Raw genomic sequence first — 56,236 nt, 5'->3', positions numbered from 1 at the left:
TGAACGCATCCAATGTTTTCTTCGCCCTGCCCTGGCGTGCGGCTTTGGCCGCAGGCCGGCTAGCTCGCTGAGTCAAAGTGCTCATGCTTTCGCTGCTCCTTCCTGAGGATTGTTGTGAGCTCGTCGGCGAGGGCGGCCGACTGGGCGGGGTCGTTTCTTAACTGGGTGGAGATACGCCGGGTCTCCAGGATTCGCCCCGGATGGGAAGAAAGCACCAGGATCCGGCCGGAGAGCCGAATCGCTTCGCGCACATTGTGGGTGACGAAGATGATCGTCTTACCCGTCTGCTGCCAGAGATTCCGCAATTCTTCATGCAGCATGTCTCGGGTGATCGCATCCAATGCGGCGAACGGTTCGTCCATCAACAGCACCTGACGGTCCTGGGCGAGGGCCCGTGCCAGCGCCACGCGCTGCCGCATGCCTCCGGAGAGTTCATGCGGCTTTTTCTTTCCGGCTTGCCCCAACTGCACCAGTCGGAGCAGTTCCGCAACTCGCACGTCACGTTGCTCGGCCGGGTATCCCCCAAGTTTCAACGCCAGCGAAATGTTCTCCGCGGCGCTGAGCCACGGGAGCAGATTTGCATCTTGGAACATGAAGGCGGCGCCGTCTTTGGGGACTTCGAGCCACCCGGAGGTGGGCTGGAGCAGTCCGGCAATCAGGTTCAGCAGCGAAGATTTACCGCAGCCCGAGGCCCCGAGAATGGCAATGAATTCACCGTCTTCGATCTGTGCGCTGAGATTCTCTATCACCAGATCCGAGCCTTCGTAGCTCAGCGAAACTTCGTGGAGTTCCACACCCATCAGTCTGTCCCGATCCATTGGTCGTTTACGATCTTGGAAAGATCTCCAGAATCGCCCAAGCCTACGGATTCGAGATGTTCCATCAGCGTCGGGAAGGTACTTTCCAACGGATTCTCATCGAAGCCGACCTCGCCAAGCGCCGCACCGATGACCGTATCCGGCAGGCTGCTCCCGTTGATCCCGGTCAAGGCTTCCTGCACCGCGGCCAAGCGTTCGGCGGTTTCGGCCGTGTTCAACCAGCTGATTGCTTCGGCGTTGGCGGCAACAAGTTCCTTGACCGTTTGTGGGTGTTTTTCCAAGAAGTCTTGGTTGACCACTAATACGGTCGTGGGGAACTTGCCATCGGGCCACAGCGTCGCTTCGTCCACCAGCCGGTGGGCGCCGTATTGCTCGACAAGCAGCGAGGCATGCGGTTCCGGAAGCCACGCTCCATCGATGGCCTCGCGAGCGAACAACTGTGGAACCGTGCCATTCGAGCTTGGTGTCACGGTCACGGAGTCTTGGATCCCGCGTTCTTGCAGATAGTTCCGCAAGGCCACATCCTGGGTCCCGCCGAACTGCGGCGTGGCAAGCTCGGTACCGGCCAGCTGTTCAACCGAAGCAATATCTTCGGAAACCACCAGGCTCGCTCCCCCATTCGTTGCCCCGGCGACGACCTGCAACGAGGATCCACCACTGGAGAGGTAGCTATTCAGCGCAGGAGCCGGCCCCAGATAGGCTGCGTCCAGCGCCCCGCTATTAAGCGCTTCGATGGCAGCCGGACCGGCATTGAAGATTTGCGTCTCCAAGGCCGTGGAATCCGTCTCCAGCGCCGATTCCAAGATGCCGCGCTGATCTGCGATGAGCGCCGGGGCATGGGTGACATTGGCAAAGTACCCCAGGCGCAACTCCGCTGCCGGGCTTGGGCCGGCCGCCGCACTTCGTTCCGTGCTCGGCGGCGGAACGACGGTCGTGGTCAGCGCCAATGCCGCCAGCACTCCAACGAGCACAACCCCGGCAAAACGCGCCCGGTGATTGGGCTGCTCGACCAGCGAGGTGAAGCGTTGGCGTTCGGAGGATTGGTGCTCAGGCGGCTGCATTCTGGGCCTCGATAATTCCCGCTGCCAAGGTCTGCCCGCTGCTCGGATCGATCAGCAGGAATGAACCGGCGGTGCGTGAGTCTTGGTACTCGGAGACGGCCAAGGCCGCCGAACTGCGCACCGTCACGCGAGCCAGGTCGTTCAGATTCAGCTCGCTGGCCGCGCTGCGCGAGAAGTCGGCCACGTTGATCACGTGATCCAGGCTTTGGATCTTCGCCTTGGCCACCTTCGTGCCGTGCTTGATGAGCAGCTGCTGTCCGGCGGTGAGCTTCGCCGGAGCCAGCACGCAAATATTGGCTTCGATCTCGCGCACCGCGGCATCGAGCTCCCCCGCGATGATCGTGTCGCCGCGGGCAATATCGATCTCTTCGCTCAGCTGCACGACCACCGCGGCTCCGGCGAGCGCGGTTTCCACCATGCCGGCCGGGGTCCGGATGGCCTTGATCCGGCTGCTGGCCGGCTGGCCGTTGGACAGGATGGCTACCGAATCGCCGACCGATAGTCCCCCGTCGACCAGGGTGCCGGCGTAACCGCGGAAGTCTCGGTATTCTTCGGCGTCCAGTCCGGCGGCAAGCGCCCCCTGCGGGCGGATGACGTACTGGACATCCAGCCGGCCGGCGCCCTGGCCGCTGCCCGGTTCGAGACTTTCGAGGAGCCCGAGCAGGGTGGGGCCGGCATACCAGTCGCTGAGCGACGAAGCGTCGACGATGTTGTCGCCGTTCAGTGCCGAGACCGGGATGACCGCGCTCTGCGTGATTCCAAGGCCGGCCGCGATCTGCAGAATGTCGGTTTCGATATCGCTGAAGCGTTGTTCGTCCCAGCCGACCAGATCCATCTTGTTCACGGCCACCACCAGCTGCGGCACCCGCAGCAAGGCAAGCACCCCGAGGTGGCGGCGGGTTTGCTCCAGGACTCCGTGCCGCGCGTCGACCAGCACGATCGCCGCATCCGCGGTGGATGCCCCGGTGACGGTATTGCGCGTGTACTGCACGTGGCCCGGGCAGTCGGCCAGGATGAAGGAGCGGTTCTGGGTGGAGAAGTACCGGTAGGCCACGTCGATGGTGATGCCCTGTTCCCGTTCGGCACGCAGCCCGTCGGTGACCAGCGCCAGGTCCAGGGCCGGGGTCTCTCCCCCGAAGCCGCGTTCGGCGCTGGTCCGGGCGATGTCGTCCAGGGAGTCGGCGAGGATGGCTTTGGCGTCATGCAGCAGCCGGCCCACGAGCGTTGACTTTCCGTCGTCTACCGAGCCTGCGGTGGCGATGCGGAGCAGTGTGGTGGTCATTTTAGAAGTACCCTTCGGTCTTGCGGTCTTCCATTCCCGCAGCGGAAATTCGGTCATCTGCACGGGTGGCGCCGCGTTCGGTCAAGGTTGCCAGGGCTAGTTCATCCAGTACCTTGGGCACCGTATCCGCCGCGGAGAGCACCGCGCCGGTGCAGCTTGCGTCTCCCACGGTGCGGTAGCGCACCTGCCGGATGCTCACGATCTCTCCCTTGGCCGGCTGCGAGACGGAGGTGACCGCCCGCCACATGCCGTCGCGTTCGAAGACCTGGCGCTTATGGGCGAAGTAGATGGGTGGGAGCTCGATTTGTTCTTGCTCGATATAGGCCCAGATGTCGCGTTCGGTCCAGTTGGAGATCGGGAAGGCGCGCACATGTCCCCCGGGGGCGTGCCGTCCGTTGTACAAGCTCCAGATTTCCGGGCGCTGGTTGCGCGGATCCCACACCCCGAATTCATCGCGGAGGGACAAGATCCGTTCCTTGGCGCGGGCCTTGTCTTCGTCGCGGCGGGCCCCGCCGAAGACGACGTCGAAGCGGTTGGCCTCGATGGTGTCCAGCAGGACCCGGGTCTGCAACCGGTTGCGTGTGCCATCGGCCAGCTCGGTCAATTCACCGCGGTCGATATAGTCCTGCACCGAGCCGACGACCAGGTTCAGTCCGTAGCGGGCCACCACCTGGTCACGGAATTTGAGTACCTCACCGAAGTTGTGGCCGGTGTCGATATGAACTACCGGGATCGGCACTCGGGCGGGGAATACGGCCTTGGCCAGCAGGTGCAGTACGACGACCGAGTCTTTTCCTCCGGAGAACAGCAATCCGGGATTCTCGAATTCGGCAAGCACCTCGCGGATGATGTGAATTGATTCGGCTTCTAAGGCGTCAAGGACGCTGCGCCGCGCTTGGGTGGGCGCATTGGCTGTAATGGTCATTTGCTTCTCTCCTCGACTAGATGTGTATGCCGCATTCGGTTTTCGCCAGCCCCGCCCAGCGACCTGCGCGGGGGTCTTCGCCTTCGGCCACCGGCCGGGTGCATGGTTGGCAGCCAATGGATGGATACCCGTGGGCGAGCAGCATATTCACCGGAACCGAGTGCTCCGTGGCGTAGCCGATGAGTTCATCGAAGGTCCAGGCGGCCAGCGGGTTGAACTTCACCAACCCGTGGGCTTCGTCGAAGGCCACCAGCGGGGTGTTCACCCTGGTGGGTGCCTCGTCGCGGCGCACCCCGGTGAACCAAGCCCCATAGCCCTTCAGTGCCTTCTTCAGCGGATCCATTTTTCGCATCTGGCAGCAGGACGCTGCATCGCGGGCGAATAGCTCCTTGCCGAATTTGGCGTCTTGCTCGGCCACCGTGAGCTCGGGCAGGACGTCGATGATGCGTACCGGCAGGGCTCGGGCGACCTCGTCCCGGGTCGCAATGGTTTCGGCGAAGTGGTACCCGGTTTCCAGGAACAGCACGTCCACCTCCGGAATCGTTTCGGAGACCAGGTGCGGGAGTACCGCATCGGCCATGGAACAGGCGACCGCAACCTCACGTAGTTCAAAATGCCTGGCGGCGAATTTGATGACCTGCCCGGCGGTTGCGTCCCAGCCGAGTTCTTCGGCCCCTAAGGCGGCAATCTGCCGGAGCTCTGCTTCGCTGCGCTGTACGGTGCTCATACCAGTTTTTCCTCCTCCGCGCGGTGTGCCCAGGCGGCGAATGACTCGTTCTCTTCGGCGTGGGTTGAATAGCTTTTGACGACGCGTTCCACATATTCGGGCAGCTCATCGGCGGCGACCTTCAGCCCGCGCACGGTGCGGCCCAGTCCTGCCTCGCCGTTCTCGAAGCCGGCTAGCGTTCCGCCGAGGTGCACCTGGAATCCGGAGACCTGTTCACCTTCGGCGTTGGTAATCAGCTGTCCCTTCAGCCCGATGTCTGCGGTCTGGATGCGGGCGCAGGAGTTTGGGCAACCGTTGACATGCAGGGACAGCGCCTTGGGAAGCTTTCCCTCGTGGTCCGCTAGCCTTGATTCGATTTTTTTGACCGCGTCGATGGTGGTGTCCTTGGTGTCGACGATGGCCAGCTTGCAGAATTCGATGCCGGTGCAGGCGATTGCCGAGCGCTTGATCAGCCCGGGGAAGGGATCCAGCCCCAGTTCCTGCACCGCGGCGGTGAAGGCATCCACCTGATCTGCGGGAATATCCAGGGCGATCACCTTTTGGTGCGGGGTGGTGCGCAGCCTGGTGGATCCGGCTGCTTCGACGAGGTCTGCGAGCTTGTTCAGGATGCTTCCCGAGACCCGGCCCACCGGTGGGGTGAGACCGATATAGAACCGGCCGTCCTTTTGCTCATGGACCCCGGAGTGGTCACCTGATTCTTCCGGTTTGGCCGCTGGCGGGCCATCTGGAAGCTCATAGCCGAGGTATTCGTCTTGGAGGATCTGGCGGAACTTCTCGGTTCCCCATTCGGCGAGCAGGAACTTCAAGCGGGCCCGGTTGCGCAGGCGGCGGAAACCGTAGTCGCGGAAGATGGAGGTGACGCCCTCCCATACTTCGGCCGCCTTCGCTTCGCTGACGAAGGTGCCGAGCCGTTCGCCGAGGCGCGGGTTGGCAGATAATCCGCCGCCCACCCAGAGGTCATATCCGGCACCGAGTTCCGGGTGCACGACGCCGATCAGCGCGAAGTCGTTGATTTCGTGGACAACATCCTGATTCGGGTGACCGGTAATGGCGGTCTTGTACTTGCGCGGCAGGTTGGAGAATTCCGGGTTGCCCACATAGCGTCGGGCGATCTCTTGGATCACCGGGGTGGGGTCGATGATCTCATTCTTGGCGATGCCCGCCACCGGTGAGCCCAGGATGACGCGCGGGACGTCTCCGCAGGCTTCGGTGGTGTTCAGGCCCACGGCTTCGAGCCGGCGCCAAATTTCGGGCACATCGACCACGTCGACCCAGTGCAGCTGAATATTCTGCCGGTCAGTAAAGTCGGCCGTGTCACGGGCGAATTCGGTGGAGATCCCGGCAATGACACGCAGCTGCTCGGTGCTCAGCGCCCCGCCGTCGATGCGCACGCGAAGCATGAAGTACTTGTCTTCAAGTTCGTGCGGCTCGAGGGTGGCGGTCTTCCCGCCGGGAATGCCCTGGGCGCGTTGGGTGTATAGGCCCCACCAACGAAAGCGGCCGTGCAGGTCATCTGGATCTATCGAGTCGAAGCCTTTGAGCGCGTAGATCTGTTCGATACGTTCGCGTACGTTCAGGCCGTCGTCGGCGGCTTTGAGTTCCTCGTTATGGTTCAGCGGCTCGTGGCCGTCGACCTTCCATTGGCCTTGAGGTTTAGCTGCCCGCTTGGGGCGAACGGGTGCGGTTGATTGCGTCATGTAAGCCAGCGTAGAAACCAGCCCCTGGGGGCTGGCAACCACGAGTAGTCACATGAACGCGCTTTACTCAATCACGATGCACTTCGTCATCTAAGGAAAGCTAACCGGCCGCTTTGAGCGCCTCTTGGAGTCTTACGAAGAAACATTTAGCGATCATGACGTCCGGCAACAGCGGGCTTGTAATCACCGAGGCACCCGTGCTAGCGAGCCGGGTTTGGAATAGACCATCGGCGAGCAGCGCGCTCAGCACGAGCACCGGTGGCTGGATTTCGGTGGAGAGCAGATCCTGGATCAGCGGCTTGGCGCCCGCGCAGTAAGCGACCTGCACTTCCCGTCCAAGTTCGTCCGAGAGCCGTTCTGCCAGCTTCCGGACCTGTTGCTGGCCTTTTTCAAGCCTGGTTCCGGCAGCGGCTAGAACAACGCTGGGGTGTGAATCAAGATGAGCTTGCGCGCGTTGCGCCAAGACTTGGGCAAGATCCGGCAAGGAGCCAAGCGGGGCGGCCGCGGTGCTGTTGGCTCTTGCTGCTACCGCGCCGGCGATGTCATATGTCGTATGCACGCCGTCGGCTACCAGCAGCGGCAAGACCACTGCCGGTTCATCTGCGGGCAGCGAGTCGAGCACTTCGGGAAGCCGCGGATGCTGGACATCTACATAGGCTTCATGCCACACCAGCTCGGTGAGCCCGGCGTCGCGTGCCAGCTCTTCGAGCTGTGCGCGCAGCTCGTGGATCAGCTGCTGGCCGCGTTCATTATCGGTGCCGTGCGAGGCGGCGAGTACGTGTATTCGTCCCATATTCGGTGTCCTAGCCCTTGCGGATCAGCTTGTGGTTGGCGGCCTGGGCCTGCGGACGGATCACGATTTCGTCGAGGTTCACATGCGCCGGCGCGCTGACTGCGTAGCGGATCACCTCGGCTACGTCTTCGGCGGTCAGTGGTTCGGCGACCCCGGCGTAGACGTTCTCCGCGGCTTCCTTGCTTCCCAGCCGGCGTAATGCGAACTCTTCGGTCTGCACCAGACCCGGAAGGATCTCGATGACGCGAATCCCGTTTTCGACTTCCTCCAGGCGCAGCGCCTGGCTCATGGCGCGCTGCGCCGCCTTGGCGGCGTTGTATCCGCTGCCGCCTTCGTAGCTTGCCAAGGCCGCGGTGGAGGTGACATTCAGGATTGTGCCGCCGGTGGTCCGCAGCGACGGCAGCAGTGCTCGGGTCAGCCGCATGGTGCCCATGACGTTCGACTGCCACATGAATTCCCAGTCTTCGTCTTTGGCCTCGGCCCAGTAGTCGCTGCCGCGAGCGCCGCCTGCGCAATTTACCAGCGTGTCCGCACCGCCTTGTTCGGCAAGGCTCAGTACCAGTGCGTCCACCTCGGACTGCACGCTCACGTCGGCGGCCAAGGCAATCGCGCCGCACTCTGCGGCGAGGGCGTTGAGCCGCTCGGCACGGCGGGCCACGGCGAAGACCTTCCAGCCTTGTGCGCGAAGCGCGCGCACCGTTGCCTGTCCGATGCCGCTGGACGCGCCGGTGACGAGGGCCGAGCGGGAGTTTTCAGTATTTTGCGTTGTAGTCATATCCCAACCTTAGAACTTCGCAGCTCCGGGGCGTGCGGGGATGAATGTGTCTTACGCGAAGCCTTTCCATGTTTCGTGATCTTCGGCGGCCCTGCCTGGCATGAGCCAGTCATAGCCAAATTCTCGTGGGACGGGTGCGTCATTGGCGCTGGCGCTTCAAGCTCATCGTGCACAGCGTTGCTGGTCAAGTGGCCGAGACCATGAATCACAATGCCTTGCTCCCTTGCAAAGCATGGAAGAATGGAGCCATGGCAGAAGACAACTTGGGCACAGACACGCCCGCAACGGTTTCCGTTCCTGACAAGCCCGCTTTGGAAGGCTTGGAGGAACGTCTTTCGTCCCGGTGGCGCACCGAGGGCACCTATCACTTCAACGAGGACACGACCCGCGAGGCCGTTTACTCCATCGACACTCCCCCACCGACCGCTTCGGGTTCCCTGCACGTAGGACACATGTTCTCCTACACGCAGACCGACGTGTTGGCTCGCTTCCAGCGCATGAGCGGCAAGAACGTGTTCTACCCGCTGGGCTGGGATGACAACGGCCTGCCCACCGAGCGTCGCGTGCAGAACTACTATGGCGTTCGCTGCGATCCGACCAAGCCGTACATCGAGGGCTACCGCCCGCCGGAGTCCCCGGCCAAGAACCAGCGCGACTGGGATGTGGTGAGCCGCAAGAACTTCATTGAACTCTGCGAAGAATTGGCGGTCGAAGACGAGAAGGTCTTCGAGCACCTGTTCAGCACCCTAGGCCTGTCCGTGGACTGGCGCATGACCTACCGCACCATCGATGACAATTCCCGCGCCGTATCGCAGCGCGCCTTCCTGGAAAACCTGGCGGAGGGCGATGCCTACATGGCAGAGGCGCCTACCCTGTGGGATGTTACTTTCCGCACCGCGGTGGCCCAGGCAGAACTCGAAGACCGCGAAATGCCCGGCGCCTACTACCGCTACGCATTTAATGCCGAGGGCGGCGAGCAGGTCTTCATCGAGACCACCCGCCCGGAGCTGCTCGCGGCCTGCGCAGGTCTCGTAGCCCACCCCGAAGACGAGCGCTACAAGCACCTCTTCGGCAAGACCGTCACCTCGCCAATCTTCGGCGTACCGGTTACCGTCTACCCGCACCCGCTGGCCCAGCCAGACAAGGGTTCGGGTATCGCCATGGTCTGCACCTTCGGCGACTTGACCGACGTCACCTGGTGGCGCGAACTGCAGCTTCCGACCCGTGCCATCATTGGCCGAGACGGCCGCATCCTGGCTGACACCCCGGAGTGGATCAGCACCGAAGCCGGCCAGGCCGCCTACGCTGAGATCGCGGCCAAGACCGTATTCTCCGCGAAGGAAACCGTCGTCGAGATGCTCACCGCGGCGGATCTGCTCGATGGCGAGCCGAAGAAGGTCTCCCGTCCGGTGAACTTCTTCGAAAAGGGCGACAAGCCACTGGAGATCGTCACCTCGCGCCAGTGGTACATCCGCAATGGCGGGCGCGACGAAGAGCGCCGCACCCAGATGATCGCGCGCGGCGAGCAGATCGATTTCCATCCTTCGTTCATGCGCTCGCGCTACGAGAACTGGGTCTCGGGGCTGAACGGCGACTGGTTGGTTTCCCGCCAGCGCTTCTTCGGCGTGCCGGTACCTGTTTGGTACAAGGTCGACGAACATGGCGAACCGGATTACGATGCGCCGATCTTGCCGGAGATCGCGCAGCTTCCGGTTGACCCGGCTGCCGACGCTCCAGCAGGTTTCACCGAGGACCAGCGCGGGGTGGCCGGCGGTTTCATCGGTGACGCAGATGTGCTCGATACCTGGGCTACCAGCTCGCTGACTCCACAGATCGCGGGCCGCTGGGGACGCGACGACCAGTTCTTCTCCAAGGTCTACCCCTTTGATCTGCGCCCGCAGGGCCACGACATCATCCGCACCTGGCTGTTCTCCACCGCCGTGCGCGCAGATGCGCTGCACAATGATGTCCCATGGAAGCATGCGGCCATCTCCGGATGGATCCTGGATCCGGATCGCAAGAAGATGTCCAAGTCCAAGGGCAACGTTGTGGTTCCGAACGAGGTTCTGGAGAAGTTCGGTTCTGACGCCGTGCGCTACTGGGCAGCCAGCGCCAAGCTGGGCGCGGACACCGCCTACGAGATCAACCAGATGAAGATCGGTCGCCGCCTAGCGATCAAGATTCTCAACGCCTCGAAGTTCGTCTTGAACCTGGGCGCCACCGAGACCAATGTGCTCACCGACGACGCATCGGTGGTGGCCAACGGCCTGGACCGCTCGCTGCTTCTGCGTCTGTCCACGGTCATCCAGGACGCACAGCGTGCCTTCGAGAACTACGACTATGCCCGCGCCCTGGACATCACCGAGTCCTTCTTCTGGTCATTCACCGACGATTACGTCGAATTGGTCAAGGACCGCGCCTACGGCGGTCATGGTGCAGCGGAGCAGGCTAGCGTGCTGGCGACTCTTGCTACGACCTTGGATTCGGTGCTGCGTTTGTTCGCACCATTCCTGCCGTTCGCTACCGAGGAGGTTTGGGGCTGGTGGCGCACCGGTTCCGTGCACCTGTCGCAGTGGCCTAGTTCCACTCACTTGGCTGCCGCTACCGAAGGTGCCGACGCAACGGTTCTCCCAACCGTCGGCATGGCACTTTCTGGCATCCGTAAGGCCAAGTCGGACGCGAAGGTCAAGCAGCGCACCGAGGTCCTTTCCGGTGAGATCCATGCACCAGCGGCTCAGGTTGAACAGCTGCGAGCCGGCTTCGCCGACCTCAAGTCGGCTGGCAACGCACGCGAACTGACTTTGGTTGAGGCCGAAGGCGAGCTGAGCGTAGTGAACGTGGAATTGGCACCCGCAGAAGAAGCCTAGTCTTCGAAAACAGTCTGTGAGGAAGGCCGTCGAGAATCTCTCGACGGCCTTCCTCATTTCTCAACCGTTCCTTGAATCGGTCTTCGAAGACGATGCCGAAGTCAATTGTTGGTTCTCGACGCCTTGATATTATTTATTCATGGCTTAGAGTCGAGGGGTACGCTCATACTACATATTCAAGCTACTCTCTAGAGAGGCTCGTATGACTACCACACCGGAAGACCCAAATGACTCCGATCCGCTCCGCGAGGGCAATCGCTCGACTCCCTCGTCTGGCGAATCAACGACGCCCCCTTCCAGTTCAGAACCGGCTGGACCATATCCGGGGCGGGTGAATGACCCGCAACAGAGCTACCAGGGGCAAAGCCCGGATGAGAACCTCCAACGGATCCAGCTCAACGGCTGGCTATCTGCATTCTTCGGAATTATTCCAGCGCTGATCTTCTTCATCATCGATAAGGAACGCACCAACCCGATAGTGCGAGACTTCCATCGAGATACCCTGAACTTCAGCATCATCCGCGCGATCATCGCTTTATTGGCGCTCCTGCCCGTGGTCGGTTGGGTCATCGGTCTGCTCGGCGGCCTCATCTGCTTCGTGGTGGCCATCGTGGCCGCAGTTAATGCTCCAAACGAATATCAGGCAGGTCGTTCTTACAGGTATCCATTCAATTTCACGTTCGTGAGCTAGCCAAATAGCCGCGTTGCGAGCGATACCTAGCATACTGCTCTCGAACCTGTCGGTTCGAGAGCAGTATGCGTTAACCAGAATGCCCAGCGGCAGGGTCAGCCGCCGTCCTCATCCTTGCTTTGCCCGGTTGGGCTTGGTATTACTACCTGCATCGGCTTAGCATCCTGCTTCCGCGTATCGTTAAAATATGAAAGCTGTTCGCTGACCGTTTGATCCAACTTTTGCCTACTGCTCTTTCCGCTGGCGCATTCGCCAGCAGCGTCATCCTCTGCTTGCATCCCCTGCTCCTAAACGGGTTTGGGCGGAATGTCGTCGCTGACATTCCGCCCAAATCACGTCTTGCTAGTTCTGAGCTGCGTTATATGCCTGCTCAACGACCGATCCCCAGTAGGGGCCGAACATCGTGTTGCGCACTCCACTGTAGCCGAAGCTGTTGACGGAGTTCTGGTATCCATCGGAACCGCCGAGGAACCATGGGCCGCCGGAGGAACCGCCCGTCATGTCGCAGGGAATACCCTGAGACTGCGACTGTCCGTAGGGATCAGCTGTGGCAGTTCCGCTGCAGGACTGCAAAGTTTCACCGTTGAACGGAGTCGCGGCAGGGTATCCGAAAGCTGTGTAGTTCAATCCGCGCGCCTGGTTGAACGCGACACCCGAAGCTCCAACCTGATCTGCGAGGCTTACCCCGCTGTTGTCGGTGACCACCGCGAAGGCGGTGTCGTAGCTAATGTCGCCGCCGTTGCTCCACTGCGTTGGGGTGACCAGTTCGGTAGCCGCAAAGGATCCATAGGGTGCGTTGCCATTTTCATAGGCGGGAACAAACACCCATCGAGTTGCGAACGCGCCCGGTCCTTCATTGGCACAGTGTCCGGCTGTGGACACGGTCGATTCGTTGGCCGAGACAACCGAGTTGCCCGAGCAAACATAGTCAGATCCGCCGAGGGTGAAGAACACCTTACCAATGTGGGACACCGGAGTGACCGCAGATCCTCTTTTCGGCTTGTTGGCGTTCTCGTTGCGCTTCATCGCTTCCTGGCCGGCAATCTTCTTTGATTTTCCCGCCTTCAGCGGGGCGTTTGAAGTTGATTTACCGTGGGCGAGGCTGTCAGCGGACTTGGCGTTTTCCATGCGCTCAGAAGTCCAATAACTCATTGCATTTTCCGCCTGCGACAAGGTAATGCTTGTCGACTCGATCTTGTCCGTGGGGGCTGTGGGGGCAGCCATAGCCATCGATGCACTTCCACCGATGAGTCCGCCGGCCAGCAAAAGCGCGGCGAATGCTCTGCCCTTGTTTTTGCCCTTCTTTGGACCACGATCTTCGTATCTATCTTGCACGATTTCTCCCTATCTGGCGGATGGGGGCCGCCATCGAAAGCATGTGCCGAAGCACCTGTGGGAGTTAGTCAAACACATCTTTCAGGCATTACCTAGGGGTTTCCAACAAGATATTTGAGAGTTCATTGTCGCAACCGTCAAAAAGTCTGAAACGGATTTTTTCCTACTAATAACTTCTGCCGGAAACTTTCATGGCACCGAAAACCCGCGTGCACCCTTTGCTTTCGGGTTGCATTCGCTACTGCCCAGTAATCTCCGAGAAGCTCCGATCTCACACGCCGGTCGACGGAACCAGCCACTCCGTGTAGGAGCTGGAATAATTTGTGAAAGAACCGTGAGGCACTTCACATTACCTGCATAGAAAATTCATATAAATTTTTTCGGAACAATTAGCAAGGATGCAAGCATTAACTCACGACTAGTCAGTGAGAGCGCTCCCCAGAGATCCAAGAGGTTACTTATGATGCGTCGCGAACTAACTGCTCATTGTTGATCGGGAGCCGAAAGTATCGTTTGCCCCATGCCAAGCGCAAAGGGCCCAGCCAAGAACTTCTTGGCTGGACCCTTTGCTCTTTTAAGCAATCCCGGACTATTCGAAGATTGGGCTTTCGGTCCGACTGCGCTTCATCTCGAAGAAGTAGGGGAACGAAGCAAGTTGCGCTGCAGCGTCAAACATCTTGCCGGCGTCTTCTCCGGTTGGGATCCGGGTGATAACCGGCCCAAAGAACGCGACACCATCCACGGCGATGATTGGTGTTCCTACATCTTGGCCAACCTTGGAAATGCCTACCTCGTGGCTTGCACGAAGTGCAGCATCATTTTCATCGGTATTCGCCGCAGTTGCGAGTTCGGCAGGCAAACCTACCTTCGCAAGAGCTCGGGCGATCACCTCATCGCGATCTGAAACCTTTTCGTGATGGAAAAGTTCGCCCATGGCCGTATAGAGCTTGTCGATCACTTCATCACCATGGTCTTGGGCCGCCTTGATCACGACTCGGACCGGACCCCAAGAGATATCCATGGACGCGCGGTAGTCTTCCGGAAGTTCCCGCCCTTCGTTGAGCACCGACAAGCTCATGACATTCCAGCTCACGTCGATGTCGCGGACCTTTTCAACTTCCTTGATCCAGCGGCTAGTGGCCCATGCAAAGGGGCAAATCGGGTCAAACCAGAAATCAACTTGAGTGCGCTTGGGCATGAACCCTCAACTTTCTACCGATAACTCAACGGGATTTTAAACTACGCGGACTTCTTGTTTCGCTTGGCAGCGACATCGTGTGAAAGAAGTAGCGGTGCTTCACGGTTCATTACCGTGCCACGGGTGACAACCACTTCCGCAATTTCTTCGAGGCTTGGCAGTTCAAACATGATCCCGCCAAGGCTCTCTTCCAAAATGGCCCGAAGCCCGCGAGCACCAGTTTCACGTTCGATGGCCAGCTCCGCGACCGCATCCAATGCCTGCGGTTCGAAGCTCAGCTCCACACCATCCATGCGGAACATTTTTTGGTATTGCTTGACCAAAGCGTTCTTCGGCTCAGTCAGGACCCGAACCAGGGATTCGCGATCAAGGTGTTCGACCGTGGTGATCACTGGCAGTCGTCCGACGAATTCGGGTATCAAACCGAATTTCAGCAGATCTTCAGGACGAACATCGGAATACGACGGGGTTTCAGATTTCAGCGCGGTCAAGGGCGCGCCGAAGCCGATTCCCTTACGTCCCGCGCGTGAAGAAATAATCTCTTCGAGCCCCGCAAAAGCGCCAGCTACGATGAACAAGATGTTTGTCGTGTCCAACTGCAAGAAGTCTTGATGCGGATGCTTGCGTCCCCCCTGTGGCGGGACTGCGGCAACGGTACCTTCGAGAATTTTCAGCAATGCCTGCTGGACGCCTTCACCCGAGACATCGCGGGTAATCGACGGATTCTCGCTCTTGCGCGAGATCTTATCGATTTCGTCGATGTAGATAATGCCTGTCTCGGCCTTCTTCACATCGAAGTCTGCGGCTTGGATTAGCTTGAGCAGAATGTTTTCAACGTCTTCACCAACGTAACCTGCCTCGGTCAAGCTGGTCGCGTCTGCAACGGCGAACGGGACGTTGAGTTTTTTGGCCAGCGACTGCGCCAGATAGGTCTTACCGCAACCGGTGGGACCTATCAACATGATGTTGGATTTTGAAACCTCAACATCGTCCAGTGGGTTGTCACTGTTTATGGCAGCGACCGGACCTTGCTCCTGGGTGCCATGAATTCGTTTGTAGTGGTTGTACACGGCTACGGACAGAGCACGCTTCGCGTTCTCCTGGCCGATCACGTACTCCTCTAGGGAATTGAAGATCTCAAGCGGTTTTGGCAGCGAGAAATCTTCGGAGACCTGTTCTTCAGCAAACTCCTCTGCAATGATTTCATTGCACAGTTCGATGCATTCGGTACAGATGTAGACTCCGTGGCCTGCAATTAGCTTCTTAACCTGCTTTTGGCTCTTTCCGCAGAAAGAACACTTCAACAGATCCGAGCCTTCGCCCATTCGTCCCATCGCACCGATCTCCTGTTTGCTTGAGTTGCCGTGGACTATCCCAATTCTAGGTCAGATAACCCCAAAATTAGCTGAATATGGCGGTCTACCTGCGTGGTGTCCTCCTCTTGTGGAGAACGCACCTACAAGGTAAACCGCCAATATTCAATGATTATTCCGCGTAAGGCCTAGTTACCGAGCTGAGCGCGGTTTACCTTGCGTGGGGTAAGCACTTCGTCAACGATGCCATATTCCTTGGCGTCGGCAGCGGTCATGAATAGATCGCGCTCCACATCGTCGCGAACCTTCTCCACGGACTGGCCCGAATGCCCGGCAATGGTCTCTTCCAACCACGCGCGCATGCGCATTACCTCTTCGGCCTGGATCTGCAGGTCCGTTGCGGTACCGCGTTCGCCCCCGCCCATCGATGGCTGGTGGATCAGCACGCGGGCGTTTGGCAGCGCCAGACGCTTGCCCGGGGTTCCGGCGGCCAGCAACACAGCTGCTGCTGAGGCTGCTTGGCCGAGGCAAACGGTCTGCACTTCTGGGCGAATGAACTGGATCGTGTCATAGATCGCGGTCATCGCGGTGAACGAGCCACCCGGTGAGTTGATGTACAAGGTGACATCGCGCTCCGGATCCATGGATTCGAGCACCAGCAGCTGTGCCATCACGTCATCGGCCGACGCGTCGTCGACCTGGGCGCCGAGGAAGATAATGCGATCTTCGAACAGCTTGGCGTATGGATCCTGACGCTTGAACCCGTATGGGGTGCGCTCTTCGAACTGCGGCAGGATGTAGCGGGCCGACGGCGTCTGGCCGCTGATGGCTTCCGGATTGAAGTTCATGGTTTTCTCCTAGGACAAATCTTTGGGATTCAGGCGGATGAGTAAGACCGACTACTTGGCGGTATCGACGCCGCCACCACCGGTGACTGTGCCGGCATGCATGGCGATCTGATCGTAGAAGCCGTACTTCAGGCCCTCTTCAGCGGTGAACCACTTATCGCGCTGGTTATCGATAAGGATCTGCTCAACGCTCTGACCGGTCTGCTCGGCAGTCAGGTCGCTCATGACCTTCTTCATGTGCATGATCAGCTCGGCCTGGATCTTAATATCCGAGGCGGTACCACCGATGCCGCCGGAAGGCTGGTGCATCAGGATGCGGGCGTTCGGCGTAGCGTAGCGTTTGCCCGGAGTGCCCGAGGACAACAGGAACTGGCCCATCGAAGCAGCCAGGCCGGTTGCAACGGTGACGACATCGTTGGGAATGTACTGCATGGTGTCGTAGATAGCCATGCCCGCGGTGATGGAGCCACCTGGAGAGTTGATGTAAAGGTAGATGTCCTTCTCAGGATCTTCCGCCGAAAGCAACAGCAGCTGCGAGCAAATAGCGTTCGCATTGTCGTCGCGGACCTCGGAGCCCAGCCAGATGATGCGCTCCTTGAGCAGGCGGTTGTAGATGTAATCCTCACGGCCGGCCGGGTCAACGGTGGCCATGGTGGGAGTGCGCGAATCATTTGACATGTTCTCTACCTCTTCCAAACGTGTAGATCAGATTTTGAAACTCTATTTCGAATCTCAAAGCTGCAACTGGTTACTTTGAGATTACTGACTTCAACCCGGCCTTGGGGCGTTTCATGCCCCGTTTTCGCTCACGGCGCATGAGTACACCGAGAGCGAACAAAAAATGGCCGCCTGCCAGCTTGTTTCCAAGCTGGCAGGCGGCCATCTATATGCCGGGGACTACTTGGCCTCGGTGGTCTCCTCGACCGCTACAGCTTCTTCTTCGCCAGCTGGCTTCACGAAGGAAGTGAGATCCACAGCGGCACCGTTCGAGTCGGTGACGGTTGCGAATTCCAGCACCTTGGCAAGTGCCTTGCGACGGCGAACCTCGCCCATCAGCATTGGGACCTGGCCGGCGCCGTCCAGCATCTGCGCGAACTGGTTCGGCTCCATGCCGTACTGACCTGCGGTCTGCACGATGTAGTCGATCAGCTCGGACTGCTCAACGCCAACTTCCTCGGCGTCTGCGACGGCGTCAAGGATGATTTCGTTCTTGAAAGCACGCTCGGTGTTCTCGCGAACCTCTGCGCGGTGCTCCTCGGTGTCGTGGTCAGCTTCAGCGTCAGGTGCGTTGAAGTGCTGCTCGATCTGCTCTTCGATCACCGATGCAGGCACAGGGACCTCGATCAGTTCGACCAACTTGTCCAAGACGAGTTCGCGCGCCTCAACACCCTGCTCAACAATCTTGCCCTCAGCAGCATCCTTGGACAGCGAGTCGCGCAATTCAGCGATGGTGTCGTATTCGGAAGCAAGCTGAGCGAAGTCGTCATTCGCTTCTGGCAGTTCGCGCGACTTCACGGCGGAGACGACAACGTTGACGGTTGCGGTCTTTCCTGCGTGCTCGCCACCGGCAAGGGTGGTCTCGAAGGTTGCGTCTTCGCCAGCGGACAGGCCGGTAACAGCCTCGTCCATGCCTTCAAGCATATTGCCCGAGCCCACCTGGTAGGACAGACCCTGTGCAGCGTCGACCTCTTCGCCCTCAACCGAAGCGGTCAGGTCGAGGGTGACGAAGGAATCTGCAGCTGCTGGTGCCTCAACATCCTTCAGGGTGCCGAAGCGACCGCGCAGGTCGTCTAGGGCCTTCTCGATATCTTCGTCGGCAACTTCCTTTGCCTCGACGGAGACCTCGATGCCCTTGTAGTCAGGCAGTTCAACCTTCGGGCGGATATCAACTTCGAAGCTGAAGACCAGCTGGCCTTCGCCTTCCTTCTCGATGGAAGGCAGCTCGGTGATGTCAACCTCTGGGCGGGACAGCGGGGTCAGCTCGTGCTCGACCATGGCCTTCTGATAGAAGTCGTTCAGCCCCTCGTTCACAGCGGTTTCAATGACGTAACCGCGACCAACGCGCTGATCGATCATGCGAGTTGGAACCTTGCCCTTGCGGAAGCCTGGAACCTGAATCTGCTGAGCGATGGTCTTGTACGCCTCATCGACGCGGGGCTTCAGTTCCTCATAAGGAACCTCAACGTTCAGTTTCACCCGAGTCGGGTTGACGTTTTCGACGGCGCTCTTCACAGCGTTGTACTCCTGAGTGTCTAAGAATTAGGTCTGATCTGCAAAAAACCCCGCAACATGGTGGCGTTGCGGGGTTATTCGACAGAGTCGGGGTGACAGGATTCGAACCTGCGACCTCACGCTCCCAAAGCGCGCGCTCTAGCCAAGCTGAGCTACACCCCGATTAGCAGTGATTAGTCTAACCTGAGTTATCCTTTATCCACTAATCGTTTGTGATGCATACCGTTAACCTTTCACAGTTTCCGGTGATCACCAGAGCTAAATTATATTTAGTTCTCGATTTCATGAGATATAAACCGAAGTTTTTTTATTTCATGAGTCGGGGTAACAGGATTCGAACCTGCGACCTCACGCTCCCAAAGCGCGCGCTCTAGCCAAGCTGAGCTATACCCCGTTGAACTCCTAGTGAAAATCCCTTTTCACCTGAGTCAACATCTTGTGAATCGCTGCTGGGTTTTTGTTATCCCTGCGTGATCACAAGAAATAAATTTACACGGGTTCGCGCTAAATGCAAAATCGGCATCCTGCTGGCAATTATCAACAACTTCAGCGAATTTACGCGGAATTTACCGCCTTGACGTCTCTTTTTAGCGTAAATCAGCGAAAAAGGTGAGGTGAGTAACAGGAAATTTGAACGTTTTTCATCGTTTTTGCACTCAAATCATCCAGCAAGTTCCACGATGGCTGAAGCCGCCGAACCGCACCGCACCAGACGTGACCATCCATAGACTCCGCGCAGTCAAGCGATCGGGACTACGATCGCCCTATGGCAACTACTTGGGCACTGACCTTTGACTGCAACTCACCGGTGGAGCAAGCAAAATTCTGGAAAGCGGCGCTTGATTATGCGGACGCTCCCCCGCCATCGGGGTTCACCTCTTGGACCGACTGGCTTATCGCTTGCGATGTTCCAGAGGACGAGTGGGATGACGGGGCCGCGATTTGCGACCCTACAGGCGAAGGTCCGCAAATTTCGATGCTAAAGGTCCCAGAAGGGAAGATCGCAAAGAACCGGATTCATCTAGATCTGAAAGTTGGCTTGGGGCGGAATCAGCCCGCACACTTGCGCCGGCAACGGATCGAAGAGAAGGTTGGGCTGCTTATGCGCCTGGGGGCTAGCGAACTGGCGCGGCACTGCATTAATGGTGAACTGGATCATGTGGTTCTTGCAGATCCCGAAGGAAATGAATTCTGCGTGGTGTAGGCATCGCTCGAGCATCGACGCAAAAAAGGCCCCGCATCAGCGGGACCTTTTTATTCGGAGGGGATGACGGGAATCGAACCCGCATCATTAGTTTGGAAGACTAAGGCTTTACCACTAAGCTACATCCCCACATTTCGTGACTTCATCGCCGCGAACAGAATTTAGTCTAGACCATAAATCTAGGTCCATGCAAATCGGCTGATTTGGGTTCCGACTTGGACACATCCTCTATAGCACCACGTGGAGCCCGGCAAGGTGATAAACACGCCGAGGGGCCAGAATCTCCTGAGTTAATCCGCACCCAAGCATCCAGATGCTTAGCGTGAAACGTCCTTGCTGCGCGGCAACTTCTGGCACCGCGGACACCAGTACAGTTTCCGACCAGCTACTTCTTCGAGTCGTATGCTCCCCGCGCACTTGCGACAGCCCATCCCCTGACGCTGATAAACGTAGTAGGCGTTGTCCGGCCAGAGCACGCCTTCAGGTTCGCGATCTTCTTCACGAGTAGTAATGATCTTTCCATCGCGGACCCCGTCCTCCATGATGGCGACAATATCCCACCACAATTTGTTGGCGGTTCGCCCGGAAAGTTGGTTGGCCGGAAGGGTTGGGGAAACACGATTGCGGAATAGCGCCTCGGCGCGATAAATATTCCCAACACCGCTGATCACGTTCTGATTCATCAACGCTACGCCGATGGGAGTGCTGGTGCGCGCGAGATTCACTCGAAATTCCCTGAGCCCTGCATCCAAGTATCGCTGGTCTCCACCTGGTTCCACCTGCCCCTTGGAAGCTTGAAAACGGGCCGATGCCCCCGCCAGAGGATCTGGTCCAAGCTTGGCTAGCTGCCGTTGCACCTGATCGATGTCCAAAACTTCGCATGCGGTGGGGCCACGCAGATCCGCCCAGCCGTGCTTGGATACGATGCGAGCACGGACCGCGCCGATTGGAGCAGGCGGTCCGGAGTATGACGCAGTCTCCTGCATGCGGGCTTCACGCTCGCCTATGCGTCGTGGAGCACCGATGGACGAAGCTCCAGCGAATAGGCTGTCGCCGCCAAAATCGAAAGCCCCATAGAGGCCTAAATGCACCCGCAGATATAGGTCGTTTGAGAAGCGGCAAAACAGTTGCTTCCCCTTGGCGAAGGCGTGCTCTAGCTCGTGGCCGTCAATGCGAGCGGCATCTGAAGCAAAGCGCCCTTGGGGCGAAGTAACCTGAACCGCCTGTTCGCCAAAGACATCGTCGAATTGGCGGGACAGGCGATGCAGGGAATGTCCTTCAGGCACAGTTAGTCGATAACCTCGCCGGTTGTTTCATACGAGGCGATCTTACCGATGCGGCGCACATGTCGTTCGGCCTCGCTAAAAGGTTCAGCCAGGAATGCTTCGATTAATTCAGCGGCTTCCACCACCGAGTGCTGGCGTCCGCCAACCGCGATGACATTTGCATCATTGTGCTCGCGAGCAAGCTTCGCGGTATCAAGGTTCCACGCTAGCGCTGCGCGCACGCCTTCGACCTTGTTCGCAGCGATCTGTTCCCCATTGCCCGACCCACCGAGGACGATACCCAAGGCGTCTAGGCCCGCGCGCTGATCCGCGACGACAGCTTGAGCCGCGTTAATGCAGAAAGCTGGGTAATCATCTTCGGGGTCATAGGCTTTCGGCCCGTGATTGACCATTTCGTACCCTCGGTCCGTGAGGTGCTTGACCAAGAAGTCGCTCAGTTCCAGACCTGCGTGGTCAGTGGCGATATGCACGCGCATGTTTTATTGCCTCATTCGTTGGGAGGAAAGCCGGTTTAATGCTCCCTCAAGCTTAGCGACCCACCGGACATAGAATCTAACTCTGCGATGATTCGCAGTGTCTGTGACACCTCATGTGAGCACGCACTATTTTGCCAGTCATAAAAATTTTGCGGTCAAGGACTTGCGTGCTCCCCCGTTGCCAGTGACACAATGGAGGAAGTTATTCAATATTCGTTTCAGAAACTGCGGCGATGTCACTTCATCGCCTCAAGACGGAGAGCCCAATGCCCGGAATGAACCTCACGCGCGCCGAAGCAACCGAACGCGCGAACCTGATCAATGTCGACAGCTACGAGGTGAGTCTGGATCTAACCCAGGGCGACCGCGTATTCACGTCTCGCACCACTGTCCGTTTCACCGCGACCCCGGGAGCAAGCAGCTTCATCGACGCGATCACCGACACCGTCCGCTCGGTGAACCTCAACGGCACCGAGCTGGACCCAACGGTCGTCGCCGACGGGGTACGGATCCAGCTTCCAGAACTCGCGGCACAGAACGTGCTGGTGATCGATGCCGATGCGCGCTATATGAATACCGGCGAGGGACTGCACCGATTCGTAGACCCAGTCGACCAGGAGGTATACCTCTACTCCCAGTTTGAGGTCGCCGACTGCCGCCGCATGTTCGCCGTATTCGAACAGCCGGATCTTAAGGCTTCCTTCCAGTTTTCGGTGAAGGCCCCGACGAAGTGGAACGTAGTTTCAAACGCGCCAACTCCCCAGCCAGTGGTCGATGGCCAGGACTCACGTTGGGATTTCCCTGCCACTCAACGCATCTCTTGCTACATCACCGCGCTAATCGCTGGACCCTACGAGGTTGCACGGGACTCGTTGGTCTCGGCCGATGGCCGCACCATTGAGCTTGGAGTCTTTGCCCGCGCCTCGATGATGCAGTATTTGGATACCGAAGATATCGTCACCATCACTCGTCAGGGATTCGAGTTCTATGAAAAGAACTTCGGAGTGGCATACCCGTTTGAAAAGTACGATCAGCTGTTCGTACCGGAATTCAATGCGGGGGCCATGGAGAACGCTGGAGCCGTGACCTTTCTCGAAGAATACATCTTCCGCTCCCGTCCGACCCACGCCATGGTGGAACGCCGAGCGATCACCATCCTGCACGAACTGGCCCATATGTGGTTCGGCGACTTGGTCACCATGAAGTGGTGGAATGACCTCTGGCTCAATGAATCCTTCGCGGAGTTCATGTCGACCCTTGCCGCGGCACAGAATACCGAGTTCACCAGCTCTTGGACCACCTTCAACATCATGGAAAAGAACTGGGCCTACCGCCAGGACCAGCTTCCGAGCACCCATCCGATCGTTGCCGAGATCAACGATTTGGAAGATGTGGAAGTCAACTTCGACGGCATCACCTACGCCAAGGGCGCTTCGGTGCTACGCCAGCTGGTGGCCTTCGTTGGCCAAGAAGAGTTCATGGCCGGTGTACGCGAGTATTTCAAAAAGCATGCATGGTCCAACACCGAGCTACCTGACCTGCTGACCGAGCTTGAGTCGGCTAGCGGGCGTAATTTGAACGATTGGGGCACATCCTGGCTGGAGACCGCCGGCGTGAATACTTTGAAGGCGGACATCTCCACCGATGAGTCCGGACGCATCACCGGCTTCACCATTAACCAGTCGGCCATCGAGCAGTTCCCAACATTGCGCAAGCACCGGCTGGCGGTGGGTTTCTACACCCTAGATGAGCAGGGCAAGCTCGTGCGCGTACACCGTGAGGAGCTCGATGTTGCTGGCCCGGCCACCGAGGTTCCAGCGCTTGTAGGAATGCAGCGCCCCGATCTGGTCTTGCTTAACGACGATGACCTGACCTACACCAAGATCCGTCTGGATGAGCTCTCGCTGGCTACCGCAATTGAGCACCTGAAGGACTTCACCGAGTCGCTGCCACGCACCTTGGTGTGGAGCGCAGCTTGGGATGCCGTGCGCGATGCTGAGACCCCGGCCAGCGCCTACGTGCAACTGCTGCTCAACAATATCGGGCACGAAATTGATTCCTCGGTAATCATGGTGCTGTTGCGCCAGTTGAATACTGCGATGGATTACTACGTAGCTGGCGACAAAGCCAAGGAAATTTCGGTGCAAGCCGCCGATCGCCTGTGGGAATTGGCGCAGCGGGCCGAAGCCGGTTCCGATGCCCAGCTTCAGTTCGCCAAGGCGTTTGCGCATCGTTCACGCACCGCGGCCCAGCTCGACCAGGTGGCCGGCTTGCTCAACGGCACGGTGCTGTTGCAGGGTCTTACCCTCGACACCGATCTGCGCTGGTCCTTGGCGATCGCGTTGTCTGCAGGGTCTCGCCTGGACGGGGAAGCTCTCGACGCGATGCTCGCAAGCGACGACACCGCCAAGGGCAAGGCAAACTGGTTCACTGCCCGGGCAGCTCGTCCAACAGCCGAGGCGAAGGCCGAGGCCTTTGCCGCAGCCACTTCGGCGACACTATCCAATGATCAGCAAGGAGCGGTGATATCCGGATTCAATATTGCCCATGACAACTCGCTGCTCGAAAGCTACACCGAGGATTACTTTAATCTGCTGGTCAATGCGTGGGAGAATTTTTCCCATGAAATGGCGAAGCAGATCGTGCTCGGCTTCTACCCCACCTCGATGGTCTCTCCGCAGACCATCGAACGCACCGATGCGTTCTTGTCGACGCTAGGTGAAAAGCATCCGGCCATGCGCCGGCTGCTGGTTGAATGCAAAGCAGATGTGGTTCGGGCGCTGGCCGCGCGGGCCACGGACGCCGGAGCTTAACTTTTAGTGTGCCCCAGTGGTGTGCGGCATGGCTCGATGGGGTTATGGTACCTAGTAGGTACGGAAACCAGTCATTGTGCCACACGGCACACCACAAGCATTTTAAATGGTGGGAGAATAGCAGCATGGACCTCTCGCAGCACAGCTATCAGGTAGAGATAGAGTGGACGGGTAATCGCGGAGCTGGCACCACCAGCTATCGTGACTACGGCCGTGAGCACCTCATCCGCGCGGCCGGGCTACCCGACATCGCGGGCACGGCCGATCCGACTTTTCATGGCAGTCCCGATCGCTGGAACCCCGAACAGCTCTTATTGGCGGCCTTGAGCCAATGCCATATGCTCTCCTATCTCCATGTAGCCGTAACCCACGGAGTAGTTGTCACCAGCTATCAGGATCAGGCTTCCGGTAGCTTGAAGTTGAACCGAGATAACAGTGGCGAATTTACCGAAGTGATTCTCCGCCCGCAGGTTCAGTTAGCCGATGAGTCCCAACGAGAACTCGCGGATTCTCTCCACCAGCAAGCCAATAAGGTATGTTTCATCGCTAGATCCGTGAATTTTCCGGTTCTCCATGAACCAGTTGCCGCATAATTTCAGGAAAGTACCCATGAGCGATTTGAACCCACTGCCCCACACCGTGAAACGGGATCCCATGACCAATCCGGTGGTTACCGGTCCGTCAAGTGAAGAATTCCTGCAATTGGCTCAGGCACCGGTGGATCCGTCCGACTACGCCGGAACCTTCTACGAGGAGGTAGGCGGCCGCGTAGTTTTTGCGCAGCTGAGCAAAAACTTCTATACCTCCGTTGCAGAAGATGCGCAGTTCCGGGAAATGTATCCGGAGAAGGATCTCTACCCGGCGCAAATTCGTTTACAGCTGTTCCTCGAGCAGTACTGGGGCGGCCCGACATCCTACTCGGAGCACCGCGGGCATCCACGCCTACGCATGCGCCACATGCCTTACCTCGTCAACCCGCATAATCGAGATGTTTGGCTCGGGCATATGAACAAGGCTATCGATCAGCTGGAGCTACCAATGCTCCATGCCGAGACGCTGCGAGAATATTTTGATCGCGCGGCGCATTCCTTGCTCAACGCATCAAGTTAGATTCCCTAGTGGCAATCCGCGCCGGTGCTGCCGGCGCGGATTTCACTTTTAAGCAAGCAGGGCCGAACGGCGCAGCAGCACATGTCCCAGTCCGTTGCTGACTCGAATCCAGTTCCCCTGACGCAGTACACGGCTTTCGCCGCCCGGGGTCAGGAATCCCAAGGCATGCATCGCGAAGGCGGCGCCAAGCGGCAGACGAGGCTCGGTGTTCTCCAACTCGGAAGACCAAATCCGCTGGCGGATTTGCGCTACGACAGGTTTCCCCGGATTGGCAGGCAAGGCTTGGGCCACCGCGTCGATACCTGTCTGCGTGGCTGCGGATAGCACGTCATCAGGAACGCTCCCAGCATCTTCCCACCCAGCCATTGGCACGGTAATAGCCGCCCACCTGGGATTCTCTTCCACTGGCGGTAACACGAATTCGGTGGAAGCTTCGCCCATTCGCGCCAGGCGATCCTGAATTGCGGAGAAGGAATAGCATGCATTTACCGCGCCCTCCACGGCCAACCGATGCACACGCATACCAAGAATGGTGTAATCGCCCTGGCCTAGCTCTGCCGGGACTAGAACCGGAACATAAACCGCAAGGGCAGTGCCTCGTGCGGTCAGCAAGGCTCCGTCATCTTCAATTGCCTTTGCCCTGCTCAGCAGGTTGGCTAAATCGCTGACTGAATTGGAATCTTCAAAAACAAGTGCGTCACTGACCATAGTGCAATCGTCTCATGACTTGATCCTAATCATCCGGTGCACGCAAGCATTTTCGTCACATGCCGGCACTGTCCTGCGGTGCTGTCGCGAGATTCTTGACACTTCTCACGATAGAGTTTTCAAAGTCATCGAAAGCACGTCAAGGAGTCATTATCGTGACAGAGGAACTAGGCACTACTCAGATCCTGCTAGATCTCTTGGATCTAGACGGAGAAGACCGGGCGCGTACGGATGAAGATATCTTCATCGGTCATACGCCCAAGCAGTCTCGAACCCGAGTCTTCGGTGGCCAGGTCTTGGCCCAATCCGTGGTGGCTGGATCGCGCACCGTTCCCGCGGGACGGGCAATTCATTCAATGCATGGCTACTTCCTACGTCCAGGTGATGCATCGCAGAACATCACCTTCGGTGTCCAGCGGCTGCGCGACGGCCGCTCATTCTCGGCGAGACGAGTACATGCCTATCAAAACGGCGTGCCCATCCTGTCCATGATTGCTTCTTTCCAGGAACCTGCATCCGGCCTGGATCATCACGATCCGGTGCCATTTGAAGTACCGGCCCCGGAAACATTGCGCACAACGGCGGAAATCATCGGGAAGTTCGACCACCCGGTTGCTCGCGAATGGGCCTACGAGAGGCCGTTCGACATGCGCCACATCACCGAACCGGTTTATCTTCCAGGCTATGACCAGCACGAGCCCATGGCAGCGGTATGGATGCGCACCACCGCCCCGATGCCCGATGATCCGATGTTGCACCGCGCCGCTCTGGCCTACGCCAGCGACTACATGCTGCTTGAACCGGTGCTCCGAGGCCATGGCGTCAGCTGGATTCATCGTGGCCTGAGTATCGCCAGCCTGGATCATGCCATGTGGTGGCATCGCGAATTCCGAGCCGACGAATGGCTGCTCTACGTCCTGCGATCACCGAGCGCTTCTTCGGCTCGGGGACTCGGCACCGGGCAGGTCTTCAATGCTGCCGGCGAACTGGTCGCAACCGTAGCTCAAGAGGGCATGGTGAGACTCCCAGAATTCTTAGCGGAAGACGAATAGGCTCCGGCTCACGCTCGAATCCCAAACGGTATTCCATGGGGCAGCACGCAACGCTGGACAGGTTTTAAGTTGCCCGCTCCTTGGCGAGGGAAGTCAGACACCCCACAATCCGGGCCGGAACGGACCGAAGTCGTCGCGATGTTGTTGAGCTCGGCCCAACTCTGGAACTTATTGACTAGATATCTTTTTCGGCTTCGCCGGTTTCCAGCCTTCGGGCACCGGATCCTTCCTGGGCCAGCGCGTCCTCTGGATTCAGCAGCAAGCATGCTTGCATCGAAAGGCACCCGCAGCCGATGCAGCCCATGAGCCTGTCTTCTAGTTCTTCGATTGCGCGCCTGCGGCGTTCGAGGACCCGCTTCCATTCGTTGGATGCGCGTTGCCAGTCCTTTTCGGAAGGAATTTTATCCATTGGCACCGGGTCAAGAGCGTGACGGATGTCCGCCAACGGAATGCCGAGCTTGCTGCCGACCGTAATCAGCGAAATGCGTCGAAGCATATGGCGTGGGTAGCGCCGCTGATTACCGGAGGTTCTAGTCGAACAGATCAATCCGATTTCTTCATAGTAGTGCAGCGCTGATTTTGCCACGCCGGTGCGTTCGCTCACGTGGCCAATCCCGAGAAGCTGCTGTCCGGGTACTGCATTTTCGATCATGTTCACTCCCCTGTGCCCATCATCACTGACCAGCAGTTTGACCTCAAGCTTACTTGAGGTTCTACGCTAAGGGTAGTTAGTATCTAGCCACACAGAAACTTTTCGAATAGGAACCATGGATCGCAAAGATTCAGCAAGCGAAGGACTACTCACCTATGCAGAACTTGTCGGCTGATTTCCGCGATGCGTTTCGCGCCCACCCCGCGGGCGTAGCCTTGATCACCGCATCGGTTGCTGGCATTCCCTACGGTCTAACAATCTCCAGCCTGGCATCGTTGTCCATCGAGCCCGTAGCGGTTTCTTTTTCACTCACCAAAGAATCCGGAGCCGCAGGTGCGGTGCTTTCCGCAAGCTCATTCATGATTCACATGCTGGGCGAGGACCATTCGGAGCTTGCCGACAATTTCGCCCGCCCAGGCGCTCCTCGCTTCACGCCCGATCAGGGTTGGTCCTACCTGCCAACCGGCGAGCCGCACTTCCACAAGGCCCCGGTGTCCATGCGCGCACAGATTCACTCCTCGATTAGCGTCGGAGGTTCGCGGTTGATTGCGGCAGAGATCCTTGAAGTCATCACGGGAGAGCCAGTTCAGCACCTGATGTACCAGAACCGCGGATACCTGAAGCTGCCCTCATTGCTCGATGCATCGGTGCCGTGTAAATAATCTAGGATTGCATCGGCAACCTTACTTAGATAGCCCAAAGGCCACCACGAAAATAATTCGTGGTGGCCTTTGGCTTCGACTCAGACTTAGTCGCGAGTCAGGCGACGGTGAGTCACACGATGCGGCTTAGCTGCATCGGCCCCCAACCGTTCAACCTTGTTGTCTTCGTAAGACTGGAAGTTTCCTTCGAACCAGTACCAGTTCGATGGGTTTTCTTCCGTACCCTCGTAAGACAGGATGTGGGTAGCGACTCGGTCCAGGAACCAACGGTCGTGCGAGACGACCACTGCGCAACCTGGGAACTCGAGAAGAGCATTTTCCAGGGACGAGAGAGTTTCAACGTCAAGGTCGTTTGTAGGCTCATCGAGCAGCAAGAGGTTGCCACCCTGCTTCAGGGTCAATGCAAGGTTCAGACGGTTACGCTCACCACCGGAGAGGACACCGGCCTTCTTCTGCTGGTCTGGGCCCTTGAAGCCGAATGCCGAAACATAAGCACGCGAAGGCATCTCAACCTGACCAACCTGAATGTAATCCAGGCCTTCCGAAACAACTTCCCAAAGGGACTTTGTCGGATCAATGTTTTCGCGGTTCTGGTCAACATAGGAAATCTTGACCGTATCGCCGATCTTCAGCGTGCCCCCGTCAAGTTCTTCCATGCCAACAATGGTCTTGAACAGAGTCGATTTACCAACACCGTTAGGACCGATCACGCCGACGATGCCATTTCGAGGAAGCGAGAAGGACAGTCCGTCGATTAGCACACGTTCTCCGAAGCCCTTGTTCAGATCCTGGGCTTCGATGACGACCTGACCCAAACGTGGACCAGGTGGAATCTGGATCTCTTCGAAGTCAAGCTTGCGGGTACGCTCGGCCTCCGCGGCCATTTCTTCATAGCGGGCCAGACGAGCCTTCGACTTCGTCTGGCGGCCCTTGGCGTTGGAGCGAACCCAATCGAGCTCTTCAGCCAGGCGCTTAGCAAGCTTCTGATCCTTTTTGCCCTGCACCTCCATACGCTCGCGCTTCTTCTCCAGGTAAGTGGAGTAGTTGCCCTCGTATGGGTGCAGACGACCGCGGTCAACTTCACAGATCCACTCGGCGACGTGATCCAGGAAGTAACGGTCGTGGGTTACGGCCAAAACCGCGCCCGGGTAGGCTGCCAGGTGCTGTTCGAGCCACAATACTGACTCGGCGTCCAAGTGGTTAGTGGGCTCATCGAGGAGCAACAGGTCTGGTTTCTGCAGCAGCAATTTGCATAGCGCGACGCGTCGACGCTCACCACCGGAGAGGTGCGTGACCATTTCGTCGCCCGGTGGGCAACGCAGGGCATCCATTGCCTGTTCGAGCTGGTTGTCGATGTCCCAAGCGTCGGCGGCGTCGATAGCCTCCTGGAGCTTGCCCATCTCTTCTAGCAAGGTGTCGAAATCGGCACCTTCCTGAGCCATCTCTTCTGAGATTTCATTGAATCGGGTGATCTTTTCATAGATCTCGCCGACGCCTTCCTGGACGTTGCCCAGGACGGTCTTTTCTTCGTTGAGGGGTGGTTCCTGCAGCAAGATGCCCACAGAGTAACCAGGTGAAAGACGTGCCTCACCATTGGACGGGGTATCGATTCCCGCCATAATCTTCAGGATCGTTGACTTACCAGCACCGTTAGGGCCCACGACACCAATTTTGGCGCCCGGGTAGAACGACATGCTGACATCGTCAAGGATGACTTTGTCACCAACGGCCTTGCGAGCCTTGGTCATCGTGTAAATAAATTCCGCCATGCCCTTAAGGCTAGTGCCTCAGTGGGTGCAAATCCGAATCCACACACCACTATTTTGCTCCAGTGGTGCCCGGTTTCACACGTTTTCCCGTGACACCACTGAATGCGGAGGAATTACGCTGCGTCGGTGTCCCTCTCAGGCCACGAGCCACCGGTGTTTTCGTTCACGGACTGGTGGCGCGATTCGGCTTGCTGGGGATGGGACGAACGTTCAATGTCGCCCGAGGCGTTTCGCACTTTAGTGAAGTGCGAGGTCCCGAACTTCAGGTCATGGCCGAACGAGAAGGCCTCAATATCAGCGCTCGTTCCGCGCGATCCATCCGCCCGTTCGAACTGGCGTATTTGGAGCTTGCCGATCACGACAATGTGGTCGCCCTGCTCCAACGACTCCATCCCATTCTCGGCCAGCCCTCGGAAAGCACTCACTGAGAACCAATTGGTTCCGGCGTCAACCCATTGTCCGGTTTCAGGGTCCTTTTTGCGTTCATGAGTCACCGCACGAAATTTGAGCACCGCTAGCCCCTGTGGGGTAATGCTCAATTGTGGCTCTGTTCCAACTACTGCACGGATGGTCACAAGATCACTCATGACGTTCTTCTCCTTTGGTCCTGCCCCGGGAGCGGCCCCGGGGCTTCAGTCCATGCTGAGCCCAGGCCGATTAGATCCGGTACTCCTCGGCTCATTCTGTGGATAACTTGGATCGGGCCTAGCCCGAAAGGCTCCGAATAGCACCATCACCAAAATCACCGCCCCGGGAAAGATCCAACCCGACCAGCCCAGGATTGAGGCCTTGGTCGAATCAAGCATTGACCCCATAACCATGAACAGCGATACCAAACCCACGCTGGCGTTGAAGACGCCATGAGCAAATGCGGCAGGCCAGACGGAGCCACTGAATGTGCGCAGCCACGCAAAAACTGCCCCCACAAAGATGCACATTCCGCACATCGCGGCAAGGCCCCACGCGCCCTTGGCGAACGGATAGTTGTATCCCAATAGGATCAATGGAGCATGCCAGAGACCCCAAATAACACCTGAAATCAAGATTGCGGGCAGCTGCCCCAGTGGTTGAAGCTTTGGCCATAGCCACCCGCGCCAACCGATCTCTTCGCCCAGGGCAGGAATGAGGTTCATTAGTCCGGCAACGAGGATGATTCCTGCCTGGCCAAGCAAATATTTGCCGGGCCCGTCGGTCCCCGCCACGAAGTTCAAGACCATAAACTGGTTCAAGTCTCCGGGGAAGACCCCCAGCCATGTGCCAATGATTGGCGCCTGAATTATTAGGACGATCGGCAATAGGTAGGCAAGCAGCACTGCGAGCAGAAATCGCGTGGGCTTACCAAGCGGAAGCAGCCCGGATTCCTGCAAAAACTGTTTTCCGCGACGTTGAAGCAAGCTCATGCACAGGGCAGCGATAGTGGGCGTCAGCATCATACCCATGGCAATCCACATGAACTGCGGATGGTGAAGGCCCGCGCCTTGCCACAATGGCAAAGCTACGAGCCACGCGAGCCCAAAACTTATGGCCGTATAACAGGCGATACTTTTCAGTCCGCCAATTCTCCATCGCTGCATACAAAGATCCCCTACTCAACAGCTAACAAAGCGCTCCTCCTACAACACTAGCGCCTCCGGTTAGAGATCTTGCTTGTCAATGGGCTAAACTAATTTTCGGTTACGCCTCCGTAGCTCAGCTGGATAGAGCAAGAGCCTTCTAATCTCTAGGTCGCCGGTTCGAATCCGGCCGGGGGTACCAAATTAAACCGCCGCTCACTTGGTAATACAAATGAGCGGCGGTTTTTCTTTTTGAAACGAGAAAGAGACCTTAGCGGGTTTTGACCATAGTTTTTGTTTTGAGCCCCCACCCCATGGCCCCTCTTCGGATTTGCGTATCACCAAAAGAAGTATTCCTCGAGCAAGGGTTCAAGCCTGCAACAGCCCGCCAGGTTCGCGATCTCTTCATGACGCCTCTGAGCTATTGCGTTTGCCCGCCGGGATTGCATTCCTGCTCGTGGATCGCCACTAGCAATCCCACAGCAATTTGATTCGAAAACTCCTCGCTTCACCCCTGGCCCCACGCCGCATCGCTTGCGTGATGCCTTCGCGGCACTTCGCCAATCGCCTTATTGCCGATAGAAATCCTCATGCTCAGCGGCCTAGAAAGAACCCCGGCTAGCGGAACGCCCAGCCGAAAAGTAACCGATACTTAGAGTTTCATAGGAGCCCCCTAAAAGTGCGCTAGCAGTACTCGGGATCGCATAGATTTTAGTTTCAACTTTTTTGAAACTGGGATAAACTCAAGGAGCTGTACAAATCAGGAGGAACCGGTAAATGGCGCTCATCGCCCCCGCTCGAGCAAAGCCGATATTCGGCGAACGCTTAAGCGTTAACCTGATCTTTTTGATTGCTGGTTTATCCTTCGCCTCCTGGGCGGGCCGACTTTCGATCTTCGCCATGATCTTTGATTTTTCTGGCTCTCGGCTCGGGGCTTTCCTCTTTTGCATGACCGCTGGAACTCTGACCGGCATCACGTTTGCGCCGGCGCTGAGCCGAAGAGTCTCGGCCAAGAACTTGCTACTGGTGTTGCCGATAATTCTTGCCCTAATACTTGTCGGGCTAGGACTGTCCGTGTCGATACTGCACAGCGAGGCCTTAGCCTTCGTCGTGCTTTTCACCAATGGGCTGGTTTTTGGCTCCCTTGACATCACGATGAATGTCAATGGGGCCAAGGTTGAACGAAAGCTTGGCAAGAGCATCATGCCTTCGCTGCACGGCTACTTCAGCCTCGGCTCATTGCTTGGTGCAGGAATCGCGACGGCCACCCTCAGCTTGGGCATCACCACCGCGTGGCACTTTATTTTGGTCGCCGTGATGATTATTTCCTTGGCACTCATAGCACAGACTGGATTCAGGGATTGGAACTACAACTATTCCCGTCCGCGAGACAAGTCCCAACTGCAGACGTCCGGAGCGCGCTCCCACCGGGGCTTGCTGCTCTTGCTCGGGCTAATGGTTGCTGGCTTGAGCTTCGCCGAAGGGGCAGCCAATGACTGGCTGGCGGTGGCCTCGGTTGACGGCCATGGTTTGGACCACCCAAGCGGGGCCTTGATGTTCACCCTGTTCGCCGGAGCCATGACGATAGGCAGGTTTGCCGGTGGGCCGATCGTGGACCGCATTGGCACCAAGTGCTCGCTGATGATCATGGGAATGATCGGCCTCATTGGGATCGTGCTATTTATCCTGGGCGAAGATACGGCAACCCTAGGAGCGGGCGCCGTGCTCTGGGGTCTTGGAAGCGCCCTTGGCTTCCCTGTTGGCATGTCGATCGCTGCCTCACGTAGCGATCACCTCGGCCCAAGAGCAGTGAGCGTGATCAGCGCCTTCGGTTATGGCGCGATGCTCAGCGGACCTCCGGTTATCGGTTTCGTTGCAGATGCCACCGGCTTGCCGCAGGCGCTATGGATCATTGCGGGTATTCTGGTGATTTCGCTGCTCATCACACCTCGCGCAGCGCAATCTGGCAACGCGGTGGAAGTCAACCACTAGACCGGCAGGATCGCCCGCTCTTTGATATTTCGCATCACGATCGTGCTATTTAGCTTTTCCACTCCAGGCAGTTCGACTAGCACGTCATCGTATAGGTGCTGATAGTGCGTCAGGTCTTTGGCGTACACGCGAAGCAGGAAATCCGGTTCGCCAAACAGGCGCTGCGCTTCGACGATGAGTTCATCCTTTTCTACAGCCGCCTCAAAGGCCTTGAGCTGGGTGCGATCTTTCAGCGTCACGAACACCAACGCCTCGAAGGCCAGCCCTACGCGCTCAGGGGCGACAACGGCTTGATATCCGGCGATCACCCCCGTGCGTTCGAGTTCTCGAATGCGGCGGTGGCATGGCGCAACCGACAGTCCCACCTTGTTCGCCAAGGCGGTTGCACTCATCCGGCCGTCCAATTGCAGCTCGGCGATAATCGCACGATCCAATTTATCCATAGCACCAGCATACTACGCAATATTTTTGCGCCAATTCCACAATGATCGTAAAAATCGTGCTTATGTTTCCCAGTTTCAAGCAAAATCGGCAAACACTTTTTGATGAATATTTCCTACGCTTGCACTAGTACTGCTGGAACCATGAGGAGACACCTTGGATATCGCTCAACTAACCGGATTCCTCCTTGTCTCCATAACGCTCGCCTGCACTCCGGGTGCCGATTGGGCGTATATCATTTCTTCGGCCATTGGGCCCAAGGGATATTGCGCAGCAGTTTGGGGGCTACTCACCGGATATCTGTTTCATACCGCGCTACTGGTCTGCGGCGTAGCGGCACTTGTGGCCAGCTCGCCGCAACTCTTGCTATGGCTCACCATGGCCGGTTCCCTTTACCTTTTATGGCTTGGCGTCGTCACCCTCGCGAGCTGGAGGTCGGCGAAATTTTATGGCACCTCATCGCCTGCATCTTCCGAGTCCATGACTCCGGTGAATTCTTCAAGCGATCCCGCGGAGCTTCCCTTCGCGGCTACCGCCGTGCTTGCCAAAACCCGTCCGCTGCTGAAACCTGGCGGCCCATGGCGCGGCGCGTTTTTCAAGGGCCTTCTCACCAGCGGCACCAACCCGAAGGCTTTGCTACTTTACCTTGCGCTCATTCCCCAATTCATTGACCGCTCTGCCACCTGGCCGCTATCGCTGCAGACCGGAGCGCTTGGACTCACGCACTTCGCCGTGTCAGTCCTTGTGTATTTCTCGATTGCCTTCGCCTCGCGTCTTTTATTACGCTCACGTCCACTAGCCGCACGCATAGTGACCGCATCTTCAGGAATCATCATGATCGGACTCTCACTAGTTCTTATCTACGAACAGTTCCTCGGCTTCTAAATATTTCTTGAACACCGATCAAGACAATTGAACAGTGATCAAGTATGCTCTTTTCTCAGTGGTTGAATCGGCCACGAAGAACGCAGCCCTACCGCCAACTAGCCACTGGTGTTTTACTGGGCGAACAAGTACGTCGCGATGGAGCATTGTGGAACTACCAGAGATCCAACTTGAGCAGGTCACCGTCAGCTTCGAGGACCGCACCGTCCTAGCTGATATCAATCTGACGCTCAACGAACGTCGCATCGGAATCATCGGCGCCAACGGCGCAGGGAAAAGCACCCTGTCGCGATTGCTCAATGCTCTCGTTGTTCCCACCTATGGCACGGTGCGCGTAGGCGAAATGAATACCTCCAAGCATGCAAAACAGATACGCCGCGATGTAGGTTTCGTCTTCCAAAACCCGGCAAACCAAATCATCATGCCGCTGGTGGCCGATGACATTGCGTTCGGCCTGAAGAACCTAGGGCTGTCAAAGGCCGACCGCAAGGTCCGGGTCGAGCAAACGCTAGACGAGTTGAACATCAAGCATCTGGCGGACCGGGAAAGCCATACCCTTTCAGGGGGCGAGCAGCAGATGGTCGCGCTGGCCGCCGTCATCGCAATGCAGCCACGCACGATCGTCTTCGACGAGCCAACGACCATGCTCGATCTGCGCAACCGGCTACGCTTCCAACGCGAAATTGCGCAGCTTCCACAGCGCGCGATCGTGATCACACACGATCTGGAACTGCTAGAAGATTTCGATCGCGTTCTGGTCGTCACCGACGGAACCATTGCATTTGACGGCCTTCCAGCGGACGCCATCGCTCACTACCGGCAGTGGAGCCACGTATGATCGCGGCACACAATACCTCCTACCTGGCAAAGCTTCCTGCCGGACTAAAGTTTGGCGCGCTCTTGGCTATCAGCATCGGGTTGTACCTGATCCCAAGTTGGCAAGCGCTTGTCGTGCTGCTCATTGGCAGCCTCCTGCTGCTGTTCAGCGCGCGAGTGAAATTTCAGCAATTGCGCACCGCCTTGATCACCTTGTTGCTGATCCTCAGCTTTGTCTTTATTTCGCTGGGCATGCAGACCAACTGGGAAAACGCTTGGGTGTCCGTGCTTCGATTGCTCACCATGTGCATGTTCGCCTACGCCGTCAGCCTGACCACAACCTTCGACGCCATGCTGGAACTCTTTCAGCAGGTGGCCTCTCCCCTGCGTTATGTGGGCGCTAACCCGGCCCAAATTTCCTTGGGGCTATCTCTAGCCATTCGCTTCATTCCAGAGCTCAAGCGAGTTTATCTAGAAGTACGCGAGGCACAGCATGCGCGCGGGCTGGCCAACAATCCTTTGGCTGTGGCGGTCCCGCTGGTGATTCGCTCACTGCGAATTGCCGACGACACCGCCGAAGCACTGGAAGCTCGTGGGTACGACTCTGCCGACAAACTCAAATAACCTCGCCATCAGCTCTCGCAGCATCATTCGTTAGGACCCAACTATGGCAACTGCCACTTCTTCGCAAACCCGAAATACCGTCTACGTAGCTATTTTTGCTGCGATGATCGCAGCCATGGGACTTGTTCCCCCAATCGTGATTGGCATCGTTCCGGTGCCCATCACCTTGCAGACCTTAGGCGTCATGCTGGCAGGCGCGCTGCTCGGCCCCATCAGAGGCATGCTCTCCAGCCTGGTTGTGGTTGTCCTTGCCCTGGCAGGATTACCGCTCCTAGCAGGCGGCCGCGGCGGACTCGCGGTCCTACTCGGCCCAACCGGCGGCTACCTGCTCGGCTGGATCTTTGGCTCCTTGGTCATTGGCGTATTGTTCAAGTACTGGGTGCTTCGCCAGAAAAGCCAGGGCACGCGCATCGTGACCGGACTGCTTTCCATACTGTTGGGTGGAATAGGCATCATCTACCTCTTCGGAATTCCCTGGACTTCCGTGGTGACCGGCCTTGACCTTGGCACCTCTGCGCTCGGTTCCCTGGCGTTCATCCCCGGGGATCTGATCAAGGCAGTGGTCGCCACGCTCGTGGCCGTCACCGTTCACCGCAGCTACCGGGGACTCATGCGCTAGATCCATGAATCTCGCCAGCCAGCTGCAGCATCACGCGCTCACTCGTCCAGATCACCCGGCCGTAATCAGCATTTCCCAGGTAATCGATTACGCAACCCTGTACGCCTCGAGCCACGATTTGGCTCAGGCATTGCAGCGGGATCCACGCATTGGCCGTCGCGTAGGACTCTACTGCTCGGATCCAGTCGCATTGGCCATAGGATTCCATGCCTGCGTGCTCGCCGGGGTGAGCGCCATGATTCTCGATCCGACCTGGCCTGCCGAAAAGCTGAAGACCACGCTCACGCAATTCGGGTCTCCGAAGGTCCTAACGGATCAGCCCGGTGAAGCGTCGGTGACAGAGCTTGGCCACACGGCTCTAGGCGTGCGCAAGGTATCGGATCCCAGCCATGCGCTTGCGGACCTGGCCACACAGGCCGGCTCCGACTCCGAGCTTTTGCTCATCTTCACATCCGGATCCACCGGCAGCCCCAAGGCAGTTGTTCGCACCCGCCATTCATGGGAGCAGTCCATCAGCCGGTGCGCGGGGATTCTCGGGGCCAGCGAAGATTCCACAACGCTTGTTCCCGGTCCGCTCGCTCATGGCCTCGGCCTATATGCGCTGGTTGAATCGGTCGCGCTCGGCGGCACCCTAGTGGCACCGGGACGTTGGCAGGCCGGGCACGTTCGGCGACTATTGCAGTCAACCAGCTGTAACCGACTGGTTGCAGTTCCTTCGCTCGTGCGGTTGCTGCTCCAGCAGATTCCACTCCAGCGGCTCTCCGGGCTGCGTCACGTGGTCACCGGCGGCGAAGCCCTGAGCCTGGATCTGGCCCAGCAGATCCTACAGCTCTCGAAAGACGTAAATTGCATCGAATACTTCGGCAGCAGCGAGCACAGCCTGATTGCCTACCGCCAGCGCAGCCTTGAAGAAGCCGAGGAGAGCCCTTTCATGGGGACGCTCTTCGACGGAGTCCGGGCACATTTGCATGCACAGAATGGCACCGACGGGACAGGTCGGCTCATGATTCGAAGTGCCTTCAACGCCATCGGTTATGACCCGCAGGGCTCGGGCCAGCTAGAACGCTGCGAGGAAGCGACCGGAATCGGAGATATTGCCCGCTTGCTACCCGGTCAACGTATTCAAATCCTTGGCCGCGGCGGCGAGATGATGAACATCAATGGAAACAACGTCTATCCTGCGGAGATCACCAGAGCGCTCGAAGCGGCAGGCTTGAGGCAGTCGCTCGTTCTGGCGCACCGCCTGGCCCACGGCAAGACGGTGCTGACCGCCTATGTGCAACTTGCTCTTCACCAGCCACTGCCCGATCCATCTTCGGTCTTGCAGGTACTCCGCGAGATTCTGCCCGTTTATAAAATTCCCCACGACGTAGTGTTTTTGCCTTCTTGGCCACTGACCGCCAGCGGCAAATGCGATATTCAAACTCTTCCAGCACCAACAACATCCGGACTGAGAAAGCTGCGCTTGCGATGAATGAAGCCTTGATCATAGCCGCCAGGCGCACGCCAGTGGTGCGCTCAAATAAGGAATTCGCTCGTCTCGGAGCCGACCAACTACTGGGCAAGGTCTTTGACGCCTTGTTGGAGGACACTGGAATCTCCCCTGCAGACGTGGACCACGTCTTCGCGGGAAACGCGGCAGGACCCGGCGGAAACATTGCGCGCGTCGCAACGCAGGTTTCTCGGCTGCCTGACTCCGTGCCGGCGACTACCCTCGATGCCCAATGCGCGAGCGCGTTGGAGGCAATCGCAGCGGCAGCCAGAATGGTGCGCTGCGGCGAGGCACGGGCGGTGATCGCTGGTGGTGTCGAATCGGTATCCACCGCACCTTGGCGAATGGAGAAGAATGGGGATCCCGCTTCTCCGCCACGGATCTATTCGCGCGCCCGTTTTACCCCACACCCGCAAGTCGACCCGGAAATGGGTGTGGCCGCGGAGAACATCGCCGCACAGTTCCAGATCTCCCGCACCGCCCAGGACGAGTTTGCCCTACGCAGTCACCAACGCGCGGTGCAAGCGCAGCAAGCCGGACGCTTCAACCAGGAAATCGTGCCGATTGGCACTCCTTCGGGAGTGGTCCAATCCGATACCTGCCCACGCGAGGGATTGTCGGCCAAGAAACTAGCCTCCTTGCGTCCCGCGTTCGTTCCCGGCGGTACCGTGACGGCAGGCAAATCATGCCCTATAAATGATGGGGCCGCAGCGGTGTTGGTTGTCGATGCAGAGCATTATGCACGACTTGACGCACGGTTTGCCCTGAGATATCTAGGAACTGGCACCGGGGCCTGCGACCCACAAATCCTTGGCATGGCAGCGGTGCCCGCGTATCAAAAGCTTGCGCAGCTGCTCGGCGTCGACCGGCTAGGCAAGGCGGAACTCATCGAGTTCAATGAGGCGTTCGCCGTCCAGGCCTTGGCTTGCCTTGCAGAGCTAGGAATTGGCGCCTCAACGGTTAACCGTGATGGCGGCGCGCTTGCCTTGGGACACCCCTACGGTGCCAGCGGGGCTTTGCTGGCCACCCGGCTCTTTTGGCAGGCACGGGCCACCGCACGCGGCGATGAACTCTGTCTGGCCCTCATGGCCGCCGCCGGTGGCACCGGTACGGCGATGGCTTTTGAATCGGTGTACACACAGCCCGACTAAAACCATCGGGCCAGGGACGGGGCTACAACCAGCGCAGATTCAACAAGCGGATTAAGAAAAGGCACCTTTCGAATCTTGAAAGATTCGAAAGGTGCCTTTTGGCTCTACAACTTAGATGTTGAACCCAAGGGCTCGCATCTGGTCGCGACCATCGTCGGTAATGCGTTCCGGACCCCAAGGCGGCATCCAGACCCAATTCAAACGATGCTCGTCGACAACGCTTTCCATCGCTTGGGCGACCTGCTCCTCGATAATATCGGTGAGCGGGCAAGCCGCGGTGGTCAGGGTCATGTCGAGAATAAGTGCGCCGTCTTCCGCGTACTTCAGACCGTAAAGCAGGCCCAAGTCGACGATATTAACACCGAGTTCCGGGTCAATGACGTCTTTGAGCGCCTCCTCTACGTCTTCCAACGGAGTCGTAGCGGCTCCCGTGCTCTGTTCGGTTGATTCACTCATGGAATTTACCTTACTAGGCCTTGACGTTGAGGAAGCGGTCGTAGCCTTCGTCTTCCAAACGATCTGCAAGTTCCGGGCCACCCTGCTCAGCGATGCGACCGTCAACAAACACGTGCACGTGGTCTGGCTTGATGTAGCGCAGGATGCGAGTGTAGTGGGTGATCAGCAAGGTGCCCATCTGGTTATCATCCTGAGCGCGGTTGACGCCCTCGGACACGGTCTTCAACGCGTCAACGTCGAGGCCCGAGTCGGTCTCGTCCAAGATGGCGAACTTAGGCTTGAACAGTTCCATCTGCAGGATTTCGACGCGCTTCTTCTCGCCGCCGGAGAAGCCTTCGTTGACGTTACGGCCAGCGAAGTCCGCATCGATCTTCAGCTTCGCCATGGCTTCCTTGACGTCCTTGGTCCAGGTACGCAGCTTCGGAGCTTCGCCGTCGATTGCGGTCTTGGCGGTACGCAAGAAGTTGGTCATGGTCACGCCGGGGACCTCGACTGGGTACTGCATGGCCAGGAACAGACCGGCCTTGGCGCGCTCGTCAACGCTCATCTCCAGCACGTCGACGCCATCAAGGGTAATCGAACCCGAGGTGACCTTGTAACGTGGGTGGCCGGCGATGGTCGAGGCCAAGGTGGACTTGCCCGAGCCGTTGGGGCCCATGATTGCGTGGGTTTCGTTGGTGTTGATGGTCAGCGAAACACCCTTGAGAATTTCCTTCTCACCCTGCTCGGTGTCGATCGAGACGTGCAGGTCTTTGATTTCCAGAGTAGACATACGTCGTTCCGTTTCTATATCTAAAAGGCTGGTAGAACCGGCACTACCTAGAGGGTAGTGGTTGCCAATTCTTCTTCGATGGTGTCGGTCAGGCGCTCCTGGAGCTGCTCATCACCGATCTGCTGGACGATTTCGTTCAGGAAGCCACGAACCACCAAGCGGCGTGCGGTCTTCTCATCGATACCGCGAGCCATCAGGTAGAACAGGTGCTCGTCGTCGAAGCGTCCGGTGGTGGAAGCGTGTCCGGCACCGTCGATCAGGCCGGTCTCGATTTCCAGGTTAGGCACCGAGTCGGCACGGGTGCCGTCGGTGAGCACCAGGTTGCGGTTCGCCTCGTAGGAATCGGTTCCCACGGCAGCCTTCCGGATCAGCACGTCGCCAACCCAGACGGTGTGCGCGTTCTTACCCTGCAAGGCACCCTTGTACAGCACGTTCGACTTGCAGTTCGGTACCGCGTGGTCGACGAACAGGCGGTGCTCCAAGTGCTGAGCGGCGTCGGCGAAGTACAGGCCGTAGAGCTCGATCTCGGCGTGCTCTCCGGTAAAACGAGCCGAAGGGTTCACGCGCACCAGGTCGCCACCGAAGGTGACCACGATGTGCTTGAAGGTTGCGTCCTTGGCCACCGAGGCCTGCTGCGAGGAAGCGTGGATTGCATCCGATTCCCAAGCCTGCAGCGAGACAACGCGCAGACGAGCGCCCTGGCGAACATCGAATTCGATATTCTGCGCCAGCACTGCCGAGCCTACGTGGTCGATAACGACCATGGCTTCGGAGTTCTCTTCCGCCACGATGATCAGGTGCTGAGCCGCTGGATCCAGCGACTCACCGGTGATGCGCAGGACGCTCTTCACATCGTCGGCGTTAGCCGGGATGGTGAGCACCTGTGCGCCGTTGGAGTACTTCCAACTGTTGGCCGACACGCGGTCATCAGGGGTGAAGGCGTTGCCGCGGATCGCGTCGTCTGCCGCGACGGTGCGCAGCGAGACGTTGTCGGAACCGGTCAGTTCAACCTTCGGTGCCTTGCCGGTCAGTTCAGCGGTGTGCAGGCCACCGATGCGCTTGAGCGGGGTGAAGCGCCAGTCTTCTTCGCGTCCGGTCAGCTTGGGGAAATCTTCGACGTTGAAGCTGGTCAAACGACCGGCACGTGAAGAATCCGTCACACCTTCGCCGCCGCCGTGGCTGTGGCTCTTGGCCGAGTCGCCGGCAAGTGGGGAGGTGGCGCTGTCGTTCAATGGCGAAAGGTTTTCGCCCTCTTCTGTGAAGCCCGGGATGGAGGGGGCGCCAATGCGCGCCTTCTCATCGGGAATCTGAGTAGTGGTCTCGGACATTCTTAGCCGACCGATCCTTCCATCTGGAGTTCAATAAGGCGGTTCAGTTCCAGCGCGTATTCCATTGGAAGTTCACGGGCGATTGGCTCAACGAAGCCACGCACGATCATCGCCATTGCTTCGTCCTCGGCCAGGCCGCGGGACTGCAGGTAGAACAGCTGTTCTTCGGAAACACGGGAAACCGTTGCCTCGTGGCCCATGGTCACGTCATCCTCGCGGACGTCGATGTATGGGTAGGTGTCCGAACGCGAAATCTGGTCAACCAGCAGCGCGTCACACACGACCGAGTTCTTGGTGCCCTTGGCACCCTCGCGAACCTGGACCAGACCGCGGTAAGCGGAGCGGCCACCGTTACGGGCCACCGACTTGGCGACAATGGTGCTGGAGGTGTTCGGAGCGATGTGAACCATCTTCGAACCGGTGTCCTGGTGCTGGCCTTCGCCGGCGAAGGCGATGGACAGGGTCTCGCCCTTGGCGTGCTCGCCAACCAAGTAGACAGCCGGGTACTTCATGGTGACCTTGGAGCCGATGTTGCCATCGACCCACTCCATGGTGGCGCCCTCTTCGCAGACGGCACGCTTGGTCACCAGGTTGTACACGTTGTTCGACCAGTTCTGGATCGTCGTGTAGCGGACGCGGGCGCCCTTCTTCACGATGATTTCCACGACCGCCGAGTGCAGCGAGTCCGACTGGTAGATCGGGGCGGTGCAGCCCTCGATGTAGTGGACGTAGGAGTCCTCGTCGGCGATGATCAAGGTGCGCTCGAACTGACCCATGTTTTCCGTGTTGATACGGAAGTAGGCCTGCAGCGGGATCTCCACGTGTACGCCCTTGGGGACGTAGACGAAGGAGCCACCGGACCAGGTCGCGGTGTTCAACGAAGCGAACTTGTTATCGCCTGCTGGGATGACCGAGCCGAAGTATTCCTTGAAGATGTCTTCGTGTTCCTTCAACGCGGTATCCGTGTCGAGGAAGATGACGCCCTGGGCTTCGAGGTCTTCACGCAGCTGGTGGTAAACAACCTCGGACTCGTACTGAGCAGCTACGCCGGAAACCAGACGCTGCTTTTCAGCCTCTGGAATGCCTAGCTTGTCGTAGGTGTTCTTGATGTCTTCGGGCAGGTCTTCCCACGTGGTGGCCTGCTTTTCGGTCGAGCGAACGAAGTACTTGATGTTGTCGAAGTCGATGCCCGAGAGGTCTGGACCCCAGGTAGGCATCGGCTTGCGGTCGAAGTACTTCAAGCCTTTCTGGCGCAGCTCCAACATCCACTCAGGTTCTGACTTGAGGTTGGAAATGTTAGCTACAACATCGGCATCAACGCCGCGACGTGCATTCGCACCCGCGTCGTTCTTGTCTGACCAGCCGTATTCGTAATTACCGATTCCGTGGAGTTCGGGGTTCTTCTCCAGAATATCGGAAATTACACCTGGGTCGGCAGACTCCTGTGCAATCTGATCCGTCATCGCGGCCTCTCCTGCTTCGTGAACTTGATTCGAGTTCTCTTCTCAGCGCGTATTGGCGCCTTTCCGCGACCCACAGGGATGTGGGTCGTGCACACATGTCCGCCGCCGGCTAGCGTCGACAGCCTTCTCACGTCGACACCGACCAGCCGGGCAAACATTTCAGTTTCCATGTCGCAAAACACCGGAAACTCGCGTGCCAAATCTTGTATGGGGCAATGCCCCTGGCACAGCTGAACGCTGCGCATTAGTGCTGTTGAAACCTTCGCTTCAACCTTGCGGGTGTAGCCAACGAAACCATCGGAGCTAAGTAATTCGCTTAGCTTCGCTGCTCGCTCCTCCAACCCTTCAACACCGTCTAACGCTTTCGCATAGCGGCTTTCCATCGTCGCGAAACGGTCCTGGGCGAATTTGCGAATCGCATCTTCTCCCGCCGCATCCCCCAACACCTTAAGTGCCTGGGTGGCGATATCCAGGTAGTCATTGCCCAGTTTTGTCTGTCCCCGGTGCGAAAGTACGTACCGACGGGACGGACGGCCTGCGCCCGACTTCTGGTTGGCTACCAGCTTCACCTCTACCAGTCCGGATTTGGACAAGGCATCGAGGTGACGCCGAACCGCCGCGGGCGTGAACCCGAGCTTGGTGCCAAGCTCGGCTGCACTGACCGGTCCATCTTCAAGGACTGCGTTCAGAACTCGGTCTCGCGTGCGCTCCTCAGTATCCCCAACCGCGTCAACCGTAGTGCCAGTTGTGGTACTAGCTGTGTCTGAATTAGATGAATACACAACACAAGCATGCCTATATTTTTAGCCTACGTCTAGTAAGGAAGGACTTACTAAGGTAGAGCTTGTCACCTTGGAAATCTCGCGGATTTTCTCTTCCGCTACAACCATCATCCTCCGCACGCAAAACGAACTCGAGCCTTCGTGACAAAGGACTCAGAGCCCTTGACTTCGACATGACGTAGAATGCTGTGGTGTCTTCAGTTACTCCCAGCCTCATCATCAATGAGCTGAGCAAGGATCTGGGACCGGTTCCTGCGCTGAATAATCGCATGCTCAGGGTCCTGGATTCCGTCTCCCTCAAAGCTTTCCCCGGGCAGGTCACCACGCTTCTCGGCTCCAATGGCGCCGGCAAGTCAACGACCCTCGCCTGCGCCCAGGGGCTTATGCGCCCTGTAGGCGGAACGGTGCAATTGCTCGGCCAAGATCCCTACGGGGACAATCCGGCCCTCCGCTCGCGTGTCGGCGTAATGCTGCAGGACGGCGGGCTGCCTCCCTCGATGCGCCCGGTTCCGTTGCTGCGCCATGTCGCGGCCATGTACAAGAACCCAATAGATATCGATGCGCTGATAGTGCGTTTAGATCTCGAATCCTTTGGCAGCCGCACCATCCGCAGGCTTTCAGGCGGCCAAAAGCAACGCGTCGCTTTGGCCCTGGCGCTGGCCGGGGACCCCGAAGTCTTGTTCTTGGACGAGCCAAGCGCGGGTCTGGACCCACAGTCGCGTCAAGTAGTTTTCGATCTGATCAGCGAACAGCGCGACGCCGGCAAGGCGATCGTGCTCACCACCCATCTGATGGATGACGCGCAACGCCTGAGTGATTACGTGTACATCATCGACAAGGGCCGCACCGTTGCGCAGGGCACCGTCGCAGAATTGACGACGCTGGCCGCCGCCGAGCATGAGACCCGCCCCGTGGGTTTTGGCGCGGCACCTGGCCTCACGCTCCCGCAACCCCCCGCAGGCCTGCACTTGAGCGAAACCACTCCCGGCGAGTACCACTTGACCGGGGTGAGCACCGCGGAGCATCTGCACTGGCTCACCAGCTGGTGGGCACGCGAGGGAATCCTGCCTAAGCATATGAATCTGCAGGCACGTAGCCTCGAAGATGTTTTTCTGGAATTCGCGCAAAAGGAGGAGTCGGCATGAGCCAGACTGTTGCCAAATCCAACGCGGTTTCCACCCCCAAGCGCATCGCGCTCCAGGGCAAATACGAAACGATCATGATGCTCAGCAATGGCGAGCAACTAGTGCTCGCGGTGGTGCTGCCTATCATCGCCTTGTTCGGGCTGACCTTTACCGACTTGCTCGAAGGCGTTGCCCCGCGCAGCATTGATGCCGCCGTCCCGGGCGTGTTGGCCTTGTGCGTGATCTCTACAGCCTTCACGGGCCAGGGCATTGGAACGGGCTTCGACCGCCGCTATGGCGTACTGCGGATGTTCTCCACGACTCCCCTGGGAAAGACCGGCCTGATTTTCGGAAAGGTCATCGCGGTGCTCACCGTGCTGGCCATCCAGGTAGTCCTCATCACCCTTGTGGCCTTGCTGCTCGGATGGGAGCCAAACCTGTTTGGAATCCTTCCGGCAATTTTATTCTTGCTTCTCGGAGCAGCTGCCTTCACCGCCCTGGGGCTGTTGATTGCGGGCACCGTTCGCCCCGAAGCCACCTTGGCAATCACGAATTTGGCGTGGATCCTGCTCGCCGGCGTGGGCGGGGTGCTCTTCCCGCTGAGCATGGCGCCGCATTGGATCCAGCCGACCCTGGACGCCTTGCCCTCTGCCGCACTCGGCGACGCCATGCGCTCGGCGCTCATTGAAGGCCGGTTCAGCATCGCAAGCGTAATCTTCTTGGTGCTTTGGGCCGCCGCTGGTTCATTTGCCGCCATCAAACTATTCAAGTGGAACTAACCAGAACACCATGAAGGGGAGATTTCCATGTCTTCAGACCTAGCTAAACGAAGCTGGGCTTCCAAGTTGCGCGCCAAGATCGGTGACCTCTTCGGAATCATTGTCGCTGCCGCCGTCGCATGGCTAGGCACTATGCCGCCGAAGGTCACCCGCATCGTCCACGGCCTTGCTATCGCCTCCTTGGTTTCGCAGATTGGGATCATCGTCACCGGTGGTGCGGTGCGGTTGACCAAGTCCGGCCTCGGCTGCTCGCACTGGCCCAATTGCGTCCCGGGGTCGATGACCCCGGTTCCAGAAATGGGCTACCACGGGCTGATCGAGTTCGGGAACCGCCTGCTGACCTTCGTCCTGCTTGCAATTGCCGTGGCTTTCTTAATTTCAATCTGGAATATGCGCAAGAGCCACCCTTCGATCTTCAAGCTCGCAGTGGTGCTGCTGGCGGGCATTCCGGCTCAAGGCGTGATCGGCGGCATTACCGTCTGGACGGATCTGAACCCCTGGGTTGTTTCCCTGCACTTCATACTTTCGGGCACGCTGGTTTGCCTGGCGACGATCTTGGTCAACCGAACCCGCCGCGAGCTGAAGCATGACATCACCCCGCCAACGACGAAGACCATCGGGCAATTCGCGACGGCCGCTTGGGTCCTGTCGATGCTTGCCGTCATCATGGGAACGATCGTGACCGGAACCGGCCCGCACGCCGGCGACGCCACCGCTCCCCGGCACCTCTTCGATCCCCTGCTGGTCACGCGCATGCACACGGCCCCGGTGTACTTGCTCGTCCTTGCCACGGTGATCGTCCTGGTGCTCGCCTACCGCACCGGAGGCAACGCCAAGCTCCGTGCGGCCAGCTGGTGGTTGGTCCTCGTCATTGCACTGCAGGCGGCCCTCGGTTACATCCAGCATTTCACCGGGCTCCCCATCGGCTTGGTCCTTCTGCATATGCTCGGTGCGAGCCTGCTGATGGTCGCCTCCACGAACCTCTGGGATCGTGCGGCCAGGCTGCCGAAGAGCGAGCGCGTCGAGCAGCACTAACTTCGCAGGCAGTATGGCAAAAGGCTGGAAACCACCTGGTTTCCAGCCTTTTCTCTATCCGCATGGGCTAGCGCCTGCTCTGCGAAGCAAACTTTCCAACAGACCCTAACGCAGCAGCCCGTAGCATCCGAAGGCAAGAAGCAGTCCCCCGTCGAATCCCGCGACCAATAGTGGGTCACTGCGTAAATGAGCACGATGGCCTCCGCCACGGCCAAGTGGCGGGATGCTAGAGCGATAGCAGGGGCACGAGCGGTGGGATACCTCCGTCGAAGCTCCACCGCTGCCAAGCATTTCCGGAAGCAGCATCGACGACATGCGGATCCGGTCCGCAGAGACAAAAATCCCCGCCTCCAACTCAATGGAAGCGGGGATTTCAGGGTAATTGCTTAGCCAAACAGCGGGCTGCCGACGAACGGGTCAATAGCCAGCGCCAGGAACACGATCGATAGGTAAGTGATCGAAATATGGAAGACCTTCATGGCCTTGCGATTCATCTCGGCAGGGCTGTGATCGCGCTGAGCTTCGCGGTAGAGCACATGTGACTCGTAGACGAACCATACGCCTGCCCCGCCGGCAATCGCGGTGTAGACAATGCCCGCATATCCCATAGGCAGCAGCAGCAGGGAGCAGACCACCGTGGCCCAGGCATAGAGAACTACCTGCACCGAAACACGGCGGGCGTTGGCTATTGCCCCTAGCATCGGCACCGAGGCGGCGTTGTAATCATCTGCATACTTCATGGACAGTGGCCAGTAGTGCGGCGGGGTCCAAAGGAAAATCACCAGGAATAGGATGATCGCCGGCCATTCCACGGTCTCGGTGACCGCCGCCCAGGCGATAAGGACCGGCATGCAACCGGCAATGCCGCCCCAGACGATGTTCTGCGAGGTGCGGCGCTTGAGGATCATCGTGTAGAGAACTACGTAGAGAAGGATCGCGGCAAGTCCCAGGGCCGTGGCCAGCGGATTGGTGCCGAACCAGAAGACTACGAGCGATGCGATCGCCAAGACCCAAGAGAAGATCAGGGCCTCGCGCGGGGTGACGTCACCGGTAACCAAAGGCCGCCCCTTGGTGCGCTTCATCAACTTATCCATGTCGCGATCGAGGTAGCAGTTGAATGCGCTTGCCGCGCCGGCGGCCATGGCACCGCCAAGAATGGTAGCAACCATCAACCAGACGGCAGGGAAACCGCGCTCTGCGAAGATCATTGTCGGCAAGGTGCTCACCAGGAGCAGCTCTACGACGCGAGGCTTGGTGAGCGCCAGATAGGCACGGGCCTTGCGCTTGGCAAAATCCCCAGCATTTTCGTCAGGTTGGCGCGATGAGCGCGGTACTAACGATCCGGCGACGCTAAGAGTCTTCAATTAAACGCACTCAGTTCTACACGGGTACAAGACAGACACCACTTATTCTACGACGAATAGAACTCAGACGGTAGTTGCTTGATGTAAGTATTCAAGGCCAACTCCGTGATTCCGGTCATCTTTACCCCCTCCGACATCATCCAGGAGCAGCCGCGCACGCTTCGCAATGCTGGACGACCTCCGCCAGCCGGCACCCGCGCCGCGCGGCGGCACCGCCATCCCGTCCCGAAAAAACAAGCTCCAAAGTTTGTAATTCTAAGACAAACAAGAATATAACGTTGTTGACCAAAGGTTTTCCCAAGCTTCAAACGCAACCTCGCCTGGATGTCCAGTGCGCTCGGCGCGATAACCATTTCCCCACGGCCCCCGCCCGGCCACGGCGCGGCATTCGCGCCGCGCCGGAGCGCAGCAGAAGGTCCCTAATTCAGCTCGCCCGGTCATTGCCGCAGCCCGGGCCGCGGGAGGCTCGCCCTCCGGTTGTGCTCTCGGCAATGTTCGATGGGTCAAAGATTGATGCAAAATGTGCGTGTCATGTTTGTTCAACCCATACAGTCATAGAGCGATTCGCGATACAGTGGACACTAATCGCGCCGTCGCCACCTGATACCCCAAAAAGCTCGACTACGGGTAGCAGGGTCGACGGCGTATTGCGTGTCAGCGGGATAAACCCCGTCCAAGCCTGAATGGAAGGAACGCCGCAGTGGCGATTGAATCCTTAGTAGAAGAGTTCTCACTTACCGAGTTGGATCGTAAGGCCATCGACACCACTCGTGTCTTGGCAGCCGACGCAGTAGAAAAAGTTGGCAACGGCCATCCCGGTACCGCCATGAGCTTGGCTCCGGCTGCGTACCTGATCTTCCAGAAGCACCTGCGCCACGACCCGAAGGATCCGAACTGGATCGGTCGCGACCGCTTTGTGCTCTCCCCCGGTCACACCTCGCTGACCCTCTACCTGCAGCTCTTCCTCTCGGGCTACGGCCTGGAGATGGAAGACATCGAAGCGCTGCGCACCTGGGGTGCGAAGACTCCGGGCCACCCGGAATACGGCCACACCGCCGGCGTGGAGATCACCACCGGCCCCTTGGGCCAGGGCCTGGCCTCGGCCGTTGGCTTCGCTTACTCCCAGCGCCGCATGCGCGGCCTGCTGGATCCGGCGGCAGAAGCCGGCACCAGCCCGTTTGACCACACCGTGTACGTCATCGCCTCCGATGGCGACCTGCAGGAGGGCGTCACCTCCGAGGCCTCCTCGCTAGCCGGCCACCAGGAACTGGGCAACCTCGTCGTCATTTACGATGACAACAAGATCTCCATCGAGAACGACACCGACATTGCGTTCACCGAAGACGTGCTGGGCCGCTACGACTCCTACGGCTGGCACACCCAGCGCGTGGACTGGACCGTCACCGGCGAATACGTCGAAGACATGCACGCCCTGGACGCCGCAATCCGCGCCGCCAAGGCCGAGACCTCCCGTCCCTCGATGATCGCGCTGCGCACCATCATCGGCTGGCCTTCGCCAACCAAGCAGAACACCGGCGGCATCCACGGTTCGAAGCTCGGCGGCGAAGAAGTCGCAGGGCTGAAGAATGTTCTGGGCTTCGACCCGGAGCAGTCCTTCCACATCGATGAGGAAGTACTCGCTCACGCCCGCGAGGTAGTGACCCGCGGCGCAGCGCTGCACGAGTCATGGAACGAGACGTTCGAGGCGTGGAAGCGCGCCAACCCCGAAGAGGCAGCGCTGCTTGAGCGCCTGCAGGCAGGGGAACTGCCGGAGGGCTGGACCGAAAAGATCCCGACCTTCGAACCGGGTTCCACCATGGCTACGCGCGCCGCTTCGGGCAAGGTCATCAACGCGATCGCCGATGAGCTGCCCGAACTGTGGGGCGGCTCCGCGGACCTCGCCGGTTCGAACAACACCACCATCGCCACCGCGAAGTCCTTCGCACCCGAGCGCCGCTCCACCGATTCCTGGGATGCCAGCCCTTACGGCCGCGTCCTGCACTTCGGCATCCGCGAGCACGCCGCCGCGTCGATCGTGAACGGCATCGTGCTCTCCTCCCCGACCCGCGCGTTCTCCGGAACCTTCCTGATCTTCTCGGACTACCAGCGTCCGGCCATCCGCCTGGCCGCCTTGATGGGCATCCCATCGATCTTCGTCTGGACCCACGACTCGATCGGCCTGGGCGAGGACGGCCCGACCCACCAGCCGGTGGAGCAGCTCGCCTCCTTGCGCATCATCCCGAACTTCGACGTCGTCCGCCCGGCAGACGCCAACGAGGTCGCCTACGCATGGCGCGGCATGCTGGAACTGACCGACACCCCATCGGGTATCGTGCTCTCCCGGCAGAACCTGCCGATCTATGACCGTTCGGCACCAGGCTTCCGCGGCGCCGAAGGCACCCTGAAGGGTGGCTACATCCTGGCCGAGGCAGTCCGCGAGGGCGCCGAGACCACCCCGGATGTCATCTTGCTGGCCACCGGCTCCGAGGTCGAGCTGGCCGTCGAGGCCCGCGAGGCACTGGCCGCGAAGAACATCGCCGCCCGCGTCGTCTCGCTGCCGAGCTTCGAATGGTTCGCCAAGCAGGACGCCGCCTACCGCGAAGAGGTGCTCCCGGCGGCCATCACCGCCCGCGTTTCGGTGGAAGCCGGCGTAGCCCAGGGCTGGCGCGAGCTGGTCGGCGCCGCGGGCGAAATCATCTCCCTGGATCACTTCGGTGCATCCGCAGACTACAAGAAGCTCTACAGCGAATTCGGGATCACCACCGATGCAGTTGTCGCAGCCGCCGAAAAAGTTGTTAAGTAAAGGAACTGGCACACATTATGAGTAACCCAAATACCCAGGCCCTGTCCGACGCCGGCGTTTCGATCTGGCTGGACGACCTTTCCCGCGAGCGTTTGACCAGCGGTTCGCTGGCCAAGCTCATCGAAGAGCAGAACGTCGTCGGCGTGACCACCAACCCGTCGATCTTCGCCGCGGCACTGACCAACGCAGCGGTCTACGGCGAGGCCATCGCCGAGCAGCGCCACAAGTCGGTCGAAGACGCGATCACCGAGATCACCAGCGACGACGTTGCCGCCGCCTGCGACCTGTTCCGCCCGATCTACGACTCCAGCAACGGCTTCGACGGCCGGGTGTCCATCGAGGTCGACCCGCGTCTGGCCCACGACACCGCGCAGACCATCGTCCAGGCCAAGGCCCTGCACGAACGTGTAGCCCGCGAAAACGTGCTCATCAAGATCCCCGCCACGCTGGCCGGCCTGGAGGCCATCACCGAAACCATCGCGGCGGGCATCAGCGTCAACGTCACCCTGATCTTCTCGCTGGAACGCTACCGCGAGGTCATCAACGCGTATCTGATCGGCTTGGAGAAGGCCAAGGCCAAGGGCTTGGACCTGTCCAAGATCCACTCGGTCGCCTCCTTCTTCGTTTCCCGCGTGGACTCGGAAATCGACAAGCGCCTGAACACCATCGGCACCGAGGCGGCACTGGCCCTGCGCGGCCAGGCCGGTGTGGCCAACGCCCGCCTGGCCTACCAGGTCTTCGAGGAGACCTTCGCCTCGGCACGCTACGAAGCGCTGGCAGCCTCCGGGGCCAATGTGCAGCGTCCGCTGTGGGCTTCGACCGGCGTGAAGGATCCTGCCTACCCATCCACCCTGTACGTCACCGAACTGGTGGCACCGCAGACCGTGAACACCATGCCGGAAAAGACCCTGGAGGCTACCGCCGCGGAGGCGGAGATCCGCGGAAACGTGGTTTCCGGCAGCTACGCCCAGGCCAACGGCGTGCTCGACGCGCTGGCGGCCCAGGGCGTGGACTACAACGAGGTTGTGTCGCTGCTCGAGGTCGAAGGCGTTCAGAAGTTCGACGTCGCCTGGAACGAACTGCTCGAGGACATGTCTGTGGCTTTGAAAGAGGCCAAGTAGATGGAGTTGGGCTTAGTTACTTCCGGCGCGGCCCTCGCCTCGGTCGACCGGCTGCTTCCGCAGCTCATCGAGGCCAAGATCGGCAGCCGCATCGCCGGCCAGGACCCCACCGTGTGGGGCGCCGAGGCCGAAGCCGAGTCCGCCATGCGCCTGGGCTGGGCTCAGCCCTTCGAAGCCGCCGCGAAGCTGCTTCCGCAGATCCTTGAGCTGCGCGAGCAGCTGCTGGCCGAGGGCCTGACCCGGATCGCCCTGTGCGGCATGGGCGGCTCCTCGCTGGCGCCCGAGGTGATCACCGCGCATGACGAGGTCGACCTGGTCATCTGCGATACCACCGACCCGCAGATGGTTTCCGAGATCGTGAACACCGAGCTGGAGCGCACCGTCGTGGTCGTCGCCTCCAAATCGGGGTCCACCGTGGAAACCGATTCGCAGCGACGCGCTTTCACCGCGGCCTTCGAGGCCGCCGGCATCGATCCGGCTACCCGCCTGGTGCTCGTCACCGATCCGGGTTCGCCGATGGACAATCCGGAAGGCGTGCGCGCGGTCTTCAACGCCGACCCGAATGTGGGCGGGCGCTACTCGGCGCTGACCGCCTTCGGGCTGGTGCCTTCGGGACTTGCCGGGGCCGATATCGAAGCGCTGATCGAAGAGGCCGGGTTGATCTCGGACCTGCTCAGCGGCGACGACGAAGACAACATTGCCTTGCACCTAGGCGCCGCGCTGGTTACCGCCGGCCGCGACAAGCTGGTTATCGCGGAAATCGGCGACGCCCTGCCGGGCTTCGGGGACTGGGCCGAACAGCTCATCGCCGAATCCACCGGCAAGCTCGGCAAGGGAGTGCTCCCCGTGGTGGCCCACGCGGACGCGCCCGAGCTGGAGCAGGTGGCCGCCGACGTGCTGCCGCTCTACCTGCACGAGCAGCTGCCCGCGGAAATCGATGAGGAGGCCACCGCGATCCACCTCAGTGCACCGCTGGGCACCTCGTTCATGATCTTCGAGTACGCAACCGCCGTGGCCGGCTACCTGTTGGGCATCAACCCGTTTGACCAGCCGGATGTCGAGGCCGCCAAGATTGCCGCGCGCTCGCTGCTCGACGCGCCGGCCGCCGGATCCCCGGATGCGGTGGACGGCAGCGTCGAGCTGTTCGGCACGCAGGCCGCGGACCTGGCCGGCGCGCTCGATGCGCTGACCGCACAGCTGGGCGAGGATGGCTACCTGTCCATCCACGCCTACCTGAACCGCCACGGCGACAAGGAGCTGGAGGCGCTGCGCGACCTGCTGGCCGAACGCACCGGACGCCCGGTGACCTTCGGCTGGGGACCACGCTTCTTGCACTCCACCGGCCAGTACCACAAGGGCGGCCCCCGCCAGGGGGTCTTCCTGCAGGTCACCGCGAACCACGAGCAGGACCTGGAGATCCCGGGCCGCGCCTACAGCTTCGGCGGTTTGATCACCGCCCAGGCTACCGGCGACGGCGCGGTGCTCGCGGACGCCGAACACGGCCGTCCGGTGCTGCGCGTGAATCTAACCGATCGCGCCGCGGGTATCGCGGCGCTGCTTGAGGCTGCGAGCTAACAACACAATATGAGCAATCCACTTCGCGACGCCCGCGACCGGCGGCTTAACCGCATCGCCGGTCCGGGCGCGCTGGTGTTCTTCGGAATCACCGGCGACCTGGCCCGCAAAAAACTGATGCCCGCGGTCTATGACCTGGCCAACCGCGGCCTGCTACCCCCGAACTTCGCTATCGTCGGCTTCGGCCGCCGCGACTGGTCCGCCGAGGACTTCGCCAACCAGGCCCGCGAATGGATCCTGGCCAGCGCGCGCACCCCGTTCAACGAGACGGTGTTCGACCAGCTGGCCTCCGGAATGCGTTTCATCTCCGGGGCCTTCGACGACGACAACGCCTATCAGCAGCTCTCCGCCACCCTGGACGAGCTGGCCGATTCGCGCTCCACCGGACGCAACCACGCCTTCTACCTGTCCATCCCGCCGAGCTGGTTCGACGTGGTCTGCCAGAAGCTCTCCGAGCACAAGCTCGCCAAGGACGAGAATCCCGGCTGGGAGCGTGTGGTCATCGAGAAGCCCTTCGGCCACGACCTGGAAAGCGCCCGCGAGCTCAACGAGATCGTCGAGTCGGTCTTCCCGCCGGACGCGGTCTTCCGCATCGACCACTATCTGGGCAAGGAAACCGTGCAGAACCTGCTGGCGCTGCGTTTCGGCAACCAGATGTTCGAGCCATTGTGGAACAACAAGTACGTGGACCACGTGCAGATCACCATGGCCGAGGATATCGGCATCGGCGGGCGCGCCAGCTACTACGACGGGGTGGGCGCGGCCCGCGACGTCATCCAGAACCACCTGCTGCAGCTCCTCGCGCTGACCGCCATGGAAGAACCCATCTCCTTCGACGCAGATCACCTGCGCGCCGAGAAGGAAAAGGTGCTCACCGCGGTGCAGCTGCCCGAGGATCTGGGGGCCGCCAGCGCCCGCGGACAGTACACCTCCGGGTGGCAGGGCGGCGAAGAGGTGGTCGGCTTCCTCGACGAGGAGGGCTTCAACCCGAAGTCCAAAACCGAAACCTACGCGGCGGTGCGGCTGAACATCAACACCCGCCGCTGGGACGGGGTGCCCTTCTACCTGCGCGCCGGCAAGCGCCTGGGCCGCCGCGTCACCGAGATCGCGGTGGTCTTCAAGCGCGCACCGAACCTGCTGTTCACCGACCACGCGGACGACGAGTTCGGGCAGAACGCCTTCGTGATCCGCGTGCAGCCCGATGAGGGCGCGACCATCCGCTTCTCCTCCAAGGTGCCCGGCACCCAGATGGAGATCCGCGACGTGACCATGGACTTCGGCTACGGCAACGCGTTCACCGAGTCCTCCCCGGAGGCCTACGAACGCCTGATCCTCGACGTGCTGCTCGGCGAACCGCCGTTGTTCCCGCGCCACGAAGAGGTCGAACAGTCCTGGCGCATCCTCGACCCGTTCGAGGATTACTGGGCCGCACAGCCCGAACAGCCAGACCCCTACCTGCCCGGCTCCTGGGGCCCGGCCAGCGGCGATGAGCTGATGGCCAAAGACGGAAGGACGTGGCGACGCCCATGATGATCGATCTTCCCAACACGACCACCTCGAAGGTGGCCAAGAAGCTGCTCTCCTCGCGCCGCACCCACGGGGTGGTGGCCCTGTCCCGGGTGCTGACCCTGGTGGTCATCACCCGCGAGGGGTTCGCGGAGAACGCCATCGAGGCGGCCAACCTGGCCAGCCGCGAACACCCCTGCCGCATCATCGTGGTGGTGCGCGGCTCGGAGAAGGGCGAGAACCGGCTCGACGTGCAGATCC

Annotated in this window: 52 protein-coding genes and 4 tRNA genes (1 of these 56 cut by a window edge); 24 read left to right on the top strand and 32 right to left on the bottom strand. The window is 59.3% G+C overall.

Annotated elements, in window-relative coordinates; translation table 11 throughout:
- Positions 1-59: 59 nt before the first annotated feature.
- From ACT3UQ_RS03880 to ACT3UQ_RS03845, 8 genes are all read right to left on the bottom strand, one after another.
- Positions 60-800: an ABC transporter ATP-binding protein gene (locus tag ACT3UQ_RS03880; protein ID WP_105568956.1), complete on the bottom strand. Its 741-nt coding sequence runs from the start codon at positions 798-800 to the stop codon at positions 60-62.
- On the bottom strand, positions 800-1,879 hold the full coding sequence (locus tag ACT3UQ_RS03875) for an ABC transporter substrate-binding protein (protein ID WP_444636510.1): 1,080 nt from the start codon (positions 1,877-1,879) through the stop codon (positions 800-802). The genes ACT3UQ_RS03880 and ACT3UQ_RS03875 overlap by 1 nt, the downstream gene beginning before the upstream one ends.
- Positions 1,866-3,161 (bottom strand): sulfate adenylyltransferase subunit 1, encoded by a 1,296-nt coding sequence (locus ACT3UQ_RS03870; RefSeq protein WP_444636509.1) that lies wholly within the window; start codon positions 3,159-3,161, stop codon positions 1,866-1,868. The genes ACT3UQ_RS03875 and ACT3UQ_RS03870 overlap by 14 nt, the downstream gene beginning before the upstream one ends.
- A 1-nt stretch (position 3,162) precedes the next feature.
- Positions 3,163-4,086: a sulfate adenylyltransferase subunit CysD gene (cysD, locus tag ACT3UQ_RS03865; protein ID WP_105552266.1), complete on the bottom strand. Its 924-nt coding sequence runs from the start codon at positions 4,084-4,086 to the stop codon at positions 3,163-3,165.
- A gap of 16 nt (positions 4,087-4,102) precedes the next feature.
- Complete coding sequence (locus tag ACT3UQ_RS03860; protein WP_105649514.1) at positions 4,103-4,813, bottom strand: phosphoadenylyl-sulfate reductase; 711 nt, start codon at positions 4,811-4,813, stop codon at positions 4,103-4,105.
- Positions 4,810-6,510, bottom strand: a complete 1,701-nt coding sequence (locus ACT3UQ_RS03855; RefSeq protein ID WP_105552500.1) for a nitrite/sulfite reductase — start codon at positions 6,508-6,510, stop codon at positions 4,810-4,812. Before ACT3UQ_RS03855 ends, ACT3UQ_RS03860 begins: the two co-directional genes overlap by 4 nt.
- A gap of 100 nt (positions 6,511-6,610) precedes the next feature.
- A complete protein-coding gene (locus ACT3UQ_RS03850) occupies positions 6,611-7,303 on the bottom strand; it encodes a sirohydrochlorin chelatase (RefSeq protein WP_105552268.1) in 693 nt (230 codons plus the stop codon).
- 10 nt (positions 7,304-7,313) lie between these two features.
- Complete coding sequence (locus tag ACT3UQ_RS03845; protein WP_105552269.1) at positions 7,314-8,078, bottom strand: SDR family oxidoreductase; 765 nt, start codon at positions 8,076-8,078, stop codon at positions 7,314-7,316.
- A gap of 248 nt (positions 8,079-8,326) precedes the next feature.
- On the opposite strand from ACT3UQ_RS03845, the gene valS reads away from it, so the two are divergent.
- Both valS and ACT3UQ_RS03835 read left to right on the top strand, forming a co-directional pair.
- A complete protein-coding gene (valS, locus tag ACT3UQ_RS03840) occupies positions 8,327-10,945 on the top strand; it encodes a valine--tRNA ligase (protein WP_105552501.1) in 2,619 nt (872 codons plus the stop codon).
- 202 nt (positions 10,946-11,147) lie between these two features.
- The gene (locus tag ACT3UQ_RS03835) at positions 11,148-11,636 is read left to right on the top strand and encodes a DUF4870 domain-containing protein (RefSeq protein ID WP_105552270.1); all 489 of its coding nucleotides are present in this window, start codon (positions 11,148-11,150) and stop codon (positions 11,634-11,636) included.
- A 342-nt stretch (positions 11,637-11,978) separates the two neighbouring features.
- Here the strand turns inward: ACT3UQ_RS03835 and ACT3UQ_RS03830 are convergent, their stop codons facing one another.
- The 8 genes from ACT3UQ_RS03830 to ACT3UQ_RS03795 all read right to left on the bottom strand — a co-directional run bounded on the left by ACT3UQ_RS03830 (position 11,979) and on the right by ACT3UQ_RS03795 (position 18,956).
- The gene (locus tag ACT3UQ_RS03830; RefSeq protein ID WP_105552272.1) at positions 11,979-12,971 is read right to left on the bottom strand and encodes a trypsin-like serine peptidase; all 993 of its coding nucleotides are present in this window, start codon (positions 12,969-12,971) and stop codon (positions 11,979-11,981) included.
- A 589-nt stretch (positions 12,972-13,560) separates the two neighbouring features.
- Complete coding sequence (locus ACT3UQ_RS03825) at positions 13,561-14,169, bottom strand: DsbA family oxidoreductase (RefSeq protein WP_105552273.1); 609 nt, start codon at positions 14,167-14,169, stop codon at positions 13,561-13,563.
- A gap of 41 nt (positions 14,170-14,210) precedes the next feature.
- On the bottom strand, positions 14,211-15,503 hold the full coding sequence (gene clpX / locus ACT3UQ_RS03820) for an ATP-dependent Clp protease ATP-binding subunit ClpX (protein ID WP_105552274.1): 1,293 nt from the start codon (positions 15,501-15,503) through the stop codon (positions 14,211-14,213).
- A gap of 167 nt (positions 15,504-15,670) precedes the next feature.
- Positions 15,671-16,330 (bottom strand): ATP-dependent Clp protease proteolytic subunit, encoded by a 660-nt coding sequence (locus ACT3UQ_RS03815; protein WP_096285072.1) that lies wholly within the window; start codon positions 16,328-16,330, stop codon positions 15,671-15,673.
- A 51-nt stretch (positions 16,331-16,381) separates the two neighbouring features.
- Positions 16,382-16,981: an ATP-dependent Clp protease proteolytic subunit gene (locus ACT3UQ_RS03810; RefSeq protein ID WP_096285303.1), complete on the bottom strand. Its 600-nt coding sequence runs from the start codon at positions 16,979-16,981 to the stop codon at positions 16,382-16,384.
- A 246-nt stretch (positions 16,982-17,227) separates the two neighbouring features.
- The gene (gene tig / locus ACT3UQ_RS03805; RefSeq protein ID WP_105552275.1) at positions 17,228-18,562 is read right to left on the bottom strand and encodes a trigger factor; all 1,335 of its coding nucleotides are present in this window, start codon (positions 18,560-18,562) and stop codon (positions 17,228-17,230) included.
- Between the two features lie 87 nt (positions 18,563-18,649).
- Positions 18,650-18,724, bottom strand: a tRNA-Pro gene (locus ACT3UQ_RS03800).
- A gap of 157 nt (positions 18,725-18,881) precedes the next feature.
- Positions 18,882-18,956, bottom strand: a tRNA-Pro gene (locus ACT3UQ_RS03795).
- 372 nt (positions 18,957-19,328) lie between these two features.
- On the opposite strand from ACT3UQ_RS03795, the gene ACT3UQ_RS03790 reads away from it, so the two are divergent.
- Positions 19,329-19,766, top strand: coding sequence for a VOC family protein (locus ACT3UQ_RS03790; RefSeq protein WP_105552276.1), 438 nt, complete (start codon positions 19,329-19,331; stop codon positions 19,764-19,766).
- A gap of 58 nt (positions 19,767-19,824) precedes the next feature.
- Here ACT3UQ_RS03790 and ACT3UQ_RS03785 read toward each other — a convergent pair.
- From ACT3UQ_RS03785 to ACT3UQ_RS03775, 3 genes are all read right to left on the bottom strand, one after another.
- Positions 19,825-19,895 (bottom strand) — tRNA-Gly (locus ACT3UQ_RS03785).
- Positions 19,896-20,083: 188 nt separating this feature from the next.
- A complete protein-coding gene (locus ACT3UQ_RS03780; protein WP_444636508.1) occupies positions 20,084-21,052 on the bottom strand; it encodes an Fpg/Nei family DNA glycosylase in 969 nt (322 codons plus the stop codon).
- A gap of 2 nt (positions 21,053-21,054) precedes the next feature.
- Complete coding sequence (locus tag ACT3UQ_RS03775) at positions 21,055-21,528, bottom strand: ribose-5-phosphate isomerase (RefSeq protein ID WP_444636507.1); 474 nt, start codon at positions 21,526-21,528, stop codon at positions 21,055-21,057.
- Positions 21,529-21,794: 266 nt separating this feature from the next.
- On the opposite strand from ACT3UQ_RS03775, the gene pepN reads away from it, so the two are divergent.
- The 3 genes from pepN (at position 21,795) to ACT3UQ_RS03760 (ending at position 25,451) form a co-directional block, all read left to right on the top strand.
- The gene (gene pepN, locus ACT3UQ_RS03770) at positions 21,795-24,341 is read left to right on the top strand and encodes an aminopeptidase N (RefSeq protein WP_105552279.1); all 2,547 of its coding nucleotides are present in this window, start codon (positions 21,795-21,797) and stop codon (positions 24,339-24,341) included.
- Between the two features lie 125 nt (positions 24,342-24,466).
- Positions 24,467-24,934, top strand: coding sequence for an OsmC family protein (locus ACT3UQ_RS03765; RefSeq protein ID WP_105552280.1), 468 nt, complete (start codon positions 24,467-24,469; stop codon positions 24,932-24,934).
- Positions 24,935-24,950: 16 nt separating this feature from the next.
- Positions 24,951-25,451: a globin gene (locus ACT3UQ_RS03760; protein ID WP_105552281.1), complete on the top strand. Its 501-nt coding sequence runs from the start codon at positions 24,951-24,953 to the stop codon at positions 25,449-25,451.
- Positions 25,452-25,499: 48 nt separating this feature from the next.
- Here the strand turns inward: ACT3UQ_RS03760 and ACT3UQ_RS03755 are convergent, their stop codons facing one another.
- A complete protein-coding gene (locus ACT3UQ_RS03755) occupies positions 25,500-26,159 on the bottom strand; it encodes a hypothetical protein (RefSeq protein ID WP_105552282.1) in 660 nt (219 codons plus the stop codon).
- Between the two features lie 155 nt (positions 26,160-26,314).
- Between ACT3UQ_RS03755 and ACT3UQ_RS03750 the strand changes: the two genes are divergently transcribed.
- Positions 26,315-27,211: an acyl-CoA thioesterase gene (locus tag ACT3UQ_RS03750; RefSeq protein WP_258133461.1), complete on the top strand. Its 897-nt coding sequence runs from the start codon at positions 26,315-26,317 to the stop codon at positions 27,209-27,211.
- Positions 27,212-27,386: 175 nt separating this feature from the next.
- On the opposite strand, the gene soxR is transcribed toward ACT3UQ_RS03750, so the two are convergent.
- Positions 27,387-27,863 (bottom strand): redox-sensitive transcriptional activator SoxR, encoded by a 477-nt coding sequence (gene soxR / locus ACT3UQ_RS03745; RefSeq protein ID WP_105552284.1) that lies wholly within the window; start codon positions 27,861-27,863, stop codon positions 27,387-27,389.
- A gap of 155 nt (positions 27,864-28,018) precedes the next feature.
- On the opposite strand from soxR, the gene ACT3UQ_RS03740 reads away from it, so the two are divergent.
- On the top strand, positions 28,019-28,525 hold the full coding sequence (locus tag ACT3UQ_RS03740) for a flavin reductase family protein (protein ID WP_258133839.1): 507 nt from the start codon (positions 28,019-28,021) through the stop codon (positions 28,523-28,525).
- A gap of 86 nt (positions 28,526-28,611) precedes the next feature.
- Here ACT3UQ_RS03740 and ettA read toward each other — a convergent pair whose 3' ends face one another.
- The 3 genes from ettA to ACT3UQ_RS03725 form a co-directional block, all read right to left on the bottom strand.
- Positions 28,612-30,294: an energy-dependent translational throttle protein EttA gene (gene ettA, locus ACT3UQ_RS03735; protein WP_096285090.1), complete on the bottom strand. Its 1,683-nt coding sequence runs from the start codon at positions 30,292-30,294 to the stop codon at positions 28,612-28,614.
- A gap of 113 nt (positions 30,295-30,407) precedes the next feature.
- On the bottom strand, positions 30,408-30,881 hold the full coding sequence (locus ACT3UQ_RS03730; RefSeq protein ID WP_105552285.1) for a single-stranded DNA-binding protein: 474 nt from the start codon (positions 30,879-30,881) through the stop codon (positions 30,408-30,410).
- A gap of 45 nt (positions 30,882-30,926) precedes the next feature.
- Positions 30,927-31,694: a CPBP family intramembrane glutamic endopeptidase gene (locus ACT3UQ_RS03725; RefSeq protein ID WP_219843895.1), complete on the bottom strand. Its 768-nt coding sequence runs from the start codon at positions 31,692-31,694 to the stop codon at positions 30,927-30,929.
- A gap of 278 nt (positions 31,695-31,972) precedes the next feature.
- Here ACT3UQ_RS03725 and ACT3UQ_RS03720 point away from each other — a divergent pair.
- Positions 31,973-32,049 (top strand) — tRNA-Arg (locus ACT3UQ_RS03720).
- A gap of 541 nt (positions 32,050-32,590) precedes the next feature.
- Here ACT3UQ_RS03720 and ACT3UQ_RS03715 read toward each other — a convergent pair.
- The gene (locus ACT3UQ_RS03715; protein ID WP_181148238.1) at positions 32,591-32,749 is read right to left on the bottom strand and encodes a hypothetical protein; all 159 of its coding nucleotides are present in this window, start codon (positions 32,747-32,749) and stop codon (positions 32,591-32,593) included.
- 46 nt (positions 32,750-32,795) lie between these two features.
- Here ACT3UQ_RS03715 and ACT3UQ_RS03710 point away from each other — a divergent pair, with 46 nt between their 5' ends.
- Entirely contained in the window at positions 32,796-33,839 is a 1,044-nt protein-coding gene (locus ACT3UQ_RS03710) for an MFS transporter (RefSeq protein WP_181148237.1), read from the top strand.
- Here the strand turns inward: ACT3UQ_RS03710 and ACT3UQ_RS03705 are convergent.
- Positions 33,836-34,282, bottom strand: coding sequence for an Lrp/AsnC family transcriptional regulator (locus ACT3UQ_RS03705; protein ID WP_105552288.1), 447 nt, complete (start codon positions 34,280-34,282; stop codon positions 33,836-33,838). The genes ACT3UQ_RS03710 and ACT3UQ_RS03705 overlap by 4 nt on opposite strands.
- A gap of 154 nt (positions 34,283-34,436) precedes the next feature.
- Here ACT3UQ_RS03705 and ACT3UQ_RS03700 point away from each other — a divergent pair, with 154 nt between their 5' ends.
- From ACT3UQ_RS03700 to ACT3UQ_RS03675, 6 genes are all read left to right on the top strand, one after another.
- The gene (locus ACT3UQ_RS03700; RefSeq protein WP_105649515.1) at positions 34,437-35,165 is read left to right on the top strand and encodes a LysE family translocator; all 729 of its coding nucleotides are present in this window, start codon (positions 34,437-34,439) and stop codon (positions 35,163-35,165) included.
- Positions 35,166-35,313: 148 nt separating this feature from the next.
- A complete protein-coding gene (locus ACT3UQ_RS03695) occupies positions 35,314-36,003 on the top strand; it encodes an energy-coupling factor ABC transporter ATP-binding protein (protein ID WP_105552290.1) in 690 nt (229 codons plus the stop codon).
- Positions 36,000-36,605: an energy-coupling factor transporter transmembrane component T family protein gene (locus tag ACT3UQ_RS03690; RefSeq protein WP_096285104.1), complete on the top strand. Its 606-nt coding sequence runs from the start codon at positions 36,000-36,002 to the stop codon at positions 36,603-36,605. Before ACT3UQ_RS03695 ends, ACT3UQ_RS03690 begins: the two co-directional genes overlap by 4 nt.
- A 43-nt stretch (positions 36,606-36,648) precedes the next feature.
- Positions 36,649-37,224: a biotin transporter BioY gene (locus ACT3UQ_RS03685; protein WP_096285106.1), complete on the top strand. Its 576-nt coding sequence runs from the start codon at positions 36,649-36,651 to the stop codon at positions 37,222-37,224.
- Positions 37,225-37,228: 4 nt separating this feature from the next.
- Positions 37,229-38,698 carry a class I adenylate-forming enzyme family protein gene (locus ACT3UQ_RS03680; RefSeq protein WP_444636506.1) on the top strand — a complete coding sequence of 490 codons (1,470 nt, stop codon included), beginning with the start codon at positions 37,229-37,231 and terminating at the stop codon, positions 38,696-38,698.
- Positions 38,635-39,867, top strand: coding sequence for a thiolase family protein (locus ACT3UQ_RS03675; protein ID WP_444636505.1), 1,233 nt, complete (start codon positions 38,635-38,637; stop codon positions 39,865-39,867). Before ACT3UQ_RS03680 ends, ACT3UQ_RS03675 begins: the two co-directional genes overlap by 64 nt.
- Before the next feature lie 111 nt (positions 39,868-39,978).
- Here the strand turns inward: ACT3UQ_RS03675 and ACT3UQ_RS03670 are convergent, their stop codons facing one another.
- Genes ACT3UQ_RS03670 through ACT3UQ_RS03650 form a run of 5 tightly spaced genes read right to left on the bottom strand, consistent with a single transcriptional unit; the run spans position 39,979 to position 44,668 of the window.
- Positions 39,979-40,323 carry a metal-sulfur cluster assembly factor gene (locus tag ACT3UQ_RS03670; RefSeq protein WP_096285112.1) on the bottom strand — a complete coding sequence of 115 codons (345 nt, stop codon included), beginning with the start codon at positions 40,321-40,323 and terminating at the stop codon, positions 39,979-39,981.
- A gap of 13 nt (positions 40,324-40,336) precedes the next feature.
- Positions 40,337-41,095: a Fe-S cluster assembly ATPase SufC gene (sufC, locus tag ACT3UQ_RS03665; RefSeq protein WP_096285114.1), complete on the bottom strand. Its 759-nt coding sequence runs from the start codon at positions 41,093-41,095 to the stop codon at positions 40,337-40,339.
- A 47-nt stretch (positions 41,096-41,142) separates the two neighbouring features.
- Positions 41,143-42,423: a Fe-S cluster assembly protein SufD gene (gene sufD / locus ACT3UQ_RS03660; RefSeq protein ID WP_444636504.1), complete on the bottom strand. Its 1,281-nt coding sequence runs from the start codon at positions 42,421-42,423 to the stop codon at positions 41,143-41,145.
- Positions 42,424-42,425: 2 nt separating this feature from the next.
- Entirely contained in the window at positions 42,426-43,886 is a 1,461-nt protein-coding gene (gene sufB, locus ACT3UQ_RS03655; RefSeq protein WP_105552294.1) for a Fe-S cluster assembly protein SufB, read from the bottom strand.
- Positions 43,883-44,668 (bottom strand): helix-turn-helix transcriptional regulator, encoded by a 786-nt coding sequence (locus ACT3UQ_RS03650; protein WP_105552295.1) that lies wholly within the window; start codon positions 44,666-44,668, stop codon positions 43,883-43,885. The genes sufB and ACT3UQ_RS03650 overlap by 4 nt, the downstream gene beginning before the upstream one ends.
- A gap of 191 nt (positions 44,669-44,859) precedes the next feature.
- Here ACT3UQ_RS03650 and ACT3UQ_RS03645 point away from each other — a divergent pair, with 191 nt between their 5' ends.
- The 3 genes from ACT3UQ_RS03645 to ACT3UQ_RS03635 are packed head-to-tail and all read left to right on the top strand — an operon-like array spanning position 44,860 to position 47,606.
- On the top strand, positions 44,860-45,813 hold the full coding sequence (locus ACT3UQ_RS03645; RefSeq protein ID WP_374954983.1) for an ABC transporter ATP-binding protein: 954 nt from the start codon (positions 44,860-44,862) through the stop codon (positions 45,811-45,813).
- Positions 45,810-46,571, top strand: a complete 762-nt coding sequence (locus tag ACT3UQ_RS03640) for an ABC transporter permease (RefSeq protein WP_105552297.1) — start codon at positions 45,810-45,812, stop codon at positions 46,569-46,571. The genes ACT3UQ_RS03645 and ACT3UQ_RS03640 overlap by 4 nt, the downstream gene beginning before the upstream one ends.
- 27 nt (positions 46,572-46,598) lie before the next feature.
- Complete coding sequence (locus ACT3UQ_RS03635; RefSeq protein ID WP_105552298.1) at positions 46,599-47,606, top strand: COX15/CtaA family protein; 1,008 nt, start codon at positions 46,599-46,601, stop codon at positions 47,604-47,606.
- Between the two features lie 386 nt (positions 47,607-47,992).
- Here the strand turns inward: ACT3UQ_RS03635 and ACT3UQ_RS03630 are convergent, their stop codons facing one another.
- Positions 47,993-48,970, bottom strand: a complete 978-nt coding sequence (locus ACT3UQ_RS03630) for a heme o synthase (RefSeq protein ID WP_096285128.1) — start codon at positions 48,968-48,970, stop codon at positions 47,993-47,995.
- Positions 48,971-49,670: 700 nt separating this feature from the next.
- Between ACT3UQ_RS03630 and tkt the strand changes: the two genes are divergently transcribed.
- The 5 genes in view from tkt to ACT3UQ_RS03605 are tightly spaced (at most 17 nt apart) and all read left to right on the top strand, a layout consistent with a single transcriptional unit that may run on beyond the window.
- Positions 49,671-51,773, top strand: coding sequence for a transketolase (gene tkt, locus ACT3UQ_RS03625; RefSeq protein ID WP_105649521.1), 2,103 nt, complete (start codon positions 49,671-49,673; stop codon positions 51,771-51,773).
- A 17-nt stretch (positions 51,774-51,790) separates the two neighbouring features.
- Entirely contained in the window at positions 51,791-52,894 is a 1,104-nt protein-coding gene (gene tal / locus ACT3UQ_RS03620; RefSeq protein WP_444636503.1) for a transaldolase, read from the top strand.
- Positions 52,895-54,469, top strand: coding sequence for a glucose-6-phosphate isomerase (locus ACT3UQ_RS03615; protein ID WP_444636502.1), 1,575 nt, complete (start codon positions 52,895-52,897; stop codon positions 54,467-54,469). It abuts the gene before it with no gap.
- A 9-nt stretch (positions 54,470-54,478) separates the two neighbouring features.
- Positions 54,479-55,999 carry a glucose-6-phosphate dehydrogenase gene (gene zwf / locus ACT3UQ_RS03610; RefSeq protein ID WP_105552302.1) on the top strand — a complete coding sequence of 507 codons (1,521 nt, stop codon included), beginning with the start codon at positions 54,479-54,481 and terminating at the stop codon, positions 55,997-55,999.
- A protein-coding gene (locus ACT3UQ_RS03605) for a glucose-6-phosphate dehydrogenase assembly protein OpcA (protein ID WP_105552303.1) crosses the window boundary here: on the top strand, positions 55,996-56,236 show its 5' portion. Its footprint extends 701 nt past the window's final position; 241 of the gene's 942 nt are visible here — the first part of the coding sequence; the start codon lies at positions 55,996-55,998; the stop codon falls past the right edge of the window. The genes zwf and ACT3UQ_RS03605 overlap by 4 nt, the downstream gene beginning before the upstream one ends.

The sequence above is a fragment of the Glutamicibacter sp. AOP12-B1-11 genome, from assembly GCF_052379245.1.
In the GTDB taxonomy this organism is placed as follows: domain Bacteria; phylum Actinomycetota; class Actinomycetes; order Actinomycetales; family Micrococcaceae; genus Glutamicibacter.
The sequence above is the reverse complement of the archived record's forward strand: the minus strand, read 5'-3'. Positions and strand labels throughout refer to the sequence as shown.

Excerpts from the sequence above, each read along its gene's own strand:
- ACT3UQ_RS03880 (WP_105568956.1), bottom strand. The coding sequence starts at position 800 with ATGGGTGTGGAACTCCACGAAGTTTCGCTGAGCTACGAAGGCTCGGAT.
- ACT3UQ_RS03875 (WP_444636510.1), bottom strand. The coding sequence starts at position 1,879 with ATGCAGCCGCCTGAGCACCAATCCTCCGAACGCCAACGCTTCACCTCG.
- ACT3UQ_RS03870 (WP_444636509.1), bottom strand. The coding sequence starts at position 3,161 with ATGACCACCACACTGCTCCGCATCGCCACCGCAGGCTCGGTAGACGAC.
- cysD (WP_105552266.1), bottom strand. The coding sequence starts at position 4,086 with ATGACCATTACAGCCAATGCGCCCACCCAAGCGCGGCGCAGCGTCCTT.
- ACT3UQ_RS03860 (WP_105649514.1), bottom strand. The coding sequence starts at position 4,813 with ATGAGCACCGTACAGCGCAGCGAAGCAGAGCTCCGGCAGATTGCCGCC.
- ACT3UQ_RS03855 (WP_105552500.1), bottom strand. The coding sequence starts at position 6,510 with ATGACGCAATCAACCGCACCCGTTCGCCCCAAGCGGGCAGCTAAACCT.
- ACT3UQ_RS03850 (WP_105552268.1), bottom strand. The coding sequence starts at position 7,303 with ATGGGACGAATACACGTACTCGCCGCCTCGCACGGCACCGATAATGAA.
- ACT3UQ_RS03845 (WP_105552269.1), bottom strand. The coding sequence starts at position 8,078 with ATGACTACAACGCAAAATACTGAAAACTCCCGCTCGGCCCTCGTCACC.
- valS (WP_105552501.1), top strand. The coding sequence starts at position 8,327 with ATGGCAGAAGACAACTTGGGCACAGACACGCCCGCAACGGTTTCCGTT.
- ACT3UQ_RS03835 (WP_105552270.1), top strand. The coding sequence starts at position 11,148 with ATGACTACCACACCGGAAGACCCAAATGACTCCGATCCGCTCCGCGAG.
- ACT3UQ_RS03825 (WP_105552273.1), bottom strand. The coding sequence starts at position 14,169 with ATGCCCAAGCGCACTCAAGTTGATTTCTGGTTTGACCCGATTTGCCCC.
- clpX (WP_105552274.1), bottom strand. The coding sequence starts at position 15,503 with ATGGGACGAATGGGCGAAGGCTCGGATCTGTTGAAGTGTTCTTTCTGC.
- ACT3UQ_RS03815 (WP_096285072.1), bottom strand. The coding sequence starts at position 16,330 with ATGAACTTCAATCCGGAAGCCATCAGCGGCCAGACGCCGTCGGCCCGC.
- ACT3UQ_RS03810 (WP_096285303.1), bottom strand. The coding sequence starts at position 16,981 with ATGGCCACCGTTGACCCGGCCGGCCGTGAGGATTACATCTACAACCGC.
- ACT3UQ_RS03790 (WP_105552276.1), top strand. The coding sequence starts at position 19,329 with ATGGCAACTACTTGGGCACTGACCTTTGACTGCAACTCACCGGTGGAG.
- ACT3UQ_RS03775 (WP_444636507.1), bottom strand. The coding sequence starts at position 21,528 with ATGCGCGTGCATATCGCCACTGACCACGCAGGTCTGGAACTGAGCGAC.
- pepN (WP_105552279.1), top strand. The coding sequence starts at position 21,795 with ATGCCCGGAATGAACCTCACGCGCGCCGAAGCAACCGAACGCGCGAAC.
- ACT3UQ_RS03765 (WP_105552280.1), top strand. The coding sequence starts at position 24,467 with ATGGACCTCTCGCAGCACAGCTATCAGGTAGAGATAGAGTGGACGGGT.
- ACT3UQ_RS03760 (WP_105552281.1), top strand. The coding sequence starts at position 24,951 with ATGAGCGATTTGAACCCACTGCCCCACACCGTGAAACGGGATCCCATG.
- ACT3UQ_RS03755 (WP_105552282.1), bottom strand. The coding sequence starts at position 26,159 with ATGGTCAGTGACGCACTTGTTTTTGAAGATTCCAATTCAGTCAGCGAT.
- soxR (WP_105552284.1), bottom strand. The coding sequence starts at position 27,863 with ATGATCGAAAATGCAGTACCCGGACAGCAGCTTCTCGGGATTGGCCAC.
- ACT3UQ_RS03740 (WP_258133839.1), top strand. The coding sequence starts at position 28,019 with ATGCAGAACTTGTCGGCTGATTTCCGCGATGCGTTTCGCGCCCACCCC.
- ettA (WP_096285090.1), bottom strand. The coding sequence starts at position 30,294 with ATGGCGGAATTTATTTACACGATGACCAAGGCTCGCAAGGCCGTTGGT.
- ACT3UQ_RS03730 (WP_105552285.1), bottom strand. The coding sequence starts at position 30,881 with ATGAGTGATCTTGTGACCATCCGTGCAGTAGTTGGAACAGAGCCACAA.
- ACT3UQ_RS03725 (WP_219843895.1), bottom strand. The coding sequence starts at position 31,694 with ATGAGCTTGCTTCAACGTCGCGGAAAACAGTTTTTGCAGGAATCCGGG.
- ACT3UQ_RS03715 (WP_181148238.1), bottom strand. The coding sequence starts at position 32,749 with ATGGCGAAGATCGAAAGTCGGCCCGCCCAGGAGGCGAAGGATAAACCA.
- ACT3UQ_RS03710 (WP_181148237.1), top strand. The coding sequence starts at position 32,796 with ATGACCGCTGGAACTCTGACCGGCATCACGTTTGCGCCGGCGCTGAGC.
- ACT3UQ_RS03705 (WP_105552288.1), bottom strand. The coding sequence starts at position 34,282 with ATGGATAAATTGGATCGTGCGATTATCGCCGAGCTGCAATTGGACGGC.
- ACT3UQ_RS03690 (WP_096285104.1), top strand. The coding sequence starts at position 36,000 with ATGATCGCGGCACACAATACCTCCTACCTGGCAAAGCTTCCTGCCGGA.
- ACT3UQ_RS03685 (WP_096285106.1), top strand. The coding sequence starts at position 36,649 with ATGGCAACTGCCACTTCTTCGCAAACCCGAAATACCGTCTACGTAGCT.
- ACT3UQ_RS03680 (WP_444636506.1), top strand. The coding sequence starts at position 37,229 with ATGAATCTCGCCAGCCAGCTGCAGCATCACGCGCTCACTCGTCCAGAT.
- ACT3UQ_RS03675 (WP_444636505.1), top strand. The coding sequence starts at position 38,635 with ATGCGATATTCAAACTCTTCCAGCACCAACAACATCCGGACTGAGAAA.
- ACT3UQ_RS03670 (WP_096285112.1), bottom strand. The coding sequence starts at position 40,323 with ATGAGTGAATCAACCGAACAGAGCACGGGAGCCGCTACGACTCCGTTG.
- sufC (WP_096285114.1), bottom strand. The coding sequence starts at position 41,095 with ATGTCTACTCTGGAAATCAAAGACCTGCACGTCTCGATCGACACCGAG.
- sufD (WP_444636504.1), bottom strand. The coding sequence starts at position 42,423 with ATGTCCGAGACCACTACTCAGATTCCCGATGAGAAGGCGCGCATTGGC.
- sufB (WP_105552294.1), bottom strand. The coding sequence starts at position 43,886 with ATGACGGATCAGATTGCACAGGAGTCTGCCGACCCAGGTGTAATTTCC.
- ACT3UQ_RS03640 (WP_105552297.1), top strand. The coding sequence starts at position 45,810 with ATGAGCCAGACTGTTGCCAAATCCAACGCGGTTTCCACCCCCAAGCGC.
- ACT3UQ_RS03635 (WP_105552298.1), top strand. The coding sequence starts at position 46,599 with ATGTCTTCAGACCTAGCTAAACGAAGCTGGGCTTCCAAGTTGCGCGCC.
- tal (WP_444636503.1), top strand. The coding sequence starts at position 51,791 with ATGAGTAACCCAAATACCCAGGCCCTGTCCGACGCCGGCGTTTCGATC.
- ACT3UQ_RS03615 (WP_444636502.1), top strand. The coding sequence starts at position 52,895 with ATGGAGTTGGGCTTAGTTACTTCCGGCGCGGCCCTCGCCTCGGTCGAC.
- zwf (WP_105552302.1), top strand. The coding sequence starts at position 54,479 with ATGAGCAATCCACTTCGCGACGCCCGCGACCGGCGGCTTAACCGCATC.